The 57,671-nt window shown below is 43.4% G+C and carries 53 protein-coding genes (2 of these 53 only partly in view); 31 read left to right on the top strand and 22 right to left on the bottom strand.

What is annotated here, in order from left to right; translation table 11 throughout:
- Together typA and thiI are read right to left on the bottom strand one after the other, a co-directional pair.
- On the bottom strand, positions 1-1,800 hold the 5' portion of the coding sequence (gene typA / locus CYL31_RS03680; protein ID WP_212917628.1) for a translational GTPase TypA. The gene continues 21 nt to the left of window position 1, outside the view; the window shows 1,800 of its 1,821 coding nt (coding positions 1-1,800); its start codon is at positions 1,798-1,800; its stop codon lies off the left edge, out of view.
- A 247-nt stretch (positions 1,801-2,047) separates the two neighbouring features.
- A complete protein-coding gene (gene thiI, locus CYL31_RS03675; protein WP_212917627.1) occupies positions 2,048-3,499 on the bottom strand; it encodes a tRNA uracil 4-sulfurtransferase ThiI in 1,452 nt (483 codons plus the stop codon).
- Positions 3,500-3,852: 353 nt separating this feature from the next.
- Here thiI and glnA point away from each other — a divergent pair, with 353 nt between their 5' ends.
- The 5 genes from glnA to tsaC all read left to right on the top strand — a co-directional run bounded on the left by glnA (position 3,853) and on the right by tsaC (position 9,329).
- The gene (gene glnA / locus CYL31_RS03670; protein ID WP_212917626.1) at positions 3,853-5,259 is read left to right on the top strand and encodes a glutamate--ammonia ligase; all 1,407 of its coding nucleotides are present in this window, start codon (positions 3,853-3,855) and stop codon (positions 5,257-5,259) included.
- A 285-nt stretch (positions 5,260-5,544) separates the two neighbouring features.
- Positions 5,545-6,630: a nitrogen regulation protein NR(II) gene (gene glnL / locus CYL31_RS03665; protein WP_212918832.1), complete on the top strand. Its 1,086-nt coding sequence runs from the start codon at positions 5,545-5,547 to the stop codon at positions 6,628-6,630.
- A complete protein-coding gene (gene ntrC / locus CYL31_RS03660) occupies positions 6,627-8,063 on the top strand; it encodes a nitrogen regulation protein NR(I) (RefSeq protein ID WP_212917625.1) in 1,437 nt (478 codons plus the stop codon). Before glnL ends, ntrC begins: the two co-directional genes overlap by 4 nt.
- Before the next feature lie 155 nt (positions 8,064-8,218).
- Positions 8,219-8,599, top strand: coding sequence for a DUF3461 family protein (locus CYL31_RS03655; RefSeq protein ID WP_212917624.1), 381 nt, complete (start codon positions 8,219-8,221; stop codon positions 8,597-8,599).
- 172 nt (positions 8,600-8,771) lie between these two features.
- Complete coding sequence (gene tsaC, locus CYL31_RS03650) at positions 8,772-9,329, top strand: L-threonylcarbamoyladenylate synthase type 1 TsaC (protein WP_212917623.1); 558 nt, start codon at positions 8,772-8,774, stop codon at positions 9,327-9,329.
- A 224-nt stretch (positions 9,330-9,553) separates the two neighbouring features.
- Here tsaC and CYL31_RS03645 read toward each other — a convergent pair whose 3' ends face one another.
- From CYL31_RS03645 to amaB, 12 genes are all read right to left on the bottom strand, one after another.
- Positions 9,554-10,267 carry an ABC transporter ATP-binding protein gene (locus CYL31_RS03645; RefSeq protein WP_072838944.1) on the bottom strand — a complete coding sequence of 238 codons (714 nt, stop codon included), beginning with the start codon at positions 10,265-10,267 and terminating at the stop codon, positions 9,554-9,556.
- Positions 10,264-11,145, bottom strand: coding sequence for an ABC transporter ATP-binding protein (locus CYL31_RS03640; protein WP_212917622.1), 882 nt, complete (start codon positions 11,143-11,145; stop codon positions 10,264-10,266). Before CYL31_RS03640 ends, CYL31_RS03645 begins: the two co-directional genes overlap by 4 nt.
- Positions 11,142-12,416 carry a high-affinity branched-chain amino acid ABC transporter permease LivM gene (gene livM, locus CYL31_RS03635; RefSeq protein ID WP_212917621.1) on the bottom strand — a complete coding sequence of 425 codons (1,275 nt, stop codon included), beginning with the start codon at positions 12,414-12,416 and terminating at the stop codon, positions 11,142-11,144. The genes CYL31_RS03640 and livM overlap by 4 nt, the downstream gene beginning before the upstream one ends.
- Positions 12,417-13,328, bottom strand: coding sequence for an ABC transporter permease subunit (locus CYL31_RS03630; protein WP_011978557.1), 912 nt, complete (start codon positions 13,326-13,328; stop codon positions 12,417-12,419).
- Between the two features lie 109 nt (positions 13,329-13,437).
- Positions 13,438-14,550, bottom strand: coding sequence for a branched-chain amino acid ABC transporter substrate-binding protein (locus CYL31_RS03625; RefSeq protein ID WP_212917620.1), 1,113 nt, complete (start codon positions 14,548-14,550; stop codon positions 13,438-13,440).
- Positions 14,551-15,026: 476 nt separating this feature from the next.
- Positions 15,027-16,217: a divergent polysaccharide deacetylase family protein gene (locus CYL31_RS03620; RefSeq protein ID WP_249411683.1), complete on the bottom strand. Its 1,191-nt coding sequence runs from the start codon at positions 16,215-16,217 to the stop codon at positions 15,027-15,029.
- 64 nt (positions 16,218-16,281) lie between these two features.
- Positions 16,282-17,568: a S41 family peptidase gene (locus CYL31_RS03615; protein WP_212917619.1), complete on the bottom strand. Its 1,287-nt coding sequence runs from the start codon at positions 17,566-17,568 to the stop codon at positions 16,282-16,284.
- 52 nt (positions 17,569-17,620) lie between these two features.
- Positions 17,621-18,760: a murein hydrolase activator EnvC family protein gene (locus tag CYL31_RS03610; protein WP_212917618.1), complete on the bottom strand. Its 1,140-nt coding sequence runs from the start codon at positions 18,758-18,760 to the stop codon at positions 17,621-17,623.
- 7 nt (positions 18,761-18,767) lie between these two features.
- Positions 18,768-20,297: a 2,3-bisphosphoglycerate-independent phosphoglycerate mutase gene (gene gpmI / locus CYL31_RS03605; protein ID WP_212917617.1), complete on the bottom strand. Its 1,530-nt coding sequence runs from the start codon at positions 20,295-20,297 to the stop codon at positions 18,768-18,770.
- 121 nt (positions 20,298-20,418) lie between these two features.
- The gene (locus CYL31_RS03600) at positions 20,419-21,333 is read right to left on the bottom strand and encodes a LysR substrate-binding domain-containing protein (RefSeq protein WP_212917616.1); all 915 of its coding nucleotides are present in this window, start codon (positions 21,331-21,333) and stop codon (positions 20,419-20,421) included.
- A 188-nt stretch (positions 21,334-21,521) separates the two neighbouring features.
- Positions 21,522-22,793, bottom strand: coding sequence for an NAD(P)/FAD-dependent oxidoreductase (locus tag CYL31_RS03595; RefSeq protein WP_212917615.1), 1,272 nt, complete (start codon positions 22,791-22,793; stop codon positions 21,522-21,524).
- A 120-nt stretch (positions 22,794-22,913) separates the two neighbouring features.
- On the bottom strand, positions 22,914-24,458 hold the full coding sequence (gene amaB, locus CYL31_RS03590) for an L-piperidine-6-carboxylate dehydrogenase (protein WP_212917614.1): 1,545 nt from the start codon (positions 24,456-24,458) through the stop codon (positions 22,914-22,916).
- A 193-nt stretch (positions 24,459-24,651) separates the two neighbouring features.
- Here amaB and CYL31_RS03585 point away from each other — a divergent pair, with 193 nt between their 5' ends.
- The 9 genes from CYL31_RS03585 to CYL31_RS03545 all read left to right on the top strand — a co-directional run bounded on the left by CYL31_RS03585 (position 24,652) and on the right by CYL31_RS03545 (position 31,876).
- Complete coding sequence (locus CYL31_RS03585; protein WP_212917613.1) at positions 24,652-25,521, top strand: LysR family transcriptional regulator; 870 nt, start codon at positions 24,652-24,654, stop codon at positions 25,519-25,521.
- Positions 25,522-25,617: 96 nt separating this feature from the next.
- Positions 25,618-26,421: a DUF1338 domain-containing protein gene (locus CYL31_RS03580; protein WP_212917612.1), complete on the top strand. Its 804-nt coding sequence runs from the start codon at positions 25,618-25,620 to the stop codon at positions 26,419-26,421.
- Between the two features lie 148 nt (positions 26,422-26,569).
- Entirely contained in the window at positions 26,570-27,004 is a 435-nt protein-coding gene (locus CYL31_RS03575) for a rhodanese-like domain-containing protein (RefSeq protein ID WP_212917611.1), read from the top strand.
- Positions 27,005-27,014: 10 nt separating this feature from the next.
- Positions 27,015-27,266 (top strand): glutaredoxin 3, encoded by a 252-nt coding sequence (gene grxC / locus CYL31_RS03570; RefSeq protein ID WP_212917610.1) that lies wholly within the window; start codon positions 27,015-27,017, stop codon positions 27,264-27,266.
- Positions 27,267-27,346: 80 nt separating this feature from the next.
- The gene (gene secB / locus CYL31_RS03565) at positions 27,347-27,826 is read left to right on the top strand and encodes a protein-export chaperone SecB (RefSeq protein WP_212917609.1); all 480 of its coding nucleotides are present in this window, start codon (positions 27,347-27,349) and stop codon (positions 27,824-27,826) included.
- A 231-nt stretch (positions 27,827-28,057) separates the two neighbouring features.
- A complete protein-coding gene (locus CYL31_RS03560; RefSeq protein ID WP_212917608.1) occupies positions 28,058-29,725 on the top strand; it encodes a COG3014 family protein in 1,668 nt (555 codons plus the stop codon).
- 54 nt (positions 29,726-29,779) lie between these two features.
- The gene (locus tag CYL31_RS03555) at positions 29,780-30,406 is read left to right on the top strand and encodes a penicillin-binding protein activator LpoB (protein ID WP_212917607.1); all 627 of its coding nucleotides are present in this window, start codon (positions 29,780-29,782) and stop codon (positions 30,404-30,406) included.
- A gap of 2 nt (positions 30,407-30,408) precedes the next feature.
- Positions 30,409-31,446, top strand: a complete 1,038-nt coding sequence (locus tag CYL31_RS03550) for an LPP20 family lipoprotein (RefSeq protein ID WP_212917606.1) — start codon at positions 30,409-30,411, stop codon at positions 31,444-31,446.
- Positions 31,447-31,555: 109 nt separating this feature from the next.
- A complete protein-coding gene (locus CYL31_RS03545) occupies positions 31,556-31,876 on the top strand; it encodes a PBPRA1643 family SWIM/SEC-C metal-binding motif protein (RefSeq protein WP_212917605.1) in 321 nt (106 codons plus the stop codon).
- Between the two features lie 100 nt (positions 31,877-31,976).
- Here the strand turns inward: CYL31_RS03545 and pobA are convergent, their stop codons facing one another.
- Positions 31,977-33,179: a 4-hydroxybenzoate 3-monooxygenase gene (gene pobA / locus CYL31_RS03540; RefSeq protein WP_212917604.1), complete on the bottom strand. Its 1,203-nt coding sequence runs from the start codon at positions 33,177-33,179 to the stop codon at positions 31,977-31,979.
- A 295-nt stretch (positions 33,180-33,474) separates the two neighbouring features.
- On the opposite strand from pobA, the gene CYL31_RS03535 reads away from it, so the two are divergent.
- The 4 genes from CYL31_RS03535 to CYL31_RS03520 all read left to right on the top strand — a co-directional run bounded on the left by CYL31_RS03535 (position 33,475) and on the right by CYL31_RS03520 (position 37,640).
- A complete protein-coding gene (locus CYL31_RS03535; protein ID WP_212917603.1) occupies positions 33,475-34,365 on the top strand; it encodes a helix-turn-helix domain-containing protein in 891 nt (296 codons plus the stop codon).
- 106 nt (positions 34,366-34,471) lie between these two features.
- The gene (locus CYL31_RS03530; RefSeq protein WP_212917602.1) at positions 34,472-34,657 is read left to right on the top strand and encodes a hypothetical protein; all 186 of its coding nucleotides are present in this window, start codon (positions 34,472-34,474) and stop codon (positions 34,655-34,657) included.
- A gap of 324 nt (positions 34,658-34,981) precedes the next feature.
- Positions 34,982-36,754: a GGDEF domain-containing protein gene (locus CYL31_RS03525; RefSeq protein ID WP_212917601.1), complete on the top strand. Its 1,773-nt coding sequence runs from the start codon at positions 34,982-34,984 to the stop codon at positions 36,752-36,754.
- An 82-nt stretch (positions 36,755-36,836) separates the two neighbouring features.
- Positions 36,837-37,640, top strand: coding sequence for a UDP-2,3-diacylglucosamine diphosphatase (locus tag CYL31_RS03520; protein WP_212917600.1), 804 nt, complete (start codon positions 36,837-36,839; stop codon positions 37,638-37,640).
- Positions 37,641-37,690: 50 nt separating this feature from the next.
- On the opposite strand, the gene CYL31_RS03515 is transcribed toward CYL31_RS03520, so the two are convergent.
- The 4 genes from CYL31_RS03515 to CYL31_RS03500 all read right to left on the bottom strand — a co-directional run bounded on the left by CYL31_RS03515 (position 37,691) and on the right by CYL31_RS03500 (position 41,534).
- The gene (locus tag CYL31_RS03515; RefSeq protein WP_212917599.1) at positions 37,691-38,056 is read right to left on the bottom strand and encodes a hypothetical protein; all 366 of its coding nucleotides are present in this window, start codon (positions 38,054-38,056) and stop codon (positions 37,691-37,693) included.
- Entirely contained in the window at positions 38,056-38,751 is a 696-nt protein-coding gene (locus CYL31_RS03510; protein WP_212917598.1) for a hypothetical protein, read from the bottom strand. The genes CYL31_RS03515 and CYL31_RS03510 overlap by 1 nt, the downstream gene beginning before the upstream one ends.
- Before the next feature lie 242 nt (positions 38,752-38,993).
- On the bottom strand, positions 38,994-39,656 hold the full coding sequence (locus CYL31_RS03505) for a 3'-5' exonuclease (RefSeq protein WP_212917597.1): 663 nt from the start codon (positions 39,654-39,656) through the stop codon (positions 38,994-38,996).
- Positions 39,657-41,534 (bottom strand): DUF294 nucleotidyltransferase-like domain-containing protein, encoded by a 1,878-nt coding sequence (locus CYL31_RS03500; protein ID WP_212917596.1) that lies wholly within the window; start codon positions 41,532-41,534, stop codon positions 39,657-39,659.
- A 348-nt stretch (positions 41,535-41,882) separates the two neighbouring features.
- Here CYL31_RS03500 and CYL31_RS03495 point away from each other — a divergent pair, with 348 nt between their 5' ends.
- The 13 genes from CYL31_RS03495 to CYL31_RS03435 all read left to right on the top strand — a co-directional run bounded on the left by CYL31_RS03495 (position 41,883) and on the right by CYL31_RS03435 (position 56,143).
- Positions 41,883-42,899, top strand: a complete 1,017-nt coding sequence (locus tag CYL31_RS03495; protein ID WP_212917595.1) for a TRAP transporter substrate-binding protein — start codon at positions 41,883-41,885, stop codon at positions 42,897-42,899.
- Between the two features lie 84 nt (positions 42,900-42,983).
- Positions 42,984-43,541, top strand: a complete 558-nt coding sequence (locus CYL31_RS03490) for a TRAP transporter small permease subunit (protein ID WP_249411682.1) — start codon at positions 42,984-42,986, stop codon at positions 43,539-43,541.
- Positions 43,534-44,850, top strand: coding sequence for a TRAP transporter large permease (locus CYL31_RS03485; protein ID WP_212917593.1), 1,317 nt, complete (start codon positions 43,534-43,536; stop codon positions 44,848-44,850). Before CYL31_RS03490 ends, CYL31_RS03485 begins: the two co-directional genes overlap by 8 nt.
- Before the next feature lie 86 nt (positions 44,851-44,936).
- A complete protein-coding gene (locus tag CYL31_RS03480; RefSeq protein WP_212917592.1) occupies positions 44,937-45,428 on the top strand; it encodes a gluconokinase in 492 nt (163 codons plus the stop codon).
- Positions 45,429-45,639: 211 nt separating this feature from the next.
- Positions 45,640-46,635, top strand: a complete 996-nt coding sequence (gene gntR / locus CYL31_RS03475) for a gluconate operon transcriptional repressor GntR (RefSeq protein ID WP_212917591.1) — start codon at positions 45,640-45,642, stop codon at positions 46,633-46,635.
- A 119-nt stretch (positions 46,636-46,754) separates the two neighbouring features.
- Positions 46,755-47,675, top strand: coding sequence for a Fe(3+) dicitrate ABC transporter substrate-binding protein (locus tag CYL31_RS03470; protein ID WP_212917590.1), 921 nt, complete (start codon positions 46,755-46,757; stop codon positions 47,673-47,675).
- A complete protein-coding gene (locus CYL31_RS03465) occupies positions 47,672-48,673 on the top strand; it encodes an iron chelate uptake ABC transporter family permease subunit (protein WP_212917589.1) in 1,002 nt (333 codons plus the stop codon). Before CYL31_RS03470 ends, CYL31_RS03465 begins: the two co-directional genes overlap by 4 nt.
- Complete coding sequence (gene fecD / locus CYL31_RS03460) at positions 48,673-49,629, top strand: Fe(3+) dicitrate ABC transporter permease subunit FecD (protein ID WP_212917588.1); 957 nt, start codon at positions 48,673-48,675, stop codon at positions 49,627-49,629. Before CYL31_RS03465 ends, fecD begins: the two co-directional genes overlap by 1 nt.
- Positions 49,630-49,632: 3 nt before the next feature.
- Entirely contained in the window at positions 49,633-50,400 is a 768-nt protein-coding gene (fecE, locus tag CYL31_RS03455) for a Fe(3+) dicitrate ABC transporter ATP-binding protein FecE (protein WP_212917587.1), read from the top strand.
- A 106-nt stretch (positions 50,401-50,506) separates the two neighbouring features.
- Positions 50,507-51,034 carry a sigma-70 family RNA polymerase sigma factor gene (locus CYL31_RS03450; RefSeq protein ID WP_212917586.1) on the top strand — a complete coding sequence of 176 codons (528 nt, stop codon included), beginning with the start codon at positions 50,507-50,509 and terminating at the stop codon, positions 51,032-51,034.
- On the top strand, positions 51,027-51,998 hold the full coding sequence (locus tag CYL31_RS03445; protein WP_212917585.1) for a FecR domain-containing protein: 972 nt from the start codon (positions 51,027-51,029) through the stop codon (positions 51,996-51,998). Before CYL31_RS03450 ends, CYL31_RS03445 begins: the two co-directional genes overlap by 8 nt.
- Positions 51,999-52,135: 137 nt before the next feature.
- A complete protein-coding gene (locus CYL31_RS03440; RefSeq protein WP_212917584.1) occupies positions 52,136-54,595 on the top strand; it encodes a TonB-dependent receptor in 2,460 nt (819 codons plus the stop codon).
- 213 nt (positions 54,596-54,808) lie between these two features.
- Entirely contained in the window at positions 54,809-56,143 is a 1,335-nt protein-coding gene (locus tag CYL31_RS03435) for an aminotransferase class I/II-fold pyridoxal phosphate-dependent enzyme (RefSeq protein WP_212917583.1), read from the top strand.
- A gap of 116 nt (positions 56,144-56,259) precedes the next feature.
- On the opposite strand, the gene CYL31_RS03430 is transcribed toward CYL31_RS03435, so the two are convergent.
- The 3 genes from CYL31_RS03430 to CYL31_RS03420 form a co-directional block, all read right to left on the bottom strand.
- Positions 56,260-56,814, bottom strand: coding sequence for a cysteine hydrolase family protein (locus CYL31_RS03430; RefSeq protein WP_212917582.1), 555 nt, complete (start codon positions 56,812-56,814; stop codon positions 56,260-56,262).
- Positions 56,815-56,869: 55 nt separating this feature from the next.
- Positions 56,870-57,238, bottom strand: coding sequence for a preprotein translocase subunit YajC (gene yajC / locus CYL31_RS03425; RefSeq protein ID WP_212917581.1), 369 nt, complete (start codon positions 57,236-57,238; stop codon positions 56,870-56,872).
- Between the two features lie 418 nt (positions 57,239-57,656).
- Positions 57,657-57,671 carry the 3' end of a methyl-accepting chemotaxis protein gene (locus tag CYL31_RS03420; RefSeq protein WP_212917580.1) on the bottom strand. The gene runs 1,848 nt beyond the window's last position, so only the last 15 of its 1,863 coding nucleotides appear in the window; its start codon lies beyond the right edge, outside the window; it ends in the stop codon at positions 57,657-57,659.

The following is a 57,671-nucleotide window of genomic DNA, read 5'->3' as shown; positions in this document are numbered from 1 at the left end:
ACGCTCGTTTTCAGTCAATAATTTCTTACGAATACGAATGCTTTCTGGTGTTACTTCTACCAATTCATCGTCTTCAATAAACTCAAGCGCTTGCTCTAGTGTATGACGAATAGGTGGAGTCAAGGTCAAGGCTTCATCTGTACCAGAGGCACGCATGTTAGTTAACTGTTTACCTTTAACTGGGTTAACAGTTAAGTCATTATCACGTGAGTGAAGACCGATAACTTGACCTTCATATACTTCAACCGCGTGACCCAAGAATAAACGACCACGGCTTTGCAGGTTAAACAAAGCGAACGCTGCTGTTTTACCAGTCACCATACTGACCAATACACCATTCTGGCGGCTACCAACATCACCTTCTTTTACTGGACCATAATGGTCAAATACACTGGTCATGATACCAGAACCAGAAGTTAGTGTTAGGAACAAACCACGGAAGCCGATCAAGCCACGAGAAGGCGTCATGAACTCAAGACGAACACGACCTTTACCATCTGGTTCCATGTTAGTTAACTCAGCTTTACGCAAGCCAAGTTCTTCCATGATAGAACCTTGATGCTGTTCTTCAACGTCGATAACCACTAATTCAAATGGTTCTTGAATTTTGCCGTCTACTTCTTTCTGAACCACTTCAGGACGAGAAACACCCATCTCAAAGCCTTCACGACGCATATTTTCAATCAATACAGAAAGATGAAGCTCACCACGACCAGAAACAATGAATTTATCAGGTGTTTCGCCTTGACGAACACGCAATGCTACGTTGTGGATAAGCTCACGATCAAGACGATCTGAGATATTACGAGTGGTAATGTATTTACCTTCTTTACCAGCAAACGGAGAGTCGTTAACCATGAAGGTCATGCTTACTGTTGGCTCATCTACTGTTAGAGCAGGAAGCGCTTCAACACACTCAGGATTACACAAAGTATCAGAAATACTTAGGCCGTCGATACCAGTAATACAAACGATATCACCAGCGCCAGCTTTGTTTGTATCAACACGCGCTAGACCATGGTAGCCCTTAACGTTAAGAACTTTACCTTTACGCTCTTTACCGTCAGCAGATTTTACAACTACTTGCTGGTTAGGAGACAGACTACCACGGGTAATACGACCGATACCGATAACACCAACATAAGCATCGTAATCTAATGCAGAAACCTGCATTTGGAACATGCCCTCTGGATCAACATCAGGAACAGGTACGCTGTCTACGATCATTTGGTAAAGTGGCGTCATGTCTTCTGCCATGTTTTCTGGGTCATTACCAGAAATACCATTGATTGCAGATGCATAAATAACAGGGAAGTCTAGCTGCTCTTCAGTTGCACCAAGGCTATCAAACAAATCAAAAACCTGATCCATAACCCAATCAGGACGAGCGCCTGGACGGTCAATTTTGTTGATAACAACAATAGGACGTAGGCCACGTTCAAATGCTTTTGATGTTACGAAACGAGTTTGTGGCATTGGGCCATCAACTGCGTCAACCAACAAAAGTACAGAGTCAACCATAGACAATACACGTTCAACCTCACCACCGAAGTCGGCGTGTCCAGGTGTGTCTACGATATTAATACGGTAGTCGTGCCACATAATTGACGTATTTTTCGCCAAAATCGTGATGCCACGTTCTTTCTCTTGATCGTTAGAGTCCATGATTCGTTCAGAACCTTGATCTTTACGATCTAGTGTGCCAGATTGGCTTAATAGCTGATCAACCAAGGTAGTTTTACCATGGTCAACGTGGGCAATAATAGCTACGTTACGTAACTTATTGATATCATTAGACATTTATAGTTCTCTGCATTTAGCGTGAGCAAAAAGATATACCGCCGCTTGATACGGGCAGATATGCTCTTCAAGCGTCTCGGATCTTGGTGCGGGGTAAAATTGGCGCAATTGTACCCTTATATTGATAAATATCCCATTAAAGTGACAAAAAAAGTCCACAAAAATACTTCAATAGGGTAACAATGCGCATTCATATAAAACGATAACATTCATATACTACAAAAATGCTACCGTTCATTAGTACTTATTAAGGTAAGTAAATACCTATATTTTCATGCCCTTTACCTAAAAGGTAAGAAGCATGCATACGACTCATGACACCTTTGCCGCAGTACAACAAATGCGTCACATCTTTTTCTAATTCAGCCCAATTAGATTCTAGTGCAAAAAATGGAATCACTTTGACAGGACGACCACTTACTTTTAAAGGTCGGTTGCTTGCTTCATCAGGATGGCGAATATCAATAATCACTTCATCACCCACTGGCATACGCACAACGGGCACTTCACCCTGATATTGTTTCGCCACATCGTCCATTACATTTTGAATAGACATGACCTGGGCGTTTTCAATCGCGCGCTCTAATACAGCAAAATCAAAATTAGACTCTTGCTTCTCTACACGATGCATTTTAGCGCGAGTGGTTGGTTTGACAGAAATAACACCACAGAATTCAGGCATACTGGCCGCAAATGGTGCAGTTCCGATTTCAATAGCCTTATCTATGATGACCTGCTTATTCGTGGTAATCAAAGGACGAAGCACTAACTCTTCCGTCACCTGATCAATGACTTTTAAATTCATCAAGGTTTGGCTGGATACTTGAGCAACACTTTCGCCCGTCACTAAGGCTTTTGCTCCGACTTCTGACATTAACTGAGAGGCTGCTCGCAACATCATACGTTTTAGGATCACGCCCATCTCAGCGTTATCGACTTTAGTTAAAATTTCACCAACAACCGCCTCGAAAGGCACAGTAATAAATTTAACATTAAGCGCTGAACCGTATTTTTCCCAAATGAAGTTAGAGACTTGCTTTACCCCAATCTCATGGGCATCACCGCCAAGGTTAAAGAAGCAAAAGTGTGTCTTCAATCCTCGACTCATGGTCAGAAAGGAACTCACGGTAGAATCGTATCCACCAGACATTAACGACAACACTGAATCTTGCGACCCAAGCGGATAACCACCAAGGCCCTCAACACGTTGTTCAATCATCCACACTCGATTATCACGAATATCGATAGGCACTAATACTTCAGGATTTTTTAAGCGAACAGCCAAGGCACCACAACGCGCTTTTAAGCATCCGCCAATATGTCTTTCTGCATCAACTGATGTGAAGTCATGATGACCAACACGTTTGACACGAACGGCAAACACCGCATCTTTAATAACATCGCCATAAGAAAGGATGGCTTGTTCTACAATGTCATCCAGATCTACTAATGGAAATTCGCGGACGAACTGAAAATGGGCAATGCCGGCAATATTAGATAAAGCCTGTATAAAGTCTTCTCGTAATTCATCCCTATCGGAAAACACTTCAATAAAATCCCAATTGCCAGAAACAACAACATCGGCATCATGTTTTTTAAGAACCAACTTAACATTATGTCGAAGCTGTTTAATAAAAGCCTTTCTAACTGGACGACTTTTAATAGTAATTTCTGCAAAGAACTTAACAATAAATTTCATAGAGGGTGCGATTTATACCGGATATTGGAAAGGCGCATAGTATAAAGAAAAGCCAGTAGATACGAAAACGCTAAATGCGCACCAACATAGAACAAAAAGCAAAAATGATGATCAAATATGGTGCATATTAGCTTTTTTAAAGGCTGGATTTAGCTACGATTAAGTGCACCACAAAATAAAAAGCACTTATCTTATTGTAATATAAGGAATTGTTAGTCCGCACAAAATTCTGGCACAAGTTATGCTTACTATCTGTTTGATAAATAACTCGACAAATGGCGCTTTGTATTAAATATTAAAGCACCTTTTACAACGAAAAATAATTTCGCTTTAACTACGACTGGAGAACAACTATGTCAAACAAGACCCTTGCCTTGATTGCTGAGCATGACGCGAAGTGGGTTGACCTTCGCTTTACCGACTTTAAAGGTAAAGAGCAACACGTAACTATTCCAGCTATTACGGTAGATGAAGAGTTTTTTGAAAACGGCCAGATGTTTGATGGTTCATCTATCTCTGGCTGGAAAGGCATTAACGAATCTGACATGATCATGTCTCCTCAAGATGATACTGCCGTTATCGATCCTTTCACTGAAGAATCAACTGTTATCGTTCGTTGTAACATCATCGAACCTTCTACTATGCAAGGTTATGACCGCGACCCTCGCTCTGTTGCCCTTCGCGCAGAAGAGTTCCTTAAGTCGACAGGTCTTGGCGACACAGCTTTCTTTGGTCCAGAGCCTGAATTTTTCATCTTTGACGATGTTAAATGGAAAACAGACATGTCAGGTTGTTCTGTAGAAATCAACTCTGAAGAAGCTGCTTGGTCTTCTAACAAGAAATTTGAAGGCGGCAACATGGGCCACCGTCCTTTCGTAAAAGGCGGCTATTTCCCAGTACCACCAGTTGACTCTCATCACGATCTTCGTGGCGCTATGTGTAACGCTATGGAGAGTATGGGCCTTGTTATTGAAGTGCATCACCACGAAGTAGCAACTGCTGGTCAAAACGAAATCGGTGTTAAATTTAACACGCTAGTTAAAAAAGCAGACGAAGTTCAAATTCTTAAGTACTGCGTACACAACGTAGCTCACGCTTACGGCAAAACTGCGACTTTCATGCCTAAACCAATCGTTGGTGACAACGGTTCTGGTATGCACGTTCACCAGTCTTTCTGGAAAAACGGCGAAAACCAATTCGCTGGCGATCAATACGCTGGCCTATCTGAAATGGCGCTTTACTACATCGGTGGTATCATCAAGCACGCTAAAGCATTGAACGCATTCACTAATGCTTCAACTAACTCTTACAAGCGTCTTGTTCCTCATTTCGAAGCTCCAGTAATGCTTGCATACTCTGCGCGTAACCGCTCTGCTTCTATCCGTATCCCATACGTTGCAAGCCCTAAAGGCAAACGTATTGAAGCTCGTTTCCCTGATCCAACCGCTAACCCATACCTAGCATTCGCAGCTATGTTGATGGCTGGTATCGACGGCATCAAAAACAAGATTCACCCTGGAGATGCTGCAGACAAAGATTTGTACGACCTTCCAGCTGAAGAAGCTCATGCCATTCCACAGGTTGCTAGCAGCCTAGAAGAAGCGCTTAAGTGCCTAGACGAAGATCGCGCGTTCTTGACTCAAGGCGGCGTATTCTCTGATGACATGATCGATGCTTACATCGAACTTAAAACTGGCGAAGCTCGTCGCGTATCTATGACGACTCACCCACTTGAGTTCGAACTTTACTACAGCGCTTAATATTTTAGACCGCTAAGTAAAACACGAAAGCCTCGACCTAGTTCGGGGCTTTTTTTTTACGATTATTTAAACACTTTTCTTACCAATCTTTTTTTATCCGTTGATTTATTTTGCACAAAAATAAACACGAACACCTACATGCACTATAATTGTGCATTAAACTTTTATAGTTAATACAAAGGCCTTAATAAATAAGCTATCTCGGACTGCCCAATGTTGGTTCGCTTTTTGCAACTATTTTTCAAGGAAACCATAAAAGCAGGAGTCAATAGAGAGGCACTGTCTGTGTATAGCTTATTAATAGACCATTTATCTACTGCGGTTGTTCAACTGAACGACAAGCTTGAGATCGAGTATCTAAATCCTGCAGCCGAAATGTTGCTGGCGGTGAGCCGACGCCGAATTTATGGCAATGATATTGGCGCCGCTTTTCGCGAAAACGAAGAAAGTATTCAAGCTCTGTATGCAGCAATAGAATCTGGCCACCCGTTTACTAAACGTGAGGCTGAAATTGAATGTAGCAACAGCAAAAAACTCTTTTGTGACTATACCGTCACACCAATAATGGGGACATCAAGCGATACCGAAAGTCTCATTATAGAACTGTACCCACGCGACAGAATGAAACGCATCTCACAAGAAGATGAAATCATAGCGAATCATGAAAGCAGCAAAGAGCTGGTTCGCGGCTTAGCACATGAAATTAAAAACCCATTGGGTGGAATTCGTGGCGCGGCACAATTGATTAGTCGCGCCTTCACTGACGAAGCCCTAAACGACTACACACAAGTAATCATTGAAGAATCGGATCGTTTACGTGACCTTGTCGATCGTTTGTTAGGGCCGAGGCAACTGCCTAAAAACAAATCACTCAATATCCATAAAGTAATTGAGCGTGTTAGACAGCTTATTTCCGTTGAAACAGAGAATCAAATTGAACTGATTCGTGATTACGATCCAAGTATTCCAGATCTGATTGGTGACGAATCTCAGTTAATACAGGCGTTGCTGAATATCACCAGAAACGCCATGCAAGCCCTAATGGATGATGAAGATAATCACCATAAAACGATTCACATGGTGACCCGAACATTGCGTCAATTCACTATTGGCTCTAAACGCCATCGCTTAGTGTGTAAAATCAGTATTATTGATAATGGACCAGGTATACCAGAAGCCATTCTCAAAACCCTCTTTTACCCCATGGTCAGCGGACGAGCCGATGGAACAGGCTTAGGACTGTCCATCGCACAATCCGTTATTCATCAGCACCATGGCATTGTTGAATGCAACAGTTACCCGAAAATGACCGAATTTAATATATTAATTCCCATTGAGACGACAGTCCAAGACCAGGAGAAACACTCATGACACCAGAAGAAACCGTATGGATTGTTGACGACGATCGTTCTATTCGCTGGGTATTAGAGAAGACATTAGAGCAAGAGGGAATCCAATGTCGTTTATTTGATTCCGCAGAAAATCTAGTCAACATGATTGATAAAGAGCAACCAAGTGCCATTATCAGCGACATACGCATGCCAGGCATGGATGGCTTAAAACTGCTCGAAAAATTGCAAAAAGATCACCCTTATTTACCTGTTATTATTATGACAGCGCACTCAGATCTTGAGAGCGCTGTTGCTTCTTACCAAGGTGGTGCTTTTGAATATTTACCTAAACCTTTCGACGTAGAAGAAGCAGTTAGTCTTGTTAAGCGTGCCATGCTGCATCACCGTAACGCCAGACCTAGCACTGATAACATGGAAGTGGCAGAAGAAGAGCCACAAGTTGATAAAGAAATCATTGGCGAAGCGCCAGCTATGCAGGAAGTTTTCCGAGCTATTGGCCGTCTTGCAAATTCAAATATTACCGTTTTAATTAACGGCGAATCTGGAACAGGTAAGGAACTAGTTGCACAAGCACTACATACCCACAGCCCTAGAGCTGCCAATCCTTTTATCGCTTTAAACATGGCAGCCATTCCACACGACTTAATCGAGTCTGAGTTATTTGGTCATGAAAAAGGCGCATTTACGGGAGCCAATACTCAACGTCGTGGCCGCTTTGAACAAGCTAACGGCGGTACACTTTTCCTAGATGAAATAGGTGACATGCCAGCTGAGACACAAACTCGTTTATTACGCGTTTTAGCCGATGGAGAGTTTTACCGTGTTGGTGGTCATACTCCAGTAAAAGTTGATGTTCGTATCATTGCTGCGACACACCAGAACTTAGAAAACTTGGTACAAAAAGGCTCTTTCCGTGAAGATTTATTTCACCGCCTAAACGTCATCCGTATTCATTTGCCTAAATTAGCTGAGCGTCGCGAAGACATTCCAAAACTTGCTCGCCATTTTTTAAGCCGTGCGGCGGACGAACTTTCCGTTGAACCAAAACAACTCACTAAAGAAACCGAAAACTACCTTACTCAACTTGAATGGCCAGGTAACGTTCGCCAATTAGAAAACACCTGTCGTTGGCTAATTGTAATGGCATCAGGCCGTGAAGTTTTGGTGGAAGATTTACCACCAGAATTACTTGCTGCCGTTCCTCACGAACAACCGTTCGCCTCATGGGAGGAAGCCCTTAAAAACTGGGTGGACAGCACATTGGCAACAGGCCAGAAAGGTATTCTTGACCAAGCTGTACCAAAGTTTGAGCGTATCATGATAGAGACAGCACTTGCTCATACTGGTGGACGCCGCCGTGATGCTTCTTTGTTATTGGGCTGGGGGCGCAACACGTTAACTCGTAAAATTAAAGAGTTGAATATCGACCACGCTGAGCAAGATGAGGATTAGCATCAGTTGAGATGCATGAAAATAAATGCAGGCAAAACTATATGCAATTTGCCTGCATTATCTCAGTTTTCTGCCATTTTTGACTTGCTTTTACGAACGCAATCCCCTACTAATTAAAGACAACTAATTGGTCATTAATAAACGGGAAAATAGTTATGTATCCAACACTTCAGTCCATGGGTATCACAAGCATACAGGACATTGAAAAATTTACTTTGCGTTACGAAGGCGGACACGACGTACTAAAAATTTATTACCGTCGTGAAAAAGGCTCATTACTTCCTAAAAGCAAAAAATTCAAATTTGGTCGCTCAACCAAAACTGTATTAGCGGATGGCGGTCAACAGACTTACCGACAAGTACAAGAGCCTTCTCTTATCGTTTTACGTGCAATGGAAGAGCTAGAGCAAATTGTTGGCAAACAGCACGAAACTAAAGCAACAAAAGCTGACTTGATTAAAGAACTAGAACACTTAGAAAAAGTAGTGAATAGCAAAATCAGCGAAATCAAAGAAAAAATCGATTCAATGCAATAACAGAGTTAAAAAGTCTATTTATAGGCTCACTAGCAGGAATGCTTTTCTATCGGCTAAAACATGGCGTTTAGGTCATTAATTGCAAGGCATCCTGCTAGCCCCATTTTAAAAATCCCGCTACAATCCATTCCTCTGCGTTTTTTGTTTTTCATATTTTTATAAGCCAATTTATATGCATCTTGTAACGTCCGTAGAAGAGCTTGCTGATATCATCCGACAAGGTGGTGTCATCGCTTACCCAACTGAAGCTGTTTGGGGATTAGGTTGTGATCCGTTCAATGAATCGGCAGTAAGGCGTATTTTGACTCTTAAATCCCGTCCAGAATCAAAGGGACTCATTCTAGTAGCGGGCGCACAAGAGGAATTATCTCCTTGGTTAAATACATTAGATTCTAAAGCAGCACTGCGCTTATTAAGCCGTAATCAAACACCCACCTCTTGGGTTGTTCCAGATACAACGATCACTCCAAGCTGGGTCAGAGGCGAACACCAAAGCGTAGCAATACGTCTATCTCAACATGAGCCAGTACAGCGTCTGTGTGCAGCTTTTAAAGGGGTTATTGTTTCCACTTCCGCGAATCCTGCAGGGTTGGAGCCTGCCATGAGCGCAGAAGAAGTGAACGCGTATTTTGGTGAGACAGTAGATGCGATTTTTGATGCATCGCTCGGAGAAGCGTCACAACCTTCACAGGTTCGAGACATTTTGACGGATACACTATTTAGAGCCTAAACCTTATTAGAGCCTAAACCTTTCTTATTTTATTAGACCGTCACTCAGATATAGCTAAAAAACAGCTTAAAACACGACGTTCAGCGAACTTCCTGTGCAAAAGCCTTATTTTTATCCACAATTATAAAAAAGCCACGCTTCATTATTTGTATAAATGAAACGTGGCTTTTATCTAAACAGTAGAATTAAACACTTCTACAGAAAAAATCGTAATTGAGATGCTTTTAATGACCACCCAAGTAGGCTTCACGCACTTCAGGATTAACTAATAATTCCGCACCAGTTCCCGTCATACGAATTTCACCATTCACCATTACATAACCACGATTAGCTAGTTTTAGCGCGTGATTGGCGTTCTGCTCAACCAAGAAGATTGTCATCCCCGTACTTGCCACGTCTTTCAGAATCTGAAAAATTTGCTTAACGATAATTGGCGCCAAACCTAGACTAGGCTCATCCAACAAAAGCAATTTTGGGCGACTCATTAGTGCACGCGCAATGGCAAGCATTTGCTGCTCGCCACCAGACATAGTCGAGGCACGCTGATTACGTCGTTCTAACAGTCGAGGAAATAACTCAAACATATGCTGCATATCTTCTTCAGCATGATCCATACCGATTGGAATCGTCCCCATCAGCAAGTTTTCTTCTACTGACATGCTAGGGAATATTCGACGACCTTCTGGGGATTGAGCCAAACCATGTGACGCCACATAGTGAGCCGATTTTTGCGAAATATCTTCGCCACGATAAATAATTTCACCAGAAGAAATGCGCGGCTGCCCAAAAATAGACATCAGCAAGGTAGACTTACCCGCACCATTTGCTCCGATTAGAGTTACAATTTCACCTTCGGTCACAGTCAAAGACACTTTCTTCAAGGCTTGGATTGGGCCGTAATGCACGTCAACGTCTTTAAATTCCATCAATGTAGTCATAGAGTTACCTCCTCGCCTTCTTCTGCACCAAGGTAAGCAGCAATAACCTTTGGATTACTCTTAATGTCATCAGGACCACCTTTTGCAATTACCTCACCGTGATCCAACACAACGATGTAATCAGAGATATCCATCACCATCCCCATGTCATGCTCGATTAATAATACTGTTGTATTATGCTCATCACGCAATACACGAATCATCTTGGTCAAAGCTTCTGTTTCAGACGGGTTTAAACCTGCAGCAGGCTCATCCAAACAAACAATCTCAGGATTGGTACACATAGCACGAGCAATTTCTAAACGACGCTGTTGACCATAAGAAAGCTCTCCGGCCAAGCGGTTAGCTGAATCTACAAGATCCACAACACCCAACCAATAAAAGACACGCTCTAAGGCTTCTTCTTCAGCTTTTCTATAAGATTTCGTATTCAAAATACCAGCAATCAAGCTGCGGTTTACTCGCATATGCTGAGCAACCAATAAGTTTTCTACTACCGACATCTCTTTGAATAAACGGATATTCTGGAAAGTACGAGACAATCCTGCACGGTTTACAAGATGCGATCCTCCAAACATTTTGTACTTAAGACGAGCAAAAAATGCGAATGGAGAAAAAAAGTCAGTCACCTGGAATGGTTCGCCAAGCACTTTAATAATGCTGGTCTCTTTGCCGCCAGCCGACAAAAGAATCTTACCTCCAGTCGCTTTATAAAACCCTGTTAGACAGTTAAACACAGTGGTTTTACCCGCTCCATTTGGCCCAATTAAAGCCGATACAGAACCGCGCTTGATATCAAAAGTCACATCATTTAGCGCTTTAATACCACCAAAGTGCATCACCAAGTTTTCAACAGCTAAAATATTTTCTTGGTTCATTTAACCACCCCTTTTCTCGCAGCAAAACCTGTTCGAGTAACACGAACAATACCTCGAGGTTTCCAAATCATCATCACTACCATCAAAATACCAAACATCAAGACACGGTATTCTGCGAATTCTCTTAGCATTTCAGGTAACACAGTCAAACAGAAAGCGGCAATTACAACACCTAATGTGGATCCCATACCGCCCAATACCACGATTGCCAAAATCAAAGCAGACTCGAAGAAAGTAAACGAAGAAGGGTTAACAAAACCTTGATAAGTCGCAAAAAACACGCCAGCTAAACCGCCAGTTGATGCACCTAACATGAAGGCAGAAAGTTTCACCAATACATGGTTTAAACCTAATGAACGACACGCTATTTCATCTTCACGAAGCGCTTCCCATGCACGGCCAATTGGCATTTTCACCAAACGATGCTTGATAAAAAGTACAGCCCACACAACCGCGAACAATACGATATAAATGAACATGTATTTATAAGCAGAATCATAAGGAATATTAAAAAACTCGTGGAAGGTTTGCCCCTCACTGGATCGACGCTTAAACTCCAATCCAAAGAAAGTTGGCAATGGCGCTGAAACACCGTTTGGTCCGTGAGTGAAAGACGCCCAGTTAGTCAAAATAAGACGAATTATCTCCCCAAAACCTAGTGTAACAATCGCCAAATAGTCGCCATGCATTCGCAATACAGGAAAGCCTAATATAGCGCCTGCAACCGCGGCCATTAGCGCGGCAATCGGCAACATTGACCAGAAGCCAAGCCCAAGGTTTTCATAACCTAATGCTAAACCGTAAGCTCCAATGGCATAGAAGCCAACAAAACCCAAATCCAATAAGCCAGCCAATCCGACAACTATATTAAGACCAAGACCTAGCAATACGTATATCAGACCAAGAATAACAACGGTAAGGACATATTTTGATGCGATAAAAGGCACTAAAAGACCAATTACTATCACCAATGGAATAATCCACACCATTTTAGACTTATGTCCAGGCTTAAGAACTTCTACACCTTCATCATTATTCGCATAACGAAAAGCCATTGCGATGCCTTTTTCTGTCTGAAAGAAACTAGACATAACAAAACGACCAACAGCAACAGCGGCGACCATCCAGGCTACCCGTACAAATTCCGTATTAAAACCATAACCATCTAGCACAACACCGACAATCGGGCCGAACAAGACAAGAGCCATAAAACCGGCAATCAGGGCATCAATACTACTTTTCTTAAAATTTATTCCTACAGCTTGGCTCATTTATACTTTCTCCACTTCAGGTTTGCCGAGAAGGCCACTTGGGCGAACAATCAAAATGAGAACTAATAAAGAGAATGAAAATACATCTTTATAATCAGAACTAATCAACCCAGCAAACAAAGCCTCGGACAATCCAAGAATCAGCCCACCTAGCATGGCTCCAGGTAAAGATCCGATACCGCCCAACACTGCTGCGGTGAAGGCTTTAATACCAATAATAAAGCCGACATAAAAATCAAATGCACCGTAATCTAGCGTAACTAGCACACCAGCTAATGCCGCCATAACAGCACCAATAACAAAAACAGTTGAGATAACTTTGTCAGTATCTATACCCAAAATAGACGCCATTTTTCGGTCTTGCTGAGTAGCACGACACATACGGCCCAATTTTGTTTTTTGGATAACATAGGTGAGAACACCCATGCCTAAGATGGAAATAAACAAAATCAATAATTTCATGTAAGTGATCTGCACAAAACCATCACCTACGTGAAAACGCAATGCACCGGTTAAAAGAGTCGGCACACCTTGTTGGTTAGCGCCCTGACTAAGCTGCACATAGTTTTGCAAAATCAGTGACATACCAATCGCAGAAATCAATACAGATAAACGACTAGAGCTGCGCAGTGGACGGTATGCAATACGCTCAATCACCCACCCGTACGCACCAGTAACGGCAACAGTAAGAAACAACGTGCCGACAAGAATAATAGGAAAAGATTCGATACCGAAAAAAGTTAAAAGAGCTAGAGCAATAGCGGTGATATAAGCTGATACCATGTAAACATCGCCATGGGCGAAGTTAATCATGCCGATAATGCCATACACCATGGTGTAACCGATCGCAATGAGTCCATAAACAGAACCAAGGGTAAGACCGTTTACCAACTGCTGGAGAACGATATCCATCGTAAGACCTCGTGGGAATTTTTTTAATATAGAGAGCATGTTTACCAGCGCAATCCTTGGCTGGTAAACATGAGTCGGTTATTACTGAAATGTAAGAACTAAATAAAAATCAGTCTACTACGTGATATTTACCTTGAGCATCCCACTCATACATAACGTAATCAGAAACAGTTAAATCGCCTTTTTCGTCGAAGTCTTTCTTACCCATTACGGTGTCAACAGAATGAGTCTTCAACCACTTAGCACCTTTGATTGGATCTAAATTGTTATTAGCTAGAGCTGCAACAGCAACTTGCATCGCAGTGTAAGAGTACAAAGTGTACCCTTCTGGCTCATAACCGCCGTCGCGGAACTCTTGGATGACTTTTTTACCAGATGGGTAAGATGTTGGTGGCGCACCAAATGTCATCAATACACCGTCTACGTATTCAGGTGAACCCGCAACTGAAACAAACTCGTCAGATACGATGCCATCACCTGAGATGAAGATTGCTTTAGAGCCTTGCTCGCGCAACTGACGAACAAGTGGGCCAGCTTCAGAGTGAAGACCACCGAAATACACAACATCCGCGTCTACAGAACGAATTTTTGTAATCAAGGCATTAAAATCTTTCTCGCCACGAGTCAAACCTTCGTACATAACTTCTTTCAAGCCGTAAGCGTTAAGCGTTGACTTCATAGCATCAGCAAGGCCTTTACCATAAGTGTCTTTATCGTGAATTACAGCAACGCGTTTTGCTTTCAATTTATCTACAATGTAGCTTGCTGCCACATCGCCTTGCTGATCATCACGACCACATACGCGGAAAACGTTTGGCAAACCTTGGTCGGTAAGTGTTGGGTTTGTTGATGCAGGCGTTACCATGATAACACCAGCTTCTTCGTAGATTTTTGAAGCAGGGATAGAAGAAGATGAACAGAAGTGTCCGATGACAGCCACAGCACCATCAGAGTCAACTAGACGGTTAGCAACCGACACGGCTTGTTTGGGCTCACAAGCATCATCTGCTTTAACAAGCTTAATCATTTCACCTTTAACACCGCCTGCAGCATTGATATCTGCAGCCGCTTTTTCAGCCCCTTTCCATAATTGCTCACCAAAAGCCGCATAAGCCCCTGTATGAGGGCCAGCAACACCGATGACTACATCTGCTTGAGCAAGTGTCGCAGCACCCGCAATAGCAAGAGAAATTAATGTTTTTCTAACAACCGCATTTGACATAAGAAAAGCCTCTACTCGTTTTGTGTTTTATCGTTATTATTCAAAAGCAAGAAGCGTTCCAACAATTAAACCCTAAAGAAAAGGCATTAATAATGGAACTTTCACAGCAACTATTCAAAAAATGTGCACCTTTATAATGCTACACATTAATATCAGACTAAACTTTGGTCAATAGTAGTGCGCATAAATAATGTAATTAGCTTGGATAAAACTCTACATTCCTAAAAAAGTGCAAAATTAATCACTGATTTTTTTTGTTTGTATGGTTTTTTATACTTCAAAGAGAGGGCGTCGCACTAAGCAGGAGCAAAAGATTAAGAGGTCGAAATGAGAGGGCAAAAATAGATGTATAACACCCATCCTAAAAAATAACTACTTACTATAATTTAGTACAAATCAGCTGCTAATGAATTAGTGAAAAGTCGGATTTTTTATCAAAAAACTCCGACTCTATCAAAAAAAACAGAATCTCTAGGTTATTTGTCGCTGAGAGCAGGTTCTGATGGGGAAGCACTTAATAGATCAGATAGACGAACTAAGCGAACACCATCTTGCTCTAGATGATTAAGACGCTGTTTAAGATAAGCCATAGTTTCTGGATATGGATGCCCAATTGCCAGAGCGCTGCCATGCTTCCTTGCAAGCTTTACTAAACGAGAAAATTGTTTATCGATAGCTTGTTCAGTGCGAATGTTATCCAAAAAAACATCTCTACTGACTGTCTCTAAACCATAGTCTTGAGCTGTTTTTTTGGCCACACTTTTAGGACTAGTTAGACTGTCTATAAAAAACAGTGAGCGACCTTTAAGGGTTTCCATTACCCACTTCATCGAGTCTGCTTTGGTTGTTAGCAAACTGCCCATATGATTGTTGACGCCTTGTATCCCTGGTAAGCCATCCAAGTCCTTACTCAGAGTCTCTTTTAATTCATGCTCCGTCATTTTGGCATACAGTCCACCAGGACCAAGCTTCAACTCTCGCTGGTTTTCCATCGGTGCATGCAGAAGAGTAATGCGTTTTTGTTTCTGCGCCGTCAATGCCGTCTGCATAGCAAACGGTGTGCTGGGTAATATCGCCAAAGCTACCTCGGTAGGCAGCATTAACGATGAATCCATACCGTTGCGGTTATAACCCAAATCATCGATCAAAATGGCTATTCGCGGCATCTTAGGATGAACATCAACAGCTAAAATTTTAGCTGGCCCCCCTTCTTTTTTAGAGTGATTAGGCTGCTGATCTACTTTAGGAAATGATTTAAAAGGCTTTGACTCGTAATCAATAGGAGCATCTAGAAAAGGCACAATCGCCGGTGTCCATGGCTTAGCAGCTTCCAATACTGAGGAATTAGATTGAGTCGAAGTGTTCGGTGGCGTAGCACTAGAATTATCTACCGAAACAGAGTTGTTAGACGATACGGGGAAATAGGATTCTACTGGAAAGCCTGATGCTTCTGTAGGCTCTTCTTCTTGCGGTGCTAAAAGGGGCCCTAAATGCTCAGGAAGGACAACGGGTTCTTCAAAAAAAGTCGCGCTATCCTCCTCCGTTACTTGCTCAGCTTCAAGGGCAAGCATCTCTACCCTATCTACAGGTACCGCTTCTGAGTCATCAAGAGTACGACTTAACTCATCCGCACACCCAGGAAGGGCGAGCAGACAAAATATAACCACTAGGAATTTCTTAAAATCAAACAAGCGCGCTTTTACCAAAAAAATATATTTATCAAAAAAATTACTATTTCTGCGCTAACTTAGGCAGCGTTTTCAAAATAGTAACTGCTTGGAATAACTGAAAATCCGTTTTAGCCAACTCACCAATATCAGACTTCACATCAGCACTGGTGCGCTCTTCGCCACCCGTTCCGTTCCCCAGATGTCCTTTTAACTCAGCTTCTTTAACAAAAAATTGCCCCTTATCAAAAGTCAGAGTCGCCTGTGGAACTATCAAATCAGGCGTTATTCCTTGAGCTTGGATAGAACGGCCATTGGGCGTGTAATACAAAGCCGTTGTTAATTTCACTGCGTCACCATTCGAAAGAGGGACGACGGTTTGTACAGAACCTTTACCGAATGTTTCTGTACCTAGAATCACGGCACGTTGGTGATCTTGCAAAGCGCCAGCGACAATCTCTGAGGCTGAGGCAGAACCTTCATTAACTAACACTACAACAGGCACATTATCGAATTGGGTATTTTTCTCTGTGGCAACAAACTGACTTTTAGACAATTCGTGACGACCATTTGTATACACAATCATGCCTTTATCTATAAAAGCATCCACAACCCCAACAGCACTTTGTAAAACACCACCTGGATTATTACGCAAATCTAAAACAACGCCTTGGATTTTGTCTTCTTTCTTAAGCTTATCAATGGCTTGATAAAACTCTGACGCACTATCACCTTGGAACTGGCTAATACGAAAATACGCAATACCATCACCTAACCATTTATCGGTAACACTGGTATCTTCTACTAAGCGGCGTGTTAATTCATAATGTTTAACTTCACCGTTTCGCTCAATATCCAAGGTCACTTTAGAGCCAATTTCACCACGCATTAAAGTGACAATATCTTGCATACCAAGATCCGTTATTAAGGTGTTATCAATCTTAATAATCACATCACCGGGCAAAATTCCAGCTTCTGCTGCCGCAGAACCATCAACAGGCGTCACAATAGTAAGACGTTTATCTTTCATCTCAACTTCAACACCAATGCCAGCATAGTTTCCGGATGTCAGTTCATTAAAATCGACCAATTCCGCCTTAGTAAAATATTCAGAATGTGGATCAAGCCCTGAGACCATACCTTTCAACGCTTTATGAAGAATATCTTGATCAGACATCACTTCAACATAACCTTCCCGGATTGTCTCAAAAGTTTCTACAAAAGACTGAATTTCAGCAGTAGGCAACTTTGATTTTTCCTGAGCATCCACAGGAGGCTGCGCAGAAAAAGCAGGCGGCACCAATAACACCATAAATAAAAAGGGAATTCGTTGACGCAAAATATTGATCATGTTTCTTCCTATGAATTTCTTACTGGCTTAAGGTCTAAGTATGTAAAGTAAACTACCCTGCGTTCACCCAAGAAAGTGGTTTTAATGGCGTACCATTATGTCGAATTGCAAAAAACAACGCTGGATCAGGACGACCACCAGTGCTACCAACCATAGCTATAGTATCGTTTGCCCCTACCCATTCGCCGACCTCTTTTAATAAGCTTTGGTTGTAACCGTATAATGACATGTAACCATCACCGTGGTCTAAAATAAGTAAAAATCCGAAGCCTCGCATCCAGTCAGAAAACACCACTCGACCAGAAAATATGGCATGAACAGGCTCACCTTCTTTAGCACGCAATGTAACGCCACCTAAGTTGATACTGCCATTAGAGGATAATTCAGTCAGTGTTTTTAATGGGCGAACCAATTTGCCACGCTGTGATGAGAAAGGTACATCTTGATCAGGGATTTGTATGTCAGCAAGCGCCTCTTCAAGACGTTTCAACATATCCTGTAGGTTTTTCTGATCTTGTACTAATTGTTTAGAGCGTTTATCACCCTTAGCTAAGTCACTGTCTAACTTAGCCAATAAATTGCGTCGATCAGCTTGTTGAGCAGTAAGACGGCTACGTTCTGCTTTTAATTCGGCTTCTTCTTTGGCTTGCTGAGCTCGATGGCTACGAATGCTTTTTTCAACCAAATTCAAATCACTCACTTCGGTCACAAAGCCATTAATAAGCGACTGTCTAGCATTGGAAAAATAACGATTGTATTGCACCAAGCGCTGAGCTTCTTCAGAGCTATCACCATTCAACAATAGCTTGATACTTTCTTCATTACCGGAACGATAAACCGCCCTTAATTGGGCGGCTATTTGTTCATTTTGTTGTTGAATACTTAATTGAAGTGTTCGCTGCTGTACTCTCAATTCTCCCAGCTGCTGCTCACCTTTTTTTAAGCTTTCTTGAATGTTCTGAATTTTTTTAAGCAATTCCTGAATGTCTTTCTCTTTGACTTCAAGTTGCTTTTCCACATCAGACCGCTCAGACTTAATATCTTTCAACCAGCTATTAAGCTTTTGCAGATCTTTCTGTAAAGCCTGAATCTGCTGTTTAGCCTCCTCCGGAGTTTGTGGTTCACCTGCCGCCCAGCCGAAGCTGGACAGCAAAAACAAACTCAAAAGAAGACAACGGGATAGTAAGATCATTCTTGCCTCATGCTCGCGTCAGCAAGCTCACACCTGTCATCTCAGCAGGTTTGTCCATTCCCATCATATCTAGCAAGGTAGGAGCAAGGTCACACAATGCGCCTTCTTTAATGCCTAAACCTTGAGTTGGAGAGAACAAAACCAAAGGCACAGGTCCAATAGTATGAGACGTTAAAGGCTGAGCACCATCGTCACTTAACATTTGCTCAACGTTGCCATGATCGGCAGTAATCAAGCATTGGCCACCATTCACTTTCAAAGCTTCAATAATACGACCTAAACAAGCATCAACCGCTTCAACCGCCTTAACCGCCGCTTCGAAAATACCGCTGTGACCAACCATGTCACCGTTGGCAAAGTTACAGATAATAGTGTCGTATTTACCCGCTTCGATCACTTCAACAAGCTTGTCAGTCACTTCTGGCGCGCTCATTTCTGGTTTCAAGTCGTAAGTTGCCACATTTGGTGATGGAATTAGCTCACGCTCTTCCCCATCAAACAAAGCCTCTTCACCACCATTAAAGAAAAAGGTTACGTGAGCGTATTTTTCAGTTTCAGCAATACGTAATTGTTTCTTACCATGCTTGGCTAGCACTTCACCCAATGTATTCGTCAAAGCAATAGGAGGAAACGCCACATCGGCTTTAATATCGGAAGCAAATTCAGTGAAGGTAACAAAAGACGCAAGTTTTGGATAAACAGCGCGTTTAAAACCATCAAAGTCAGCATCGGTGAAAGCACGAGTTAATTGGCGCGCACGATCAGGACGGAAGTTAGCAAAAATAATCGCATCGCCATCTTGAACTGGTGCAGACTCACCAACGATAGTGGCTTTTACAAACTCGTCATTTTCGTCACGCTCATAAGCGGCTTGAATCGCGCCCTCAGCTGTATCAGCTTGAAACTCGCCCTTGCCTAGAACAATGGCATCGTAAGCTGTTTGCACACGATCCCAACGATTATCACGGTCCATCGCATAATAACGACCGGTTAAAGTCGCAATTTTACCCACACCTAGCTCGGCTAATTTAGCTTCTAACTCAGCCGTTGGTGTTTTAGCAGAACGAGGCGGCGTATCACGGCCATCGGTAAAACCATGAACGTAAATCGCTTTCGCGCCACGTTTTGCCGCTAATTCGCACATCGCCATAATTTGCTCATGATGACTATGAACACCACCATCAGACAACAAACCTAAAATATGAACCGCTTTGCCAGCACTGACAGCTTTATCAACCGCATTAACAAGCGCTTCATTTTCAAAAAAAGAACCGTCTTCAATGGCTTTTCCGATACGAGTAAAGTTTTGGTAAACCACACGACCGGCACCTAAATTCATGTGACCTACTTCAGAATTACCCATTTGCCCTTCGGGTAAACCCACCGCAAGACCAGACGTTTTAATTAAAGTATGAGGCTGATTATTCCAAAGCGCGTCCCAGTTAGGCGTGTTTGCTGCACTAATCGCGTTGGATTTAGAAGTTTCGCTGTATCCCCATCCATCAAGGATAAAGAGGGCTGTCGTTTTTTTGTTCATGTTAATCTATCCCGTAAATTGATCATGATTATGCCTCGATACTATCACAGGCTTGTAATTTAGTTACAGACTAGCGTTCCTATTCAGACTATTAATTTCACTAATAAAGACTGTTTCACCACTAATAGGAAGCTGACAACTCATTCCGCTTTGCCAATAACCAATCTCGAAAAATCACCACCTGTTCAAGATCTGCCTTGTCGGCAGGATAAGACAAAAGATACTCATGAGGCGTCGAAACTGCTTTACCGAAAGGCGCCACCAGCTCGCTATTTTGCAAGCTGCGCTCTGCCAATATGGTCGGCATAATAGCAATGCCCATGCTGTTTTTAGCCGCTTCGAGCAACATATGAAAATGCGCGAAAGAAGCACCAGCAAAGGAACCACTTTCTAGTCCTTGTGCCACCATCCAGTCTGGCCATGCATTAATACGTGATGATAAATGTAAAAAAGGGAATGCTGTGACATCTTCAACGTTCCACGCATCAAATGACTTGTCGCCAATGCGAGCCAATAATTCCGGTGAGCAAACCGCGACCACGCTTTCTTTCATCAATTGATGAGAAATAGCACGAGGCCAATGATCGCCACCGTAGTGCAAAATAATATCGATGCTTTCAGGGTCAATCTTTGCAGCATCATCTAAGGAACGAACTTTAATTTGAAACTGCGGGTGAGCAGTTTGAAATTCAGCAAGCAGAGGCATCAACCAATAGGACGCCAAGGTGGGCAATGCAGAAATCGTTAGCGTGGTTTTTTCATCTTCTCGATGCAGCATGCGTAAACAGGCGTTTTCCATGCCATCCAGTAAGGGAACCACTTCTTTGTAATAAGCAGCGCCCGTGCCTGTTAATACCAAGCGCTTATTGAGACGAATAAATAAATCTCGCGACAAAAACTCTTCAAGGTTACGAATCTGCCGACTAACAGCACTTTGGGTAAGATGCAGTTCTTCCGCAGCCTTAGTAAAACTTAAATGCCTGACCGAAGCCTCAAAGCATTTCAACGCGGTTGACGATGGGATATAACGGCGCATGTAGGCGTTACTCAATTAGCTAAAACTGGAAGACAATAACTGTATCCTATATCACGCTTATTCCCAACCAGTAAAATAAAAAACGCACCATAAAGATGCGTTTTAATATAAAAGTTATTCGCAGTAAACTTATGCCAGCACCAAACTAACCGTAACTTTCACAAGATGTAGGGAGCGCAGTAATCATTCTAATCCAAAGCGTGCGACTGCTGACCAAGATGATAAGTATGGGCACCAACCTCATAAAACAAACGCTTCAATTCCCGAAACGAAATATCTCTAAGCACTGTCGTTGGAATCGATAGGCTTTCTCTTCGACCCGATAGCCATTCTGCTAACTCAGCGCCAACCACTGTTCCCGGCCCAATACCTCGACCACTGTAACCAGCCACACTAAACAAGCCTTTTTGTAACTGCTGACAATGAGGCAAATGATCTTCACTGTAGGCAATTTTACCCGTCCAGCAATAATCCCATTCCACCTTACTTAAAATCGGGAATAATTCGGTGACGCGCTGAGTTGCCCAGTTAGACAACACGCTACCCTCGCCTCCCATGCCACCAAATACTAAGCGGCCTTGTTTATCTAAGCGAAAGGAACTCATCACGGTACAAGTATCCCAAACGCCTTCTTTGTTTGGTAAGACACTGGCTAATTGCGTATCACTTAACGGCTTGGTCGCCAATTGTGAATAAAAGATGGGCACAAACTTACGTGCTTGTTCTTTTACACCAAATTCACTGTACGCGTTGGTCGCCAAAATGACTTTTTCAGCATGTACCTGACCCTTTTCTGTATGCAAAACCCAGCCATTTTCGGCAGGTTCTATTTTGCTTACTGGAGACTGATCAAAAAGCTTAGCACCTTCTTTTAGCGCTGCATGAGCCAATCCACGGGCATAAGCCAAAGGCTGAATAGTGCCGGCTCTTGGATCAAACAACGCAGAGTTAAATTTACTGGAACCAATTCGAGCTTGTGCTTCTGCCGCATCAAGCAACTGAACTGGCGCACCGCGTTTCTTCATTTGCTCATAACGGCGCTGTAATTGAGCCAAACCCGTTTTACCCACACCTGCGTGTAAGGTCCCATTACGAACTGGCTCGCACTGAATATCGTATTCTTGAATCAAGCCATATACGAAATCTGGTGCTGCCGCCAAAGCCTTATACATGACACTGCCCGCTTCAGCCCCGATGGTTTTATCCAGCTGATCCGGTTCCAGCCAAACACCTGCATTCGCCAAACCAACATTACGCCCTGATCCACCAAAGCCAACTTCTTGCGCTTCAACTACGGCAACAGAAATACCAAATTTAGCTAGATGCAACGCTGCAGAAAGGCCTGTAAAACCCGCGCCAACGATAACAACTTCAACATCAACACGCCCTTCTAAAGGCGCTAATACTGGCGCATCAGGAGAACTTGCACGCCATAAAGAATTGCAGATTTTATCAGACATAAGACAGCCTCATCAGGACACTGGTCAAAACCTATAATCAAAACTAAACAGGCGAGAAAATCTCGCCTGTTACTTCTTAATTAAACGCGTTTGCTTTATAAAGCGAGCGCTTGAGTGCGGTTACTCAAATACGATACCTTGTGCTAGCGGCAAATCACCACCGTAGTTCACCGTATTTGTAGTACGACGCATGTAGTTTCTCCACGCATCAGAACCAGACTCACGACCGCCACCCGTTTCTTTCTCGCCACCAAACGCGCCGCCAATCTCAGCACCAGACGTACCAATATTAACGTTGGCAATACCACAGTCAGAACCTGCTGGAGACATAAACATCTCGGCTTCACGCATGCTTTCTGTGAAAACAGCAGAAGACAAACCTTGTGGCACTTCGTTTTGAATTTCAATCGCTTCTTCAAACGTTTTGTAAGTCAAAACATACATGATAGGCGCAAAAGTTTCTTCATGAACGATTGGCGCATCGTGAGCAATACGAACAATCGCAGGACGAACGTAGAAACCACCAGCTGGAACGCCTTCAGTGACACGTTCGCCACCGCAGATAATTTCGCCACCTTGTTTTTTCGCAGTATCTAGAGCCGCTTGCATACGGTTGAAGCTGCCTTCGTCGATTAGTGGACCAACCAAATTACCTTCAACGATTGGGCTACCAACGCGAAGCGAACCGTAAGATTTCGCTAAACGCTCAACCAAACCATCAACAATAGATTCATGAGTAATCAAACGACGTAATGTTGTACAACGCTGACCCGCCGTACCTGCCGCAGAGAAAACAATGGCACGTAGTGCAAGGTCCAAATCCGCCGTGTCAGAGACAATCATCGCGTTATTACCGCCAAGCTCTAACAAAGAACGACCTAAACGACCTGCAACTGTTTTCGCAACAGCACGACCCATTACAGTAGAACCTGTTGCAGAAACAAGTGGGAAAGTCTCGCTTGCCGCAATCGCTTCACCAAGATCGCGGTCACCAATCATTACAGACACAGCTGCTTTAGGAATATCAGGCATATCGGCAATAACGTTTTGTGCGATTTGGTACATAGCCAAGGCACACAACGGCGCTTTTTCAGAAGGTTTTAGTAGGATTGGATCACCACAAACAAGACCCAGCATGGCATTCCAAGCCCAAACCGCCATAGGAAAGTTAAATGCTGTAATGACAGCAACAGGACCCAGTGGATGCCATTGCTCCATCATACGATGTCCAGGACGCTCAGACACGATAGACAAACCATGCAACATACGAGATTGACCTACCGCGAAATCACATACGTCGATCCATTCTTGTACTTCACCCAAAGCTTCAGGAACAATTTTACCGGCTTCCAAAGAAATCACTTGCGCCAACTCATTTTTGTACTTGCGCGCTTCATCACCAATACGACGAACCAATTCACCGCGACGTGGCGCAGGAATAGTACGCAATACTTTAAATGCATCTTTTAGTTCGGCATTTACTTTGTCTAGCTGCGCAGGTGTCGCATTGTTAAACGTAGACAGTGTCGCACCATCAATTGGGCTGTGAGCTGAAAACGTACTGCCTTCGCCCAAAGCAACTGTGTTGCCTGTTAATACGCTGTAAAACGTATCGCCTTGTTTCAGGGTATTTATACCCAATGTTTCTAAGCAAGTAAGTGACATATGAACCTCTAAGATTTATGTATGTATAAATTTAACTTCCATCACCATAACTAGCTCAGACTAGAATGAGAAATACCGTTTTCCTGCTAGTGGTCTAGTTTTTACCTATAGCTAGATAATCCACCTATAGGTATATTAGAAAGGAACATAAAATCAATCTTCACAAAAGCCGACTTATAGAAAGAGCATACAGATGGACATCCGATCATTACGTTACTTTATTGCCGTTTACGAAGAACGCAGTCTAAGCGCTGCTGCAAAACGTTGCTTTGTGGCGCAACCTTCCATATCGACAACAGTCGCGCAATTAGAAGATGACCTAGGCACAAAACTCTTTGTTCGCCATTCAAAAGGCGTATCACCAACTGATAGCGGTTCACAACTTTATCCCCATGCTTGCAAAATGGTCAGTGACCTTAGCGCGATGCGCAGCTTATTTACCGACACACCCGCACCGCTTGCTCTATCTATCTCATTAACGCCCTTTTTGTCTGGCGCGTTAATCAGTCAAGTGATCAAAACCATGCTCGATGAAGTTCATGGGCTTACTTTAAAACTCGTCGATGAATCAGAAAGTGCCGATTTGCGTTTTACTTGTCATCGTTACACCGGTGAAGAAGACGTGTTTTATCCCCTTTGGGAAGATGACTATGTGATCGCCATGCCATTAGATCATTGGTTGGCAGATTTTCCTTCGTTATCAATTAAACAAATTGACAAGCAACCCTTTATTTCCCGAACGCCATGCGACATTTTGGAATCTTGGAACTACTTAATGCAAAAACAAGAACTCACCACAGACGTTCGCGCTCAAGTAAAAACTGAAGAGTACGCATTAGATTTGGTTGCTGCTGGATTAGGGATTTCACTTATTCCAGAACACTCCTCACGAGGCCGAAACGACCTGTGTTTGCGGCCATTGAACGATGTGAAATTAAAACGCGTGGTGGGTTTGGCTCATAAGAAAGAACGTAGCTTTCCAGCTCATCTAATCAATACCATTCTAACTGCCAAGCAACAATTGCTGGTCAATAAGAATCCGCCAGAAATGAGACTCGCATAACTTTTATGCATCACAACGTGCATTTTTACCTTTTGCGTTTCGACTAATTACTGCACTAAAGTAACTCAATCGACCTAACACACTGCAGGAAACCTTATGACACCAAATGATTTTTTCGCATCCTTGTGGGATCACTACACAGTCATCACACCACAGGCCCAGCGCATTCAACAATTATTTAAGAGCCATGGCGAAAATGTACTTAATGATCATGTGGCCTTTCGTACCTTTAATAACTCGCCTATTTCGTTAGAAAAACTGGAACCTCAACTAGAAGCTATTGGTTATAAAGCCTATGGTGCATTCCGTTTTGAAAGCAAACACCTTAAAGCTCGCTGCTACAAACACCAAACAGATGTAGATTCACCAAAGATCTTTTTGTCTGAGCTTTTGGTAGAAGAACTGCCTGCGAACTGCCAGGACATCATCGGCAAGTTCATTACGCAAATTCCAGCTGATGCTGTGCAAACACCAGCTATTTTTTGGGCAGGTAAATTATGGGAAACACCAACGGAAGCTGAATATCTTGCTTTAGCAGAGCACAGCGAATATGCCGCTTGGTTATCGACTATGGGACTACAAGCTAACCACTTCACGGTCAGCATCAATCACTTGAAGAAATTCCCAACCATTGAAGAAGTGAACACAATGCTGCAAAACGAAGGTTACGCATTAAACCTTGTTGGTGGTTTAGTAAAAGGTTCGCCTGAGTCTTTCTTGGAGCAGTCTTCCACTATGGCCGACAAAGTCGACTTCACCTTTGCCGATGGTAAACAAAAAACCATTCCAAGCTGCTTTTATGAATTTGCTCGTCGCCACACCATGCCAGACGGTGTGCTGTTCGATAGTTTCATCGAAGGCAACGCAGATAAGATCTTTGATTCAACCAGCGCTAAATGAAGAGTAAATAAATAGAAATAATAGAACGAGCCCAAGTGGCTCGTTTTTTTTCGGACTAATCTGGTCTTCCGAGCATCATATATTTGTCACCTAGCGCTTGTAGTATGTACCGATTCGGCTGGCCGTGTATAATGCTGGCAGTTTAAATATGGGCCTTACGATTATGATGAACCAACTTATTGAATTTTCTATCAACCACTGGGAAATGGTCGCTGTATTTTTAGCGATTCTTGCCACACTACTTTTCGTTGAAAGCAAAGGCGGCGCACAAGGGCTTACACCTTCAGCTGCGACTAACCTAATGAACAGCGAAGATGCGGTTGTTGTCGATATCCGTCCAGAGAAAGAATTCAGCACGGGCCACATTACAGGCGCGCTGAATATTCCTGCGACTAAGATGAAAGACAGCATGAACCGCCTTGAGAAACACAAAGACGCCCCAATTATCATAGTTTGCAAATCTGGTGTAACGTCTGGCGCAAGCGCGAAAGACCTTAAAAAAGCTGGCTTTGGTAAAGTTTACAAACTTCAAGGTGGCATTGCAGAATGGCAATCATCTAACCTGCCACTGGTTAAAGGATAAGAGAAAAATTATGGCTACTGTCACTATCTATTCGAGCGATTACTGTCCGTTTTGCGTTAGAGCAAAACAATTGTTAACGGCAAAAAATGTTGCCTTTAATGAAATCCGTGTAGACGGAGAACGTGAATTACGACAAGAAATGATGGAGAAAAGTGGCCGCCACACCGTTCCACAAATTTGGATTGGTGAACAACATGTTGGTGGATGCGACGATCTTTACGCCCTTGAACGCGAACAAAAATTGGATGCCTTACTTGCATAAAGATCGGCACCCAATAACCGCACGGCATAAATGAGCGATGCATTCATCACTTTTATAAATTATTAAAAAAAGGAACCAAGATGTCCGATACAGCTGAAACACCAGAAGCACAAGCACAAGAAGCGCAGACACCACAACTTTCCATGCAACGTGTATTTTTGAAAGATATTTCTTTTGAATCGCCACGTTCACCAATGATTTTCCAAGAAGAATGGAAACCAGAAGTTGGCTTAGAGCTAAATACTAAGAGCCGCCAAGTGGGTGAAAACGTATACGAAGTTGTTTTGGAAATAACCGTAACGGTTAAGAACAATGGCAATACAGGCTATTTAGTTCAAGTTCAACAAGGCGGTTTGTTTGTTATTTCTGGTCTTGATGACCAACAACTACACCATGCTTTGGGTGCGTTCTGCCCTGCAACAATCTTCCCTTACGCTCGTGAAAACATCGATGCGATTGTAGTAAAAGGCAGCTTCCCAGCGATTATGCTTGCTCCAATCAATTTTGATGCGCTTTATATTGAAAGCCTACAAAAACAACAAGCTGAAACGACTCAGTAATCATTGTTGAATGATAAAAGCAACGAAGAGTAACGAAAAAAGGAAGCTGCGCGCTTCCTTTTTTATTGCATAATGGTAGCGTTCAACTTTTAGTATTGGAAGCTGTGATGAAAAAGAAAAAAAAACCATGTCCAAATTGCCTTAGAGCCCGCTGGTTAATACTCTATCTTGGCTGTTTTGCTCTATTCGCGATACTCTTTGCTAATCAGTTTTTAGAAAAAGGAATGTAAAGTGAAGTGGGCATTTCTTTTGATGAGTATCTATTTGTTAGCTGGCTGCGCAACCTATAAACAAGATATAGATGCAGGCTTAAGCTTAGCAAAAGAAGGCGAATGGAAAAAAGCCGAAGATAAACTCGAAGACGTTTTGGACAGCTCGCAAGACAAACTACTTTATTATATGGAAATCGGCGCTCTCGCCCAGAACCAAGGTGATTTTGAGCGCAGTAACGAATTGCTAGAACAAGCTGAAAGATTAAGCGATACCTTCTTGCCCGAAAACTTTTCTAATCGCTCTTGGGCATTGCTAAGCAACCCAAGACAAAGCGACTACCGCGGTAACGGCATAGAACGCGTTTACATCAGCTATCTCAAATCAATGAACTACATCGCCCTCGCAGAAAAAGAAAACAATACTATTAAAAAGCGCGAGCTTAACGATGCGGCTTTAGTTGAAATGCGGCGTATTGACATCAAACTCAATGAAATCCGAGCGCAAACGCCTAGTTACCAAGATCTTAATGCCAAAGAAAACCAAGCCTTTTATATGAAAGCACTAAGCTGGTTAGGCGATTTTTATAGCGGTGGGCGAGATACTGACAAGTTCCTCTATCGCGATGATGCATGGGCACGCTACATGGAAGGGCTGCAATACGAGATGAATGGCGAAATAGATGATGCTCGTATCAGCTATGAAAAAGCGGCCAACTTGTATGAAGACGGTTATGCCAAACAATATGATTTATCGAGTACGACGGCGGATCGTGCTTGGTTAGATGCTATTCGCATGATGCAAAAAGGCGGTTTTAGCCAGAGCGAGATAGAAGAAAAGATCAAAGCAAAACTGTCTCCAGCTATGCAAGAAACACTCAAGCAATATCACAAAGGCGATGCGGAATTAGTCGTTTTAGAACATCAGGGCTTCATTCCTGACAAAAAAGAAATGACAGTATTGTTATACGCAGACCCTCGCGCTTATTCCTTGGTATTACAGCCTCTTCATGGCGGCGGCAACGCAGAAGAAAACGATGCATTTCGTTGGTTTACCATGACTTATGCTGATATCAACCCACTCAACCTAATTGCCAATTATAAAGCAGGTGGCGCATGGGGAACCTTCTCAGGCATTTTCACCAAACGAGTCATTCTTGGTAAAGCAGCTTGGAAACAACTTAGCGACGTCAAAATCGACAAATTGCTAACTGAACAAAGCATCCGCGTTACTGTACCTTATTATGGCCGCTTCACATTAGATCAACATCAGCCAACATTGCTGATTAATAGTCCGGCAATCACTCCTTTTAATAACAGTTTACGCATGACATCTCTTGCTGATATCGCTTTTCAGGAACAACTGGCGCAAGCACAACGAGACATTTATGAAGGCTTGGTAAGAGAACTTTTGCGCAGCTGGTTGTCGTATCAGGTTTCGTCAAATGTGCAGGATCAAAATGTCTCTTTGCTGTTAAACCTAATTGGACAAGTCGCAGTCTTTGCCTCATCCGCGGCAGATACACGTAACTGGCTGACTCTACCAGCACAAGTCAGACTAACCCGTGAACCATTAGCTCCTGGCGAATACTCGCCAGATTACAGGGTGAATAACAAAACTTTCTCGCTCGGCAAGGTCAACTTAGAAGCCAATAAAATTAAACTTTGGAATCTACGCAACCCCTATTAAATTGATTACACTAACGGCTTAGCATCAAGCTAAAACGGACATAAGGAAAATATTATGCACATCGGCAAACTTAAACAGTCTAATTTGATCTCTGTATCGTGGAAGGGAATTATTGCTCTATCCATGGCTGTGTTATTAACTGCTTGTTCTGGCAGCGTAAAGCGCCTAGACACGAATGAAGACGTTATGCTGTCTGACCGTTGGAATGACACTGACTCACGCCTAGTGGCTGAAGAAATGATGGGCGACATGCTAACCTTCCCATGGTTCCGTGATTACAACTTCAGCAAGAAAGGTAATCCAACTGTTATCGTACAGAGTATCCGTAACAAAACATCTGAGCATATTCCTGTTGACACCTTCATTAACGACATCAAACGCAGCTTATTACGTGCCGGTAAAGTCGATTTTGTTGTTTCTGGTGCAGAACGTGATGACGTCCGTACTGAACGAGAAGAGCAAGAGCTTAATGCTGCACCAGATACGGTTGCTAAATTTGGTCTAGAGCAAGGCGCTGGTTTCGCTCTATCTGGCACTATTAACTCAATCGTTGACTCCAATGGCGACCAACGCGTGAGCTTCTACCAAGTCGACCTTAAATTGATTGATATGACGACCAACCGTGAAGTTTGGAACGGTCAGAAGAAAATCAAAAAATTGGCTGACAAAGGCTTTTTCTAACCATGAAACTCTATGCTGTGCCTACACCGCTCAACTGGGTAATGATAACGGCTATATTGCTCAGCTTAACTGGGTGCTTTGGCTCTAATACTAAGTCTGGCCAATCGACGGTGGGTCAATCAATGGAAGGGATGCCCGACTGGGTATCCTCTCCGCCGCAGGACAGCACACATTTGTATGGTGTTGGTAGCGCACCTCGCATTGAAAACATTGCCTTGGCGTTCACTCAAGCCGAACAAAACGGCAATGTTCAAATCGCGCAGCAACTTCGTACTCAGGTGAGTCAGGTAAATACACAAGACACCCAAGTTCGATCAGGACAAGGCACAGAGCAAGTTTCAAAGACACAAACCGCCTATACTCAAGTGACTACGTCACCCATAGAACTAGAACAAGCCATCAATGAGCGGCGTTTTGCTGACAAGAACTACGTTTATGCGCTGCAATCTATTGATCGTAGCCGCATTGTCGCGAAGCTAAAGATCGCCATTAACGACACCGACGACGCGATCCGCAAACGGGCCGCTTTATTGAGTAAGACTGAGTATCCTGCACCGCAAGATTGGCAAACTTACATGCAGCTCATCCCGTATTTTGCTCAACGCAAATCCTATGAAGATGAGCTCAGCCTTTATTCAACCGCACACACAGCAGCAGGCAAAGCGGATACAGACATTCAAGACATAGAGCAGCGCCTTAACCTAGCACTTAGCAACTATGGCTTTGATGTTTCCTCAACCAAGCAAGCGGACAGCTTAGCCAGTGCTCTTTCGCATTTTGGCCTGACACCTAAAAGTGACTCCCTGTTCAAACTTAATAGCCGAACAGCGCAACATCATGAAACCCAAGATGGACGCTTTTATGCATTTGAAGACGGTACACTGGAACTCATCGATCCAACAGGTTCACGCCTTGCCTCTTGGACAGTCAGCGCCAGAGGGATAGCAAAAACCCTGCAAAGCGCCCAAGAAAAAGCGACCATTAACTGGTCAAATCAAGCAATTGAAGCCATGTTCACTTGGTTAACACGCTTAGATTAAGACCTTTCAATAGCATTAAAGATACGCGCTAACCACTCTAAATTCTGTTAGACTGCGCTACATTGAGCCACTCGCTGTGAGTAGGTTTTACATATCATTAGGAACACCAGTGTCAAAATTTTTTTATCGTGGTAGACCCGATATCATGGGTAAGCATAATCTAGGCAATTATCAGCCTAAGCCTAAAGTGAAATCTGGAAGCGAAGAAAATCCACTCATTTTGCAAGTACAAACGCCAGAGCGTGAGAGTGAAATAAGCGCCATATTGATCGCTAACGATTTATTCGGAACCATTAGCATTAACAGTGAGATGCCTGAGGATATTACGCCTCTGGACATTCCTGTTACTCAAATTGTTGAAAAAACACCGCAACGTAACGACCCTTGTTCATGTGGAAGTAATAAAAAATACAAAAAATGCTGCGGCTAAAATACTAAGCTCATTAGCATCACTAGGTTCTAACAAGCGAAAATAGCGGTAATCTAATTAGATTACCGCTATTTTTTCATCACAAACTAGCCGTTATCCGTTAAGCAAGATCTTCATAAGGCAAACCGACATATTGCATGGCAATAATACGGCGCCCTTCTTCATTGTCCGTGTAAAAACTCAGTTCAGAACTCATGAATTTGTCATGCGTTGCAGCGTCAGTGTCATGCACATCACCCTGTCCAAAGTCATGCAACATGCTGGTCATCCACCATGAAAAACGTTCTCCGTGCCAAACACGACGCAAACAAATATCTGAATACTGAGCAATACAGTCTTTGTCGCCTTCTTTGTAGACCCGCGTCAGCACCTTATACAAGGTAGCTACATCAGAAGCCGCTAAATTTAAACCTTTCGCGCCTGTTGGTGGCACGATATGCGCCGCATCACCAACCAAAAATAAATTACCGTATTGCATCGGCTCACAAACAAAGGAACGCAACGGCGCAATACTCTTTTCAATACTTGGCCCAGTCACTAATTTCGCAGCGACATCGTCTGGCAGACGGCGTTTTAATTCTGTCCAAAAATCATCATCGCTCCAGTCTTCTACCTTGTCAGTCAGAGGAACCTGAAGGTAATAACGAGAGCGAGTCGCAGAACGCATGCTGGTCATAGCAAAACCACGGTCAGTTTTACAGTAAATTAATTCGTCGTTAACTGGCGGAGTATCAGACAAAACACCTAGCCAACCGAACGGATAAACGCGCTCAAACTCTTTACGAGACGACTCTGGAATGCTTTGACGTGATACGCCATGGAAGCCATCACAACCCGCGATGTAGTCGCAATCCAATCTGTGCTGTTCACCATTCTGCTCAAAGGTGACATAAGGAGTATCGCTTTTCACATCATGCAGAACCACGTTACTGGATTCATAATACGTGGTTAAACCAGCACCAACGCGGGCTTCCATCAAATCACATGTCACTTCTGTTTGACCATACACCATCACCGTACTGCCGCCAGTGAGCTTTTCTAATTCAATCTTCACACGTTTGTTGTTAAACGCTAACTCAACGCCGTGATGCACTTGGCCTTCACGATCCATGCGCTCACCAACACCGGCTTCACGCAGCAAATCCGTCATACCTTGCTCAAGGACACCGGCGCGAATTCGACCAAGAATGTACTCACCAGACACTCGCTCAATGATGATATTGTCGATGCCTTGTTTTGCTAACAGTTGCCCCAGTAATAGACCCGATGGACCTGCACCAATAATCGCTACTTGTGTTTTCATGTTTCTCTCCAATTTATTGTTATTTTTTCGATGCTGATTCAGTGATCAACGTGCTAGTGACAACATAATGGAAGATAAACAAACGAGGCGTTAGGTGATTTATGATCAAAAAATTGTACTTTTTGATCATAATTGATTTTTAAAGTCGGCAACTAAAACTTGATTTAAAATGACTTTTTGGTTCTTTTCGCTTATAAAAACCTATAAAAATAGGTTTACTTGTACATTCTAGTTTTATAGAAAGTAACAACTAAAAAAGTACATTTTGTAACTTATAAAAAATAAGAAGAGCGACATGCAGAAACCTAATATCCCTCACTTTGGACTTTATGGCGAATCTAGCTGGATCAATGACCCAGAGTTTTTCCATATTGAAGACATAGAATCCCGCAGCGGCGGCTTGGGCTGGAAAATTAATCCGCATCGTCATGCGCAACTTTTTCAGATTCTAATTTTAAAATCTGGTGAGGCCAAAGTTCAGCTAGACGACCAACAACAAAAGCTACAAGGCGCGTGGGCGATCATTGTTCCTGCTGGTGTAGTGCATGGTTTTCGCTTCGCTCCGGATACCGATGGCCGAGTAATAAGCATTGCCGAACCCTTACTTGAAGATGCCTATCAAGAAAAAGCAGCAAAGTTTATCCAGCCGCTGCTAAGTCAGGCTTGTTACATAGATTTTAATGGCCATCGCAGTATGTTTTCGGAGCTTTGGCCGTTAATACAACAACTTGAAAGTGAGTCTTCATTAATACGCGAAGGTCGAGCTTTAATGAGCGAATACCTCATTAAAGCTATTTTGCTGCTGCTATACCGCCAACACATCAATGGTGAAACGAATATCGCCAGTAAAACCGAAAACAGTCACGCTCACCAACTTAAAGAATTAATAGAGAAACACTACCGGGAACATTGGAGTAGTCATCAATACGCTGATGCATTAGGCACATCCACCAGCCGTTTGAATCGGCTCAGTAAAACCACGTTTAACCAAAGCATATTGGATTTAATTCATGAACGAGTTTTGTTAGAAGCCAAGCGCAGTCTTATCTATACCGTGCGCTCCGTCGAGGAAATCAGCTACGACTTAGGCTTTAAAGATCCGGGGTATTTTTCACGCTTTTTCAAACGATCTACCGGCATACCGCCGGGGAAGTTTAGAGTCCTGAGTAATCAACCATCCATTTGATGAATTTATCTAACCTATTAGCTGAAAATTGATCGTTTGCTGAATGATTGGTCAGAACCTAGAATAACAAGGGTCAAATATGACTGAACTTTTTAGGAGAATCACTATGAAAAACGATCTTAAATATGATGCTTTCGGTAACCTTGATGCTGATTACTATGTAGAAAAAGCATACGAATTACGTCGTGCATACTACGCAGAATTGACTAAAAAAGCTGTTGCTAGTACTAAAGCATTCTTTGCAAAATTGACGGCGAACCGTCCATTGAAATCAGCTCAACCTCAGCACTAACATTTTCAGTACAAAGCTTTTACGTCACCTGTATTTGACTGATTTATTGCCGTTGTTGTCACTAAGAAATCGACAGCCGTTATAAAAGCAAATTAAGCATGACGATGAAGAACCCAATGTTCCCGATGATCGAAAGGCAAGAATAAAAAATCGATCCGGTAACGGGCTTCTCTTCACAAAGTCGCATCATAATGTCAACTTTTCTCTAGATAACTCTTCCCTTAGCAAAGCATTTTCATCTCACCCCAAGTCATCAAAGTGTCACAAATTTGACATAAAATATTGCTCTAGCCACTTTTTTAATCTAGACGTATTTGAGAGAAAATGAGCCAAATGGATAATAATGCTCTACTGGAAAAAATCCTTTCGAATGGATTAATCACGCCATACTTCCAACCTATTTACGATTTAAGTAATGGTGAAATATATGGGCATGAAGCCCTCTCTCGTGGCCCAATGAATTCGACACTTTTTTCTCCTGATCCGCTTTTCACTCTAGCGCAGCAATCAGGAAAGCTGCATAAATTAGAATTGCTTTGCCGAGAAAAAGCCCTATCTAAATTCGCCAAACTCGAATTAAAAGGTCGTTTATTTTTAAACGTTAGCGCTTCTTTATTAGGATCACCAGATCATCAATCCGGAATGACATTGGCCATTTTAAATGAGCTGGGATTGGATCAAAAAGACATCGTCATCGAACTTTCCGAACAACATCCGTACGACCATAATGGTTTGCCTCGTAGCAGTGTCGATCACTATCGTAAAATGGGCTTTCAAGTTGCCATCGATGATCTTGGCGTAGGTTATTCTGGCTTACAACTTTGGTCTGAATTACAGCCAGACATAGTCAAAGTCGACAAACACTTCATTAAAGGAATCGACAAAGACGAAATCAAGCGCGAATTTGTCCGCTCTATTCTTACTATCGCTCAGCGCCTGAATTGCATGCTCATTGCAGAAGGTATTGAAACACAGCAAGAACTCGATCAACTGATTGAGATTGGTGTCACCTTAGGACAAGGTTATTTTCTTGGCCGTCCTGTGGAAAACCCTGCTTTTTCGACTCATCCCTATTTAGTAAAACAAGCTCAGCGACGTTCGCAATTCCAAGTGGATCACGCAGAAACCGTACAAACACTGTGTCGTCCTACGCCAAGCTTGCAAGAAAGCAGCTTATTAGAAGACGCCTCTCAATGCTTTAAAAAGCAACCAGACTTAGTCGCTATTCCCGTACTAAACCACAACAACGAGCCTATCGGTGTGGTTCGCAGACATCAGCTGCATGAGCTTTTTTCTACACCTTATGGACGCGCTTTATACGAGCACAAACCGGTTACTAATTTACTTAGTAGTGATGTACTGATTGTTGAAAGCAACGTCAGTTTATCCAGTGTTTCCACCTTGATGACCAATCAAGAAGCCGACACGCTAAACAACGAGATCATTGTGGTCAGAGAAGGTAAGTTTATCGGCACAGGTCATCTTAGAGATCTATTAAAACGTATCACTGAGCTGAAAATTCAAAATGCCACCTACTCCAATCCACTAACCTTATTACCCGGTAATGTCCCAATTCATCGAGAAGTCAGCCGTCGTTTATTAGCTAATGAAAACTTCTACGTGGCGTATTTTGATCTGAATGACTTTAAACCATTTAATGACTTCTTCGGCTATTCAATCGGTGATGAAGTAATTCAACTGGTTGGTTCTTTAATCAAAAACCAAGTTAATCCCGATAATAATTTTATTGGTCATATTGGCGGCGATGATTTTGTGGTGATTTTTGGCGACCAAGATTGGCAGCGACAATGCAGTAACATCCTAGAAATTTTTGAACAACAAGTTCGCGGCTTTTATTCTGCAGACACCTTACAGGAAGGCGGTGTTTGGACCAAAAACCGCCAAGGCGACACCTTGTTTCACCCGATATTAAGCCTCGCTATTGGCGTCGTTCACCCCAATCCAAAACAATGTACCAATCATCACCAAGTGGCCGAACTCGCAGCTCAAGCAAAAAAATCTGCCAAGCAACAAGGCGGTAACCATATCTATCTACAACCTTATCTAAACACATACACACTTGAAACAATGAACTAAGGTTTATTGAACTGTCATAAAGTCCTCACAACAGTGTCACATAAGCACCTTATCTTTGAGACAGACCTTAGAGGAGGCGCTTATGCAGACCACATTTCGATCCGTATTTATTTCCGACGTACACCTAGGCACCAAAGCCTGCCAAGCGTTGCACTTATTGGATTTTTTGCAAAGCATCAAAACCGATACCTTGTATCTAGTCGGTGACATTATCGATCTTCAGGAAATGCGCCATAAAGCCTACTTTATTGATGCTCACCATCAAGTGGTCGAACGTATTCTCGACATGGCAAAATCCGGCACCAAGGTCATTTATATTCCCGGTAATCACGATGCCTTCTTTCGCCAGTTTGCAGGTCAAACGCTTTCTGGGATTGAGATTAAGCTCAACGCTCGTCACAAAACTGCCAACGGTCGTACTTTTTACATCAGCCACGGGGATGAGTTTGATCAAATGGTAAAAATCAGCCCACTCATGCTCGCCATTGGCGATAAAGCCCATGGTCTCATGTTGTCGCTGAATCAATGGATAAACGGCTTCAGACGCCTTATTGGTTTGCCCTATTGGTCACTGGCAGGCTATTTAAAAAGCCACATCAGCAAGGCAAAAGAGTTTATCGAACGCTTTGAAACCGCTGCACTAAAATCTGCCAAAAACCACAAAGTCGATGGCTACATTTGCGGCCACATTCACTTTGCTTCTTTCCGAATCAAAGACGACATTCTCTATTGTAACGATGGAGATTGGGTCGAACACTGCACGGCATTAACAGAATCCGCCGCAGGGGAAATGAGCCTGATACATTGGTCGGAAAACCCAAGAGTCTTGGCTACTGAACCAAAAGAAGAAGATTGGGGATTATCGCCGCTACCTTCTAGGAGTTAGAGGGACTGGACTAGTAAGACCCCTTTGGCTGTTTTACTGGAAATATAACGCTAAAAATTGGAGCAATCGAGTAAACTTACTTTTTCTATCACCTCAAAGCGCTTTCCGTCGGGATTAATACCAAATATATTCCAGTTGAACCGATAAGGTTTGCCACGAAGGCATAATGTATCTCTTGTTATAGCAATGCTATCTATTAGCTGCTCAATATTTATTGTATTGGATGTTGGAATAATCGTTTCGCCATCTAGGTGACCATCTTTACTTTTTTCGATCGTCATATAATAACAGTCTTCACATGCCAGCATATCGTAACGAGCACTGACCGTTGTTTCTTCAAGCTGAAGGTTAAATACTGCAAACACCCCACCAACGATTAAAGCGACCACTCCCAAAGCAAAAATTTTATTTTTCATTATTTGATAAACCCTTGAATTTCATCGTGAGAAATTAGACCTTCTTTCTTTGTTGTTTTAAGCAACCTGCCATTGTGGTAAATCGAACGCTCACCATGACGATAATCTTGCTCTTTAATCGTAGTCTTTGATCCGTTGATATTGGGGTTGGATTTATCGGTATGGCCAATAACATAAGCTTTTTTACGTCCCGCTTTGTAGATTTTCTCAGAAAACTCTTCCACTAACGTATTACCTGGCATTGATCCACGAGCAGTATTGCAGCCATGTATTTGAATGCGCGCGTCATCTGTAAAAACTTCAAAGTCGATGTCAGACACATAACGGCTATCAGAAGAAAAATTATAAATACCATCGTCCAACGTAGAATAATAAGCCCTCAGTCCTTGTTTGGCCATCCAACCGGTTACTAAACCACAGTTCTCATTTTCTTTTATTGAAAAGTTTAGAGAATAGGGCGTTCCGTGACAAAATACATCCAATGAAGCCACTGACTTGGGAGAACAGGCATTTATCCTTCTTACCATATCCGCAGAGGTAGTAATTTTTATAGAGCGTTTATCGCCGTTTGTATAATCTTTAGCTACATTTTGTGCAGCAAAATAAAAGGCACTATTGTGGGCAATACCAAGATTTCTTACCGAGCCGTCTGCATTTTTTTCTCTGGTTCCACCATGAAACATAAATCTAATCATCTAAACCTCCCTGATATAACATTAGGGTATGCGAATACACGCGTACATATTCTAAAAACTTCCTTAACGCAATCATACATTAATAATTTTTCAATAAAAGTATCAAAAAGATATCAATTGGAAGAGCTAGCATGCATGTAAATCCATTTCCCTAGAGCTTTTTATATTCTATAACATCTTAACTATTGATAATAAAAGACTTTCTAACTTTCAGTCTTCGTGGGAATAACGTATTAAAACAACTACCGCGTCGTCAACCTAACTCTTCCGCCTCCCATTTGGTTTAGGTCGTGTAGTCGGCAATTTTTGCCCTGATAAGCAATTTGAGCGAGTAGTAGTTCAGCGGTGGCTAGGGCGTCGGTTAGTGCGTCGTGTCCTTGGTATTCTGGTAATCTGTAGCGTTCTCGGCAGGCGCCAAGGCGAAAGCCGCCGTCTTGAATGGGTTGTTGGGATCGGTTGGCTTTGGTGCGTTCAATGGCAAGTGTGTCTAGCCAGTTGGCAGAAAACGTCGGTAAGGCTTCTGCTTGCCACGCTTGTTTTAAAAAGCCCAGTTCTATTGGCGCGTGGTGCATAACCAAGACGCGTTCGCGTAGTAGATGCCGTAAGTAACGCAACACGCTTTCTTGTTTTTTGCCTTGTTGCTGAACATCCGAATCAGTAATCATGTGTATACCAACACTGTCGCCAATTTGTGCGCTATCCAACACAATATGCCGAGCCGTATCCAGTTCAATCACGCCTTTATGAATGCACACCCAACCAAAGCTAACGATATGATCTTGCTTGGGATCTAACCCAGAGGTTTCGATATCCAATACGAGATAATTCCATTCAGACCAAGCTCGCTTGACCGATTGTCGAGACAAATTCCACGCACTGAGCTTTTGCAGCAAATCCAATGACATCTAACTGTATCCTTTTAAAAAACGCTGCTGCGCCACATCTTGTACATCGCTGATGATGCTAAAGGTGGTTTTCAGATGTTTGCGTTCTAACGAACTCAAGTCTTTCGGATCTAAGTAAGCACTGGCTTTGCCTGTTGCTTGCCAATGACGTCCTTGAGCTTCTAGGCGCAGGCCATTGAGTTTGTCCCACGCATCCATAAGGTTTCGTGCGGTGTCGACACTAATGAGTTTTTCTCGAATCGCTTGCTCTATTCTGTCCAAGGTGCCAGCTCGATAGGTTTTACAGGACAAGCCATACAAGCGCGCTAAATCGTTGATCAAGGCCAAACCTTGGTGCTTAAGGTCAAGCTGGTTTTTATGCTCGCCAGAGGATTCCAAAACAAAATGTCGGAAGAAGCCCAGTGGTGGCTTGCTTGCCAACGCGGTACGGGTCAAAGTCGCCAAAAACACGCTATTTTTACTCACCTCCAGCTGCATGGCTTTGATTAGATTATTCACCGACTCGCCTTGCTTACTTCCTGAATCATACACGCAACGAATGTCGAAAAAGATGCTGGCGTGAAGTAAGGCACTGGGCGCGCTGCTTTTTATCCAAGTGGAAAAAGCTTGTTGCCACCCAACTGTCGTTCTGCGCCATTCAGGATTACTCGCCATAATATTGCCGGGGCAAAGGCGAATACCGCAAAGCCCCAAGCCTTGGCAGATGAACTCGGATAAATCGGCAAAGTACTGACTTTCTTCGGCCGATGGTTCGCGTTCTAACATCAGACCATTATCTTGGTCGCTGCCCAAAGATTGATCGCGTCGTGCTTGCGAACCAAACACTAAAAACTGAAATGCCATCGGCGCAGGGCCAAACTTATCTAGCGCCAGCTCAATCACGCGACGCGTCAGGTTATCGCTCACTGTAGCTAACACTTTGCCCACGTCGGCGGGTTTCATATCGGTCACAATCAGATTCATGATCAAGGTCGGCCATTGTTTGCAAACACGGGCTAAATCTTCGATGGATTGTTGACGATGAATTTGATTGATCAATAGCAGCGGGCTTAGTTCTTGATGTCGCAACAAATCTGCGGCGGTTAGCATGCCGACCGCTTTTTGTTCTTCATCGACGATGGGCAAATGGTGAATATTGCTTTCACTCATTAAGGTTTGCGCCTGCATCACCAAGGCATCTGGTCTCAGGCTAACCGGATCTCGGGTCATCACATCTTTGACCAAAGAGTCCGCCGAGCCGCCTAAGGCCAAAATACGCGAACGTAAGTCTCGATCCGTGACTATGCCAGACAGCTTTTCATCTTCCACCACCAGAATCGAACTGACTCGCGCTTCGGTCATACGCATAGCGATGGTTTGTACCGTTTCCTCTGGTATCGCCAGAACTAGCTGACGAGTCATTATGTGTGCTACCGGTGTTGATAATTGCAAGGCAGGCGAGGCTAATTCATTACTCTGGCTACGGGATAATTTACGTAAACGATTGTGTCGAGTGTGTTCAAAAAAAAGTTCGAAGGCTTCACTCTTTTCCAGCGTTTCCTTGAAACGAGTTTTGTCGAATCGATATACCAAGCTGTCTTCCATGGCGACCACTTGCAATCCATCTGGATTTTGCGCCATAAGGCTAGATATACCAAAGCATTCGCCGTCGGCAATTTGATCCACCAGCCCGCCTTTGGGAGTGCGAATTTCACAAGCACCACGACGAATCAAATGCACGGTTGCGGCTTCATCTTTTAATATCAATGTCTGCCCCTGTCGCACGTACAACATAGAAACGCCGGTCAACAGCAACTTGCGCTCTAATAAGTTGAGACTAGAAAAAGGGGGTATAGCTTCAATGAACTTATGGACTTCAGGAATATCTATCGCAGCCATTTTATTATTCTCTTTTTTTTACAGACGAAGCTTTTTACAGAAGAAGGCACCTATCACGAGTGTGCGCTTTTATCTTAGACAACAAAACCGCTCTTAGACCAATGTCTAGGAGCAATGTATTTGAGGAATATCTAAGTAGAATTTTTAGGAAGGGCCTCTGTCAGCCCTGAATAAGATTTCTTTGCATATCAATAATCTATCCTTTATACAAAAAATTCTGTAGACAAAGACCTTGACTAAGGTGAAATGTTATCGGTAACATCACACCTTAGTTACCGGTAACATTTACCAAAAAAGCACTGTTCCTAAAAACTGTTATTAAAAAAATAATCAACGGGAAGCAATACCATGAATAAATTCAGCACCACGTTATTGACCGCCACTATGGCCGGCATTCTATCCACGTCAGCAATTGCTGCGGATTACAAATTCAAGTTCCAATCCTCTGATCCAGCTGGTGACAAAAACTTCCAGGTTCAAAAAGAATGGACTAAACGCGTTGAAACTATGACCGGTGGCCGAGTTAGTATCGACTTGCTTCCTGTTGGTAGTATTTTCAAACACACAGAAACGCTAGATGGCATCAAAATGGGCATCATCGATGGCCAAATTACCGCGACTGAGTTCTTCTCTGGTAAAGATCCTGCTTTTGGCCTAATTGGTAACACAGTAGGCGCTTGGTCAAACACTCAGCAACTTCTGCAATACGTGAACTACGGCGGCGGTTATGAGCTAATGAATGAACTTTACGCACCTTATGGCGTGAAATTCATCGGTGGTTCTACAACTGGCGTTGAATCTTTGGTTTCTCGTGTGCCATTAGACAGCGTTGCCGATCTGAAAGGCCTAAAACTTCGCGCTCCTGAAGGTTTGGTTCAGCGCGTATTCGCAGCAGCCGGTGCAGCGCCAGTTAATCTGCCAGGTTCTGAAGTATTCACAGGTCTAAGCAAAGGCGTTATCGATGCGGCTGACTACACTGTGTTCTCTACTAACCAGAAAGCAGGCATGAACGATATTGCGACACACCCTGTTCAACCAGGTTTCCACTCTTTGCCATTGATCGATATTTCAATGAATAAGAAAAAATGGGACAAGCTTCCAGCTGACATCCAAGCAATCCTAACGGTTTCAGTTCGTGACTTCGCAGAAGATATGACAACGCAATTGCGTATTGCCGATCAAGCAGCGGTAAAAGCAGCGAAAGCGGATCCAAACATTACTATTCACGATTGGTCTGCTGAAGAACGTAAAAAATTCCGTGAAATTGCTCGCACCCAGTGGGCAGAATTCGCTAAAGGTTCTGCTAACGCACAAAAAGTGTATGACTCTATTACAAAGTATCTAGAAGAGAACGATCTCCTCTAATCTGAGACAAACCTTTTAAACCTGCAAACAGGCGTCCTGTAATTATAAATTGCATCGGCGCCTGATTTTCATTGGATTATGATCATGAAAAACGAAATTCATCCAGAGACGCCTGATAGCTCAGAACGCCCTAGAAATCCGTTAGATAAGGTGATTTTTACTTTTGGTAACGCCATCAGTCTATTGTTTCTTTTTACCGTAGCCATCTCTTTTTATGAAGTGTTGATGCGCTATGTATTTAATGCTCCCACTATGTGGGTACATGAAACGGCCTCTTTCATTGGCGGTGTATTATTTATTTATGGCGGCATCTATGCCCTATCGATTAATAAGCATGTTCGAGTCGTACTTATATACGACCTTGTCTCTGATACCGCACGCCGCTGGCTGAATATTTTTCATCACATTATGGGGCTAATCTTTTCTGGACTGCTTAGCTGGGCCGCTTATCAAATGGTACAAGACTCTTGGTTTACACCATTAGGCGAACTTCGTTTAGAAACCTCAGGGTCTGCTTGGGATCCAGTTTTCCCAGCATTAGTCAAAGGCATGGTTTTCGCTACCTTATGCATCATGTTTGTGCAGTTTTCTTTGCACCTACTACAAGAATTAAATGGCTTGAGGAAACGCAAAGATGTTTGATTTATCCGCTATGGGCATAGGCTACGGCAGCCTATTAATGCTCGGTTCTATGATTCTTTTACTGCTAACAGGTATGCAATTAGCCTTTGTTACCGCGTTAGTCGCACTTGTTTTTGCTATTGGTTGGTTTGGCGTTGGCGCCTTGCCTTTGATCACCAGCCGTTTGTACAGTTTTGTTGGCGACTATGTTTTTCTCGCCGTCCCCATGTTCGTACTAATGGCTGCATTATTAGATAGATCCGGTATTGCTCGAGATCTGTTCGATGCCATGAAGGTGTTTGGTCGTAAACTGCGTGGTGGTGTTGCCGTACAGACGTTATTAGTTGCCATCGTTTTGGCTTCCATGTCTGGTGTAATCGGTGGTGAAACTGTTCTATTGGGTATTTTAGCTTTGCCACAAATGTTGCGTCTTGGCTATAACCGTAAACTGGCGATTGGTACTACTTGTGCTGGTGGCGCGCTTGGTACCATGTTACCGCCTAGTATCGTTTTGATTATTTACGGCTTAACCGCCAGTGTTTCCATTGGCGATTTGTTTAAAGCGGCCTTTTTACCTGCCTTTATTCTGGCATTTGCTTACATGGCTTATGTGCTTATTCTGTGTCGTATCCATCCTGAATACGCCCCACTACCTAGTGCAGAAGAGCTTGCAGCAGACGAAGATATTAACTATTTCAAAGCTCTGCTATTTCCTCTACTCACAGTAATGATGGTACTCGGCAGTATTTATACTGGTGTGGCTTCTGTAACCGAAGCGTCTGCGCTTGGCGTAGTCGGCATCATCATCAGTGCGGCGATTCGCGGTGAACTGAACTTTGCCATGCTAAAAGACAGCGCCAAAGCGACCATGAGTACCTGTGGCATGATCATCTGGATCGGTATTGGTGCAACAGCTCTGGTTGGTGTTTACAACCTAATGGGCGGTATCGATTTCGTTGAAGAGATCATCTTGTCATTAAGTGGTGGCAGCGTGATGGGCACTGTCATGATCATGATGCTGATCTTGTTTGTGCTAGGTATGTTCTTGGATTGGGTCGGTGTTGCACTATTAACCATGCCGATCTTTGTCCCAATCATTACCGGACTTGGCTTGGACCCTATTTGGTTTGGTGTGGTGTTCTGTTTGAACATGCAGGTATCTTTCCTATCACCACCTTTTGGTCCTGCCGCATTTTATCTTAAGTCTGTGGCACCAAAAGATATTAGTCTTGGCGAAATTTTCAGCTCCCTGCTGCCGTTTATTGGCCTGCAAGTTTTTGTACTCGCCTTGGTCATATTCTTCCCTGAGCTGGCCCTTTGGTGGAAATAACCCATTGAGACCATGCCGTTCAACACGGCTTTTTGAACGACACTGCGGCCTTGCTGACAACAGCAAGGCGATAAGGACTTAAGAAGATGACAAAGAAAATTGTAGTATTAGGCGTATCAGGCTCAGGTAAATCTTTGATAGGCAAAAGCATCGCTGACAAACTTGGCTATCCGTTTTTTGATGGCGATGACTTTCATTGCCAAGCCAATGTAGACAAAATGCGCCAAGGCACGCCGCTCACTGATGAAGATCGCAAGGATTGGTTGGCAACACTCAATACCATCTTGACCGATAACCCAACAGCAGTAATCGCCTGCTCTGGATTAAAACCAGAATATCGTGCCATGCTGCGAAATGGCTTAGACGACGTCACCATGATCTACCTTAAAGGCACTATCGACACCATTTGGCAACGTCACCAAAAACGTGATGGTCATTATTTTAATGGTCGAGAAATGTTAGAAAGTCAGTTTGCTACCTTGATTGAGCCAACAGAAGACGAAGCACTGGTGATCGATATTTCTCAAGATGCTGACGCAGTACTAAACGAAGCGCTTGCGCTTTTAGCGAATAAATAAAATAAACAAAAGAGGCAAAACACTTAGTTTGTGCCTCTTTTAACTAAATAAGTAAACGCTCACTTTCGATATAAATCCTACATTTATTAGTATCTACTCAGCTAACACCTACTTTTTTGTTTCTAGCCATGAATGGCTTATGGTAATGTTACTTGTAACAAAACATGGATATGTCACTGGTATGAAAAGCTCCGATATGAAAAGCCCCAGTATGAAAAATAAACGCCCTACATTGCAAGATGTGGCGAATTTAGTTGGTGTGACGAAAATGACCGTAAGTCGTTTTCTTAGAAATCCAGATCAAGTCTCTGCGCCATTACAAACAAAAATCGCCGAAGCATTAGAAGATCTAGGCTACATACCAAATCGAGCACCCGACATTTTATCCAAATCAAAGAGCCATGCAATTGGCGTTTTGCTGCCCTCTTTGACCAACCAAGTTTTCGCCGAAGTTATTCGAGGCATCGAATCCGTAGTAGAACCAGCTGGCTATCAAACTATGCTAGCCCACTATGGTTACAGCAAAGAGGCCGAAGAGTCGCGTATTGCTACTCTGTTGTCTTACAGTGTGGATGGTTTAATTATTTCCGAAAGCTATCACACCGAACGTGTGAGAAAGATGCTTGCTGTCGCTGGTATTCCCGTTATCGAAATCATGGACTCAGTCTCTCCACCAATCGAGCAAGCTATCGGCATAGACAACGAAGCTGCTGCTTATGCGATGACAGATTTTATGATCAAACGAGGCCGACAAAAGATTGTCTACTTTGCGGCGCGAATGGACCAACGGACACTCTTCAAAATAAAAGGTTACGAAACCGCTATGCTCGACAATGGCTTAACGCCTTTGTGCTTAAAAACCAATAGTGCATCATCTTTCACGCTAGGCGCGACTTTTCTAAAAGACGCGCTGCAGCAACAACCCGACACCGACGGCATTTTCTGTACCAACGACGACTTAGCCATTGGTGCGCTGTACGCTTGCCAAAAAGCTGGCATCAAGATTCCACAAGACATCAGCATTGCAGGCTTCCACGGCCACGATATTTCTCGAGCTATGGTGCCATTACTCGCTACGGTGATCACACCTCGTGAAGAAATGGGGCGCCTTGCTGCCGAACATTTACTGTCTCGTTTACAAGGGAATTCTGTTTCACAAAGAATTATTGATTTGCCTTTTCAAATAGAACCTGGCGAAACTATCTAAAAGTACGCGACACACCGTAAAGAGCGCCATATAAAGCAGCAATAAACGCGGAAAGCACTTCAAATACCACTGAGAAGTGTTATCATTATCGCGTTTTTTAACCTCTCAAAGGCTGTTTTATGAAACGCTTGCTGTTGATCGTCCTCTCTACTCTCTTACTCAGTTTATCTCTTTCCGTTCAAGCCGTTTCTTCGACACAAGACAGCATTAAAAATAGTGTAGAAGACAGCAAAGGCACGTTTAGCATAGATTACGTACCAAAACGCATTGTTGTCTTGGAGCTTTCCTTTGTGGACGCCTTAGCCGCTGTTGGCGTAAGTCCAGTTGGCATCGCTGATGACAAAGACCCCGAACGAATTCTAAAAGAAATTCGCAATGAAATTGGCGAGTGGACGTCCGTAGGTACTCGCTCTCAACCCAGCCTTGAAACGATTTCAGCATTAAAACCGGACCTTATCATTGCAGACATTTCTCGCCATGAAGGGGTTTATGCAGATTTACAAAAAATAGCGCCGACCTTGATCCTACCTTCGCGTAGAGCTAACTATGAAGAGAACCTTCATGCCACGGCTACCATCGGCAAAGCCATTGGCAAAGACAAAGAAATGCAAGCACGTTTGAAGCTACATGCTCAAAGAATGGCCGATTTTGCCAAACAACTACCAGAAGGCAAAGAAGTGCAATTTGGCGTTGCACGTGATGATGCTTTGTTCCTGCATACTGCCGATTCCTATGCTGGCGGAGTCATTCGCGCCTTAGGTTTAAAAAATGCTAATACAGGCCGAAGCGACGATGCCTATCGTCAAACCAGTTTAGAACAGTTTCTTGCGGTAAATCCTGACTACTTTATCGTCGGCAATTACGTCACGCCAAGCATCGTGGATAAATGGAAAAATGAGCCGCTTTGGTCTGTCTTAAAAGCCGCTAAGAATCATCATATTTATTCGGTTAACCCTAATACCTGGTCTCGTTGCCGAGGCATTATTTCAGCCGAAACCATGGGGCAAGATCTTATTAAGGTCTTTAAAGCGAATAAATGATCTCAATACGCCTGCCTTTTGTCGGCCAATGCCTAGCATTGTTGCTGCTTTTATTCATTTGTTCATGGATCAGTTTATTTAGCTGGTCGGTGATAACTATTACGCCGATGGATGCTCTGCACGCTTTGTACGATATGAACGCAGAAAGCATCGCTCAGCATATTGTCCATGATTTAAGACTGCCTAGAGTCCTTATCGGCATTATGGTGGGTGCTAATCTCGCCGCAGCGGGCGTCATCATGCAAGGGCTGACACAAAACCCTCTCGCTTCACCTTCTGTTTTAGGTATCAACGCTGGCGCAGCGCTTGGCATGGCGACAGTTTCCAGTATTGCACCTTGGTTTGGTTTACTTGGTACTTCAGTCGCAGCCATCATTGGCGGTGGCATTGCGTGGGCTTTCGTTATGTTGCTTGGCAGCGCATGGCGAGGCGGTAATGAACATGGAAGATTGGTGTTGGCGGGCGTGGCTATTTCTGCGTTATGTGCCGCCTTAACCAAAGCCGTTATTATCATTGCAGAAGACCAAGCGGCGGGCGTACTGACTTGGCTCGCGGGCAGTCTAGCCGATGCTAGATGGCAAACCTTTGATTCCTTCTGGCCTGTCTGCCTTATTGGTTTATTAGGCGCCATGTTAATAGCTCCAACGCTGAATCTTTTGCAGCTAGGCGATGACAATGCACGTAACCTTGGCGTGTCACTCATGTGGGTAAAACTAGGCGGCAGCTTTTTAGTTTTATTGTTGGTTGGTAGCGCCATCAGCAGTGTGGGTGCAATTGGCTTTGTCGGGTTACTGGTTCCTCATATGGCAAGAATGCTCGCAGGGCAAGATCATCGGAAATTTTTACCCATTGCTATGATGCTGGGCGCTTGCTTAGTCGTCCTATCCGATACCGTCAGTCGAGCTATTATTTATCCGGCAGAAACGCCCGCTGGTGCTATTTTAGCCTTGATCGGCGCGCCGTTTTTCATCTATCTCGTCCGCAAGAGAACCTTATAATGGCCACGCGCTCGCTGCCTATTTTACTACTTGCCTTGTTAGGATTGTTGGTCGCTAATCTGATGTTTGGCGCCGTTTCCATTCCCTTTAAAAGCATTTTTGAAGGGTTTCAGGTCGGCAATGCCAACTACTTCACCGTTCATGAATACCGTTTTCCTCGTGCAATTCTCGCCATGTTAGTTGGCGCTATGATGGCACTTGCTGGCGCCTTGGTGCAGGGTGTGATTCGCAATCCATTAGCGTCACCCGATGTGCTTGGCGTCAGTCATGGCGCTGGATTGGCAGCAGTGTTTTACATGACATTTTTCCCTGATGCCGATATTCGCTGGTTACCAGCTGTTGCGCTAATCGGGAGTTTAATCGCTGCGTTAATGTTGTGGTGGCTGTGCGGTTCACATAGCAGCACCATAAAACTGGCGATCACCGGTGTGGCATTAGCGGCGTTATACGCCAGCTGTATAGACTTTCTGATGCTGGTTAAACCACTGGAAATAAACAATGCTCTGTTGTGGTTAACGGGTAGTTTATGGGGGCGCGGCTGGAATCAGCTTTCTATGTTATTGCCTTGGTTGCTGCTCATTCCTTTTGCGCTTTGGCTGGCCAAACCTCTGAACCTAATCCACCTCGGCGACGACAGTGCCATTAGCCTTGGTATCAAGGCCAACAAACTGCGTTTAGCGTCTTTGGCGATTGCCGTTGGACTGACAGCTTCTTGTGTTGCGATTTGTGGTCCTATCGGATTTTTAGGCTTAGTGGCTCCGCATTTAACGCGTAAATTGGTCGGTGGACGCCATCAAATACTCTTACCATCCACCATGCTAGTTGGCGCGATTTTGTTGCTGCTTGCCGATCTCGTGGCTCGTACCATTGATCCACCTATTGAATTACCCGCCGGTATTATGACCGCCATTATTGGTGCGCCATATTTTCTTTGGCTACTCCTTAGGACGAAATGATTTATGTCTCTTAGCACTCATAATTTATCTGTTGGCTACCATGATAAAGCCATTGTAAAACAGGTCGACCTAACCATTCCTGAAGGAAGAATCATCGCTTTACTCGGGCCAAATGGCTGCGGCAAATCCACTTTACTAAAAGCCATGGCACGCATTCTTTCGCCTATGGAAGGCAAAGTTCACTGGCAAGGTAAAAACCTTCACAGCATGCCATCTAAGAAGCTTGCCCAGCAATTGGCCTTATTGCCGCAAACTCAGCCTATTCCGGAAGGAATTAAAGTCAAAGATTTGGTCGCCTATGGACGCAGCCCATATACCGGTTTTTGGGGACGGATTAACAAAGATGATCAAGTAATAATAGACAAGATGATGGAAGAGACAGGCATTACCGAGCTTGCGGATCAATTGGTCAGCGAACTCTCCGGCGGCCAACGCCAACGTGTTTGGCTCGCCATGACCTTAGCGCAAGATACGCCGTATTTGCTACTAGACGAGCCAACCACTTATATGGATTTGAGCCATCAAGTAGAGCTGATGCACTTGTTACGCAAATTGAATCTACAAGGCAAGACTATCATCACAGTGCTTCATGACATCAACCAAGCTGCTCGATATTGCGACCATCTCATCGTGATGAAAGAAGGAGAAATCATCACTCAAGGTTCGCCCGAGTCGGTACTCACACAAACCATGCTTAAAAACGTTTTCTCATTGAATGCGCAGATTCACCAAGATCCAATCGCCAAAACCCCAATGTGTGTGGTGGAGTAATTAGGCCTAACAATAGCGCGCTGATTGACAAAAAAGTAACCAACTAGTTTAATGCGACTAATTATCGTTTACAATTGTTGCTTATTTAAATCAGAGGAGCTATTTCATGCCGCACAATGCGGATCCAAGAGCGCAACAAAGTGCTATGCACGCGCTATATTCAGATAACCATCGTTGGCTGTATACATGGATACGTAAGCGCTTAGATAACCACTTTGACGCGGCAGACTTAACTCAAGATACCTTTTTACGTATTCACGCTCGTCAAAACGTCGATACCATAACTCAGCCTCGCGCCTACTTAATGACAGTCGCAAAAGGAATTGTCAGTCATTTTTATCGTCGTAAATCGTTGGAAGATACCTACTTAGAATACATCGCATTATTTCCCGATCCAGTAACCTCTTCCCTAGAACAGCAGCAAATTATTTTACAAACATTAGAACAAATTGATGCGCTCCTTAATGAATTACCGCATCACGTCAAAACGGTCTTTTTAATGTCACAAATCGAAGGCAAAAAATACCAGACCATTGCTAACGAGCTGGGGATGTCACTTATCAGTGTAAAACGCCATATGAAACAGGCCTATGTGCAATGTTTGACTCTTATGGAGGAAGATTTTTTTGAATAAGGCAAATTCATCAATAGCAAAGCATAGCCTTGAAGAAGCCGCTGACTGGCTAATACGCCAACAAGAAGCGCCGTTAACCAACGAAGAAAAGGCACAGCTGAAACAATGGCAAGACGCCAGTCAAGAGAATACACATGCTTGGCAACTTGCTCAGCGACTCATGGGCCATGTGGATAGGTTACCGAAAGATGTGGCTGCGGCGGTACTCAATCGCCCCGAAGATGAAGGCCGTCGCATTGCTATAGGTAAACTAGCGCTCTTACTGGCAGCAGGACCAACACTATGGGGCGGCTATAAAGCAATTGAAGTTCAACAATGGACAGCTGATTACCGGACAGCCAAAGGTGAGTTTCAAAAAATAACCTTGCCTGATGGTTCAATGGTAAAACTGAATACTGCGACCGCATTTGATATGACATTCAACTCTCGCTCTCGCCTATTATCACTGCGAGAAGGCGAAATCGAAATACACACAGGGCAAGTAGATCCGCAACAATTCGGCCCATTCCTCATCCAAACACAGGAAGGCACGCTAACAGCTCTCGGCAAAAGATTAACCGTGCGCCAATGTGATGGTTTTACTCAACTTGCTGCAATAGAAGGACAGGTTCAAGTCACTCCTAAGCTCGCACAGAATAATGAAGTAATAACCATAAAATCTGGTCATCAAGCTCAAATGTCTAACCTTGCATTGCTGTCTAGCCAATTGATCTCTCCCGCGACAACCGCTTGGCTAAATCAAATGCTGGCTGCTCATGATATGCCGCTGAAACAATTTGCCGAGGAAGTTTCCCGCTATCGAAAGGGCTATTTACGTGTTTCACCTGAGATACAAAACCTATTGGTATCGGGTGCATTTCCAACATCCAACACTGACACCATTATTAATATGCTGACTCACACTTACCCTATTAAAGCCAAGCATCACCTGGGCGGCTATTGGGTCACTCTTGAGCCAACTTAATACGACATTAGCAAGTAAATAAATCAAAAAAGAAGCTAATAAAAATTATTTTCATTTCGATTGATACCTTTTTTCTTTTCAAGTGGCTTATTAGGTAGATAAAAAATAACCCAACGATTTTAAAAAAGGAGGTAGCTGTGGCTGCCCAAAGAGAACAGTTTTTGAAAACACCTTTCTTGAAAACACTTTTCTTGAAAACAAAGCGACACAACGCCATCAGCACTGCGCTTCTCAGCACAAGCTTAATCCTTGGTGCGGGCGCTAGTTCATTTGCTTTAGCGGAAAATGCCGGACAACAAGAAACTCGCCAACAAGTCTCTGTTCCCGCTGGAGATCTTGGTAAAACACTTACCGACATTGCGGTACGTCATCATATCGCGCTCTCTTTTGATCCGGCTCTAACTCAAGGACTCAAAAATGAGGCTGTTTCAGGTAACTTCTCTGCTCTGGAATTGATCGATGCCTTGCTACAAAACACCAATCTCATCATGACACCAAACCAAGACGGCACATACAGCCTCATGGATCAGAGCGATTACACTATGTCAGGCTTAGCGGTTTCTGCCTCGCAAATTAACGACAGCGTACTGAGCGAATATAAGGGAGGGCAAATCGAATCCGGTGGCCGATTAGGCGTATTTGGTGAACAAGACAGCTCCAACGTGCCTTTCAGTGTGGTGTCTTATACCAACAAAGCCATCGAAGACCAGCAGCTAGAAAGCATTGCAGAAGTACTTGATAACGACGCTTCAGTTCAATCAGGGCATGGCTTTGGTAACTACTCAGAAAAATTCATGATCCGTGGGTTTGAGCTCGATAGCGATGCCATCTCCTATGGCGGACTCTATGGTATTTTGCCTCGCCAAGTCGTTTCTACTAATGCTGTAGAAAGCGTGCAACTACTAAAAGGCTCCAGTGCTTTCTTAAACGGTGTAACGCCTGGAGGAAGCGGCATTGGCGGCGCGATTAACCTTGAACCTAAACGCGCAGATGACGACCTAAATGCTGTGACACTAGATACAACAGCCGAAGGCCAAGTAGGTATTAGTACAGATATAGCGCGACGTTTTGGTGATAAAAACCAATGGGGAATTCGTGTTAAGGCATTACACCGCAATGGTGACAGCGCCATTGATGACGAAACCCGTGAAGAGACCTCCATCAGTGTTGGCATCGATTACCGAGCAGAAAAGTTCAATGTCTCTACGGATGTGGGTTACCAAAAGCAAACTATCGAAAACGGTCGCTCTGTAGTTTACAAAGGCTCCATCACTGAAGTACCGACAGCTCCAGACGCAGAAACAAACTATGCGCCATCTTGGGCTGATTCGGAACTAGAAACCTTGTTTGGTATGGTTCAAGCAAAATATGAATTGAATAATAACTGGACACTAAACGGCGCGATTGGAGCCAATAAGAACAAAGAGTATGGTGATTATTCCTCTCCCATGGTTGATAGTCAAAATGGCGATGGCACTATCTACCGACTCTCAGTACCTTATGAATCTAACACCCTATCCTCTACCGTTAGTTTATTGGGTGATCTAACAACAGGGAAAGTGACTCATCAACTGAACCTTGCTTACTCAGGTTTTGTAAATAAAACCTATGCCGCTTACACCATGTCAGGTACTAGTAACACCAATATTTATGATCCTGCTGATGTCGCTTATCTAGATACTATTGATGCTGACGGCGATATGGATAATCCAAATATTCGCTCTAAAACGGATACAAAAGGGCTTTCCTTTGCGGATACGTTGGGCTTTATGGACGATCGCTTGTTAGTGACTGCAGGTGTGAGATACCAAGAAATAAAAGCAAACAACTACAATTACGATGGTTCAATTGACACCTCTTACGATGATTCTGCCACGTCGCCTATTTATGGCATTGTCTACAAACCGACTGACGCCATCTCCTTGTACGCTAATCACATAGAAGCCTTACAAAAAGGCGAAAATGTCTCAACCAGTAGTAGCAACAACTACTCAAACGCAGGCGCAAGCTTGAAGCCTTATACCTCTAAGCAAAATGAGGTGGGGATTAAATTTGAAGATGGAACCTTAGGCGCGGGCGCTGCTCTTTTCGAAATAACCAAACCCGAAGCCTACGGTGAGGCAGGAAGCGCCTATGATTACTACGGCGAGCAACGTAACCGAGGCATTGAACTAAGCTTGTATGGTGAACCGTCGACAGGTCTGCGTATTAATACCTCGGCGACATGGTTAGACCCTAAACTAAAAGACACTCAAAACGGCACTAATGATGGCAACGACGCGGTTGGTGTTGCTAAGTATCGATTAGTACTTGGAGGCGAATATGACATTCGCTCGTTACAAGGTCTAACTTTAGGCGGAAAAATCATTCGCAGCGGTCCACAGTACTTGAATGCAAGCAATACATTAGAAGTCGATGCTTGGACACGATTAGACGTAAACGCACGTTATGTCTCTAAAGTTGCTCAACAAGATATTACTTGGCGTTTAAACATCACCAACTTGATGAATGAAGGCTACTGGGCATCGGCAGCTGGCGGTTACCTAACACAAGGCAATCCACGCGAAATCAAATTATCCGTCTCCACCGAGTTCTAAATCACTCTCATAATCTTGTGATGTTAATCGCCGATAAAATTCATTCCAGTGGCGATTAGCATCACTCTTCACAAGAAAAGCCGTAAAACTCGCATCATTTTTTGAAATGACTAGACGACAAATCCTCGTATTGAATGTCCAAACAGTCAGTTTTTTATGAGGTAACATATTCTCACTAGAGAAGTTTACCGTCTTTAAAAGCTGAGCATAATAATGACCCTACCCTTTACAGATACAGCAACACCGATTAATTTTGACAAGGTCACTCACACGTTAAAAGAAGCCGCCATTCCATCTTTGGCGCGAGCTTCTATCCGTGAGCTTGTCGCACTAGTCAATCGCATTGAATCCGCGACAGGTGAAAAGTTTATCCGCATGGAAATGGGTGTGCCTGGCCTGCCTGCGCCCAGTATCGGCATAGAAGCAGAGATAGCAGCACTGCATCAAGGCGTGGCCTCTAAATACCCGATGCTAGAAGGTATTCCTCAGTTAAAGCAGGAAATTAGCCGTTTCTGTTCTTTATTTATGAATATCAACGTCAGCCCAACAGGCTGCTTTCCAACCGTTGGTTCTGCACAAGGAGCCTTGGCGGCTTTTTTAGTCGGCAACCGTACAAAAGAGCAAGGCGCAACATTGTTTATTGATCCGGGCTTTCCAAACCAAAAACGCCAGCTTGATATGATAGGCCAACCTTGGGGTAGCTTTGATGTATACAATCATCGTGGCGCAGCGTTAAAACCAGAGCTAGAGAAGCATTTATCCTCAGGAAAATATGCCACCTTGCTTTATTCCAACCCAAATAATCCGGCTTGGATTTGTTTCAATGAAGAAGAGTTACAGATCATTGCCGAGGTGGCTAGACGATACGACGTTATTGTCATTGAAGATCTCGCCTATTTTGGTATGGATTACCGCGAAGACTATGCGACACCCGGTCAAGCCCCTTATCAGCCTAGCATTGCGCATTACACCGATCAGTACATTTTATTGATTTCAAGCTCTAAAGTGTTCAGCTATGCAGGCCAACGAGTAGCAAGTTTGGTTATTTCAGATGCACTTTACCAACAAGAGTTTGCAACCTTAAAAACGAACTTTGGACAAACACAGTTCGGCAAAGCCATTACCTTCGGCGCTATGGGAGGTTTATCCGCTGGCGTTACGCATTCGGCACAATATGGCTTAGCTGCAATGTTGAAGGCAGCCAATGATGGGGAATTGCCTTTTTTGAATCTTACTAAGGTTTATGAAAAACGCGCGGCCATCATGAAAAAGCTATTTATAGACCATGGTTTTGAAATGGTGTATTTCGAAGATAACGGCAAGGCGCTGAGCGATGGTTTCTATTTTACTTTCTCTTATCCAGGATTGGATGGAGACAGTTTATTAGAAGCGTTGCTGTACCATGGAATCAGCGCCATATCCTTGGTAAATACAGGTTCAGAAAGAGTGGAAGGCGCACGGGCTTGTGTATCCCAAGTGAAAGACGAACAACTAGCAGATCTTGAAAAACGCTTAAGTGCCTTTCAAGCACGTTTTCCCCCTGCTTAACACTTTACTCCCATTGCTCGCGATGTCTTCGATTGAAGCGGAATTAATCAGTTTGAATCCTCTTCAATCGAAGACATCGCGTTCTTTTTTAAAGCTACTTTAACTATCGGACAGGCTCAAGAAAGCAGCAAAAACGCATCATCTTGACTAATAACTGTGGCGTATTCGCCATGCAAATTTGCCAATGACATAGCATGCACTTCATCTGCACTGCGCGATTGACCAAAGAAGTCATCTTTTTCAAAAGCAAAACAAGCACTGCCAACCACATACGTCTTAAAACCTAAATTCCCAGCACTTCGCACTGTCGATTCCACTGAATTATTCGTGCTGACGCCAACGACAACCAAGGCTTGCGCATCTTGTTCCCGTAGCCAAACATTTAAATCAGAATAGGTAAAAGCATCAGGGACCGATTTTTCAATGACTTTTTCATCGGCTAACGGCTGAAAGGCATCCTGAAACAACACACCTTCTTGTTCTGGCCAAAATAAAGATTCGGGCTCTGTCGACAAATGACGAACATGGACAATCGGTGCATGACTGGCACGCCAATGGGCTAATAGCTCTGCAATTTCATGTTCCGCATTTGGGTTATTGCGTTCGCCCGCTTGTGGCCAAGACATGCCTTGCTGCATATCGATGATCATCAATACTACTGATTTAGTCATCGTCACTCCTTTATTTAAACATCTTGGGATTAACTGTCCTTGAGCTTACGTGTCTTTAAACTTCAGCGTTTTTAACTTCAGAATCCGATTTTGCTTTTTCATCAATACGATTTTCAAGCGCCTGCAATCGCTTCTGCTGATTACGTAATTTAAAAAAGAAAACCACTAACGCCATACACAGCAAGAAAGTTAAATTACCCAAGAAATTCACACGATATTCTAACGACTTAACATGCGCTATTTTGGTCGAAAGTGATTGGTAATCACCTAGAGACGCAGTGGATAACTGTAAAATGGCCACACTTCGCTCTAAATCAAAAACAGTTTGAGCTAGCTTTTGCTGATCTTCTGGCATGGTTTGCGCGGCCATAGAAACCGATACAAAACCACCAAGAAATAGACATAAGAGCAATCGATATAACATAAGTAGTCCCTAAAATAGTGTCAGATTGATATCTGCATAATAACGGCATCGCAGCCCTAATAGCTAGGGAAGGTGCGAATAAGTCTACTAAGCCTCAGTCTTTCAGAGAAATCGTCAGATAAGGCGCGGCTCTGAAGGAATGTAGGTACCTTTCAAAGAGTCGCAACGACATGTGGCCTGTTACTTTTAATAGTAAGCTCTGAAAGACCCGCAGGGCATGGTCTAAAAGCCTGTATTCTTTGTTGAGCACCTCGAAAATAGAACCACTATTCACATTCGGTACTCGTCTCGAATAACAGGCTTTTATCAACATGCTGAGGCAAGAGGACTTGTTCGCACCTTCCCTAGGCCTGCGATCACAGGTTACAGATACTAATAGTGATTCTACTTTAATCGACATTAAGCCACGATTACTGAGTCACACTTTAAAGAT

The sequence above is a fragment of the Marinomonas sp. A3A genome, from assembly GCF_018336955.1.
In the GTDB taxonomy this organism is placed as follows: domain Bacteria; phylum Pseudomonadota; class Gammaproteobacteria; order Pseudomonadales; family Marinomonadaceae; genus Marinomonas; species Marinomonas lutimaris.
This window is presented reverse-complemented; position numbering and strand designations above follow the sequence as displayed.

Coding starts and splice junctions, on each gene's coding strand:
- CYL31_RS03495 (WP_212917595.1), top strand. CDS start 41,883: ATGAATAAATTCAGCACCACGTTATTGACCGCCACTATGGCCGGCATT.
- CYL31_RS03580 (WP_212917612.1), top strand. CDS start 25,618: ATGACACCAAATGATTTTTTCGCATCCTTGTGGGATCACTACACAGTC.
- CYL31_RS03575 (WP_212917611.1), top strand. CDS start 26,570: ATGGGCCTTACGATTATGATGAACCAACTTATTGAATTTTCTATCAAC.
- CYL31_RS03585 (WP_212917613.1), top strand. CDS start 24,652: ATGGACATCCGATCATTACGTTACTTTATTGCCGTTTACGAAGAACGC.
- yajC (WP_212917581.1), bottom strand. CDS start 57,238: ATGTTATATCGATTGCTCTTATGTCTATTTCTTGGTGGTTTTGTATCG.
- CYL31_RS03465 (WP_212917589.1), top strand. CDS start 47,672: ATGATCTCAATACGCCTGCCTTTTGTCGGCCAATGCCTAGCATTGTTG.
- CYL31_RS03430 (WP_212917582.1), bottom strand. CDS start 56,814: ATGACTAAATCAGTAGTATTGATGATCATCGATATGCAGCAAGGCATG.
- CYL31_RS03595 (WP_212917615.1), bottom strand. CDS start 22,793: ATGTCTGATAAAATCTGCAATTCTTTATGGCGTGCAAGTTCTCCTGAT.
- CYL31_RS03515 (WP_212917599.1), bottom strand. CDS start 38,056: ATGAAAAATAAAATTTTTGCTTTGGGAGTGGTCGCTTTAATCGTTGGT.
- CYL31_RS03555 (WP_212917607.1), top strand. CDS start 29,780: ATGCACATCGGCAAACTTAAACAGTCTAATTTGATCTCTGTATCGTGG.
- livM (WP_212917621.1), bottom strand. CDS start 12,416: ATGAGCCAAGCTGTAGGAATAAATTTTAAGAAAAGTAGTATTGATGCC.
- CYL31_RS03550 (WP_212917606.1), top strand. CDS start 30,409: ATGAAACTCTATGCTGTGCCTACACCGCTCAACTGGGTAATGATAACG.
- amaB (WP_212917614.1), bottom strand. CDS start 24,458: ATGTCACTTACTTGCTTAGAAACATTGGGTATAAATACCCTGAAACAA.
- CYL31_RS03535 (WP_212917603.1), top strand. CDS start 33,475: ATGCAGAAACCTAATATCCCTCACTTTGGACTTTATGGCGAATCTAGC.
- CYL31_RS03610 (WP_212917618.1), bottom strand. CDS start 18,760: ATGATCTTACTATCCCGTTGTCTTCTTTTGAGTTTGTTTTTGCTGTCC.
- fecD (WP_212917588.1), top strand. CDS start 48,673: ATGGCCACGCGCTCGCTGCCTATTTTACTACTTGCCTTGTTAGGATTG.
- pobA (WP_212917604.1), bottom strand. CDS start 33,179: ATGAAAACACAAGTAGCGATTATTGGTGCAGGTCCATCGGGTCTATTA.
- ntrC (WP_212917625.1), top strand. CDS start 6,627: ATGACACCAGAAGAAACCGTATGGATTGTTGACGACGATCGTTCTATT.
- CYL31_RS03450 (WP_212917586.1), top strand. CDS start 50,507: ATGCCGCACAATGCGGATCCAAGAGCGCAACAAAGTGCTATGCACGCG.
- fecE (WP_212917587.1), top strand. CDS start 49,633: ATGTCTCTTAGCACTCATAATTTATCTGTTGGCTACCATGATAAAGCC.
- CYL31_RS03505 (WP_212917597.1), bottom strand. CDS start 39,656: ATGTCATTGGATTTGCTGCAAAAGCTCAGTGCGTGGAATTTGTCTCGA.
- CYL31_RS03640 (WP_212917622.1), bottom strand. CDS start 11,145: ATGAACCAAGAAAATATTTTAGCTGTTGAAAACTTGGTGATGCACTTT.
- CYL31_RS03510 (WP_212917598.1), bottom strand. CDS start 38,751: ATGATTAGATTTATGTTTCATGGTGGAACCAGAGAAAAAAATGCAGAC.
- CYL31_RS03615 (WP_212917619.1), bottom strand. CDS start 17,568: ATGATCAATATTTTGCGTCAACGAATTCCCTTTTTATTTATGGTGTTA.
- secB (WP_212917609.1), top strand. CDS start 27,347: ATGTCCGATACAGCTGAAACACCAGAAGCACAAGCACAAGAAGCGCAG.
- CYL31_RS03485 (WP_212917593.1), top strand. CDS start 43,534: ATGTTTGATTTATCCGCTATGGGCATAGGCTACGGCAGCCTATTAATG.
- tsaC (WP_212917623.1), top strand. CDS start 8,772: ATGCATCTTGTAACGTCCGTAGAAGAGCTTGCTGATATCATCCGACAA.
- CYL31_RS03490 (WP_249411682.1), top strand. CDS start 42,984: ATGAAAAACGAAATTCATCCAGAGACGCCTGATAGCTCAGAACGCCCT.
- CYL31_RS03530 (WP_212917602.1), top strand. CDS start 34,472: ATGAAAAACGATCTTAAATATGATGCTTTCGGTAACCTTGATGCTGAT.
- CYL31_RS03645 (WP_072838944.1), bottom strand. CDS start 10,267: ATGACTACATTGATGGAATTTAAAGACGTTGACGTGCATTACGGCCCA.
- CYL31_RS03520 (WP_212917600.1), top strand. CDS start 36,837: ATGCAGACCACATTTCGATCCGTATTTATTTCCGACGTACACCTAGGC.
- CYL31_RS03625 (WP_212917620.1), bottom strand. CDS start 14,550: ATGTCAAATGCGGTTGTTAGAAAAACATTAATTTCTCTTGCTATTGCG.
- gpmI (WP_212917617.1), bottom strand. CDS start 20,297: ATGAACAAAAAAACGACAGCCCTCTTTATCCTTGATGGATGGGGATAC.
- gntR (WP_212917591.1), top strand. CDS start 45,640: ATGAAAAATAAACGCCCTACATTGCAAGATGTGGCGAATTTAGTTGGT.
- CYL31_RS03600 (WP_212917616.1), bottom strand. CDS start 21,333: ATGCGCCGTTATATCCCATCGTCAACCGCGTTGAAATGCTTTGAGGCT.
- CYL31_RS03500 (WP_212917596.1), bottom strand. CDS start 41,534: ATGGCTGCGATAGATATTCCTGAAGTCCATAAGTTCATTGAAGCTATA.
- CYL31_RS03480 (WP_212917592.1), top strand. CDS start 44,937: ATGACAAAGAAAATTGTAGTATTAGGCGTATCAGGCTCAGGTAAATCT.
- CYL31_RS03470 (WP_212917590.1), top strand. CDS start 46,755: ATGAAACGCTTGCTGTTGATCGTCCTCTCTACTCTCTTACTCAGTTTA.
- CYL31_RS03435 (WP_212917583.1), top strand. CDS start 54,809: ATGACCCTACCCTTTACAGATACAGCAACACCGATTAATTTTGACAAG.
- grxC (WP_212917610.1), top strand. CDS start 27,015: ATGGCTACTGTCACTATCTATTCGAGCGATTACTGTCCGTTTTGCGTT.
- CYL31_RS03655 (WP_212917624.1), top strand. CDS start 8,219: ATGTATCCAACACTTCAGTCCATGGGTATCACAAGCATACAGGACATT.
- glnA (WP_212917626.1), top strand. CDS start 3,853: ATGTCAAACAAGACCCTTGCCTTGATTGCTGAGCATGACGCGAAGTGG.
- CYL31_RS03525 (WP_212917601.1), top strand. CDS start 34,982: ATGAGCCAAATGGATAATAATGCTCTACTGGAAAAAATCCTTTCGAAT.
- thiI (WP_212917627.1), bottom strand. CDS start 3,499: ATGAAATTTATTGTTAAGTTCTTTGCAGAAATTACTATTAAAAGTCGT.
- CYL31_RS03630 (WP_011978557.1), bottom strand. CDS start 13,328: ATGGATATCGTTCTCCAGCAGTTGGTAAACGGTCTTACCCTTGGTTCT.